The organism is Rhodococcus sp. GXMU-t2271 (assembly GCF_041414735.1).
Classification (GTDB): Bacteria; Actinomycetota; Actinomycetes; order Mycobacteriales; family Mycobacteriaceae; genus Rhodococcus; species Rhodococcus indonesiensis.
Genome location: NZ_JAUIZP010000024.1, coordinates 1 through 57,119 on the forward strand (window position 1 = coordinate 1; position 57,119 = coordinate 57,119).

Here is a 57,119-nt window from a genome sequence, read left to right on the forward strand (position 1 = left end):
TCCGGCGGGGCCCGTTCCCTTCGTGGGAACGGGCCCCGCCGTCGTTCGTCAGTTCTGCGGTTGTCCGCTCGCCCGTTCGGCTTCGGCGAGCGCGACGATCCAGTCGACGATCCGCTCACTGTCGGAGTACCAGGGATCGTGCGGGTTCGTGTTCCAGTAGCCGATGTGCTGGACGAAGCCCAGCAGGATGTACGGCTCGACGAACAGGTCGACGATGCCGCTGTTGTCGTCGTCGAAACCGGCCCCCTCGGCGCGCAACTTCTCCAGCACGATCGGCCGGCCCGGCCCGACGGCCCAGTCGCGGATCTCCCGCAGCCGTTCGGGGCTCACGTCGGCGCTCGGATCCACCGGGTAGGTCTTGTCGACGACCTTGCGCAGCACGTCGAGGAGGGATTCGTCGGACTGCCACCAGTCGTCCCGGGTGACGATGTGCGCGGCGGCGCGGGCCGCCGTCACCGCCACCGTGCGTCCCAGGTCGTCGACGGTCTGCATCGGGTTCGTCAGGGTGAACCGCATCTGCCCGAGCATGCCGAGGGCCAGTTCGAGGACCGCGATGTCCTCGGGAGCGTCGCACGCCACGTCGTAGCGCCGGCACGAGTACACCACCCGGTCGGCCAGCGCCCCGTAGTCGGCGGGCTCGGAGGACATGAATCCGCCGCCGCGCGGACCGGCCCCGCCGAGCGAGTCGGCACCCGCGGGACGGTAGGGGTCACCGACGAGGACCACCCCGGCGATGTCGTCCGGTGCGACATGGGCGTCGTCGGGCCGGTGCCCGAGTTCGCGGGTCACCCGTTCGATCACCTCGGCGCCGACGCTGTATCCGACGAGCGCGAACCGGGTGCGCTCCCCGCACGCGCTCTTACGTTCGTCGAGGATGCGGTTGGTGGACGCGACACCCGCCGCCACCGAATCCTGATAGGTGGGCACGTCCTCGAACAGGCCGAGACCGTAGGTGGCCGGGTACGGGACGTACATCCAGCCGATCGTGCCCGGGCGGTCCGCGGTGGCCTCACCGGCGGGGACCGTCACGTTGCCGACCCAGTTCGACCACAGCTGACGCGACTCCTCGACCACAGGGTCGCGGTCGGCCTCGGAGTCGGTGGCGCCGGAGACCGCCACGATCAGCAGGTCGGGGCACTCGAGTGCGTAGTTGCCGGGATGGACGGCGGGCCCGGACGAACCGCTGTTCGACCCCGCCCCGGGGACGGCGGCCGCGTCGGGCGGGGTCAGGGACAGGGCCACGAGGACCGTGGCGACCGGCAGCAGCAGACGGATGGAGCGCACACGACCTCCGAATCGGGCTTTCCGGGCGAAAGGGCCCGCCCGGCCCCGTGCACGGTACTATCCCGCGCGCCGCGTCGCGCGCCCGGAGGGGACGTCGGTTTCCGCGCTTTCCGGACGCCGTCTAGGATATGGCCGTGGTCATCTTCTTCGAAGCTCTCCTTGTCCTGGCGGCCGTGCTCATCACGTGGTTCGCGGTGTACGTCCTCTACCGTCTGGTGACCGATCAGCCGTGAGTGCCGAGTCCGGTGAGGAACGGGAAGTCGTCCGCGGTAGCGGCGACAAGGCCGTCGCCGATGCCCTCGAACGGGCGAAGGCGACTGCCGACAAGAACGTCCCGATCCTGAGCGGCCTACCCGTCCCCGAGGACACCGCGAATCTGCGCCTCGGCCCGGACATGCATCCGGAGCTGCTGGCGCTGCTGCCCATGGTGGGTGTGTGGCGGGGTGAAGGCGAGGGTAACGACCCCCGCACCGGCGACTACCGCTTCGGCCAGCAGATCGTGGTCACCCACGACGGCGGCAACTACCTCGTGTGGGAGGCCCGTTCGTGGCGCCTCGACGAGGAGGGCGCCTACAGCGGTCCGGATCGCCGGGAGAGCGGCTTCTGGCGGGTCGCCGGCACCGGCGCGCCCGGCAGCGAGGATCCGGAAACCCTCGAGCTGCTCCTGAACCACAGCTCCGGCGTCGTCGAGCTGTACTACGGCACCGCTCTGACCCAGTCGTCCTGGGAACTGGCGACCGACGTGGTGATCCGCAGCCAGTCCGGCGAGGTGGTCGGCGGCGCCAAGCGCCTGTACGGCATCGTCGAGGGCGGCGACCTCGCCTACGTCGAGGAACGGGTCACCGCGGACGGGGACCTGCAGCCGCACATGTCCGCGCGGCTCGCTCGCTACATCGGTTGATCTTCCCGGATTGATCCCCGCGCCGGGGAATGCGCACCGTTGCCGGGCTCGTCGTCCGGATCCGGCACGGCCCGGGTGATCACGACGGGCTCCGGAGCGGGCCGCTGCTCGGCGGCCTCGAGTTCCTCGGCGGTGCGCACCCGGCTCCACTGCCGGGTCACCGGTTCGGCCCGCTCCCCGAGGTCGTCGCGGATCCCCCTGACGAGGCTGTACATCATCACGAAGCCGATCACGAAGAACGGCAATCCGATCACCGTGATGACCTGCTGCAGCGCGTCGAGACCGTCCTTCCCGGTGGCCACGAGCATGGTCGCGGCGACGAGCCCCATCAGGACCGCCCAGAACAGGCGCTGGTGCAGCGGCACCCGTCCCTCGTTGCCGGCGGCCATCATGTCCAGGACCATCGCGGCGGAGTCGACCGAGGTGATGAAGAAGATCACCACGATCACCACGGCGAAGAACGACATGACGCCGGCCCACGGGAAGTTGCCGAGGAACTCGAACAGGGCGCCGGGGATGTCGCCGTCGCCGACGACCCGGTCGGCGAGACCACCCGAGCCGTTCAGCTCGATGTCGAACGAGGCCATTCCGAACACGCTGAACCAGATCACCGAGAACAGCACCGGCAGTCCGAGCACACCGGCGACGAACTCACGGATGGTGCGGCCACGCGAGATGCGGGCGATGAAGATCCCGACGAACGGCGCCCACGTGATGGTCCACGCCCAGTAGAAGACGGTCCAGGTGTTCTGCCAGCCGGTGTCGCCGAACGTGTCGTTCCAGAACGCGAGCCGCGGCAGCATGCTCCCGTAGATGCCGACGGACTCGATCATGCCCTTGAGCAGGAACAGGCTGGGTCCGGTGACGAGGACGAAGGCCAGCAGGGCGACGGCCATGCCGATGTTGAGGTTCGACAGCCGCTTGATGCCGCGATCGAGACCGAGCGCCACCGACGTTCCCGCCGCCACGGTGACCACCGCGATCAGGACGATCTGGACGAGACCGTTCTCGGGGAGGCCGAACAGCTCGGCCAGACCCGCGTTGACCTGTAGAGTCCCCAGCCCCACCGACGTGGCCACGCCGAACACGGTGCCCACGATCGCGATCACGTCGATGGTCTTGCCGATCGGACCGTAGATCCGGCCACCGAGAATCGGGGCGAAGATGGAACTGACCCGGGGTGGCAGCTTCCGCTTGTAGATGAAGTACCCGAAGCACAGGCCGGGGAGCGCGAAGATCGTCCAGGTGTGCAACCCGAAGTGGTAGAGCGTGAAGCCGATGGCCTCGGTGGCGGCGGCCGCGGACCCCGGTTCGACGTCCTGCATCGGCGGGTTCGCGAAATGGGAGATCGGTTCGGCCACGCCCCAGAACATCAGGATCGTGCCGATGCCGGCGGCGAACAGCATTCCGAACCACGCCGGAGTGGAGTGTTCGGGCCGGTCGTCGTCGCCGCCGAGCCGCACCCGGCCGTAGTGCGTGAACGCGAGGCCGACCAGGAAGACCAGGAAGGTGGACACCCCCAGGATGTAGAACCAGCCCAGGTTCGTCATGATCCAGCCCGAGACGGAGCTGAACAGGTTGTCGACAGCCGTGGTGAACGCGATCGTCACGACGACGAACACGAGGGCGATCAGCGCCGAGGCGAAGAACACCCCGGGCGACGTACGAAGGCGCAACAGGCCGTGGGCTCGCTCGAGCATGAGGACACCCTTTCGTTCCGGTGGCGAGGTGTACGCGACGCCTACCGCGGACAGGGGTACCCCGAACCGCGCGTTCACACACCGTGCCGGACACGCAAACGGCCCCCGAGCCGTTCTCCGCGGACGCCTGGTCGGCGGATTCCGGTCGGACGGACCGGATGGCTCGGGGGCCGGGTGACTGCGTGGTATTCGCCGGCCGCTGCGCGGTCGACAATCCCGTCGTCGATGACAGCGGCTAGCGCGCAGCCACCTCACGTGTCCGATACTTCAATTCAGACCACCTCCTTTCTCGTGTACGCCCGAAAGTACGCGCCGCTCAGACCGCGGGCAACGAATTTTTCCTCAGGCGAACGACGAGGTCGGCCGCCGTGTCGCCGGGCAGCTGGTGGGTGACCACGACGACGGTGCGCTCGGATGCGACGAAGCCGGCGTCCCGGTCCAGCAGCAGTCGTTGCAGCTGTGCGCCGTCCGCGGCGTCGAGGTGCTCGGTGGGTTCGTCGAGCAGCAGCACCCGTGCGGGGGACACCAGGGCCCGAGCGAGCAGCAACCGGCGCCGCTGGCCGCCGGAGACGGCGCGCGCACCGCCGACGAGCGTGCTGTGCAGCCCTTCAGGCAGGCCGGCCACCCACTCCCCCAGCCCGACGTCGCCGAGCACGTCCAGCGCCTCGGCCTCGGTGAGGTCGCCGCGGGCCACCCGCAGGTTCTCGAGTACGGACGTCTCGAACAGGTGGGCGTCCTCGGCGAAGAATCCCACCGTCCGCCGCAGGGCTGCCGGCTCGAGTTCGGCGAGCGGCACACCGTCGAGGGTGACCGTCCCGGCGACGGGCTCGAGCAGCCCCGCGAGGGTCATCAGCGTGCTGGTCTTGCCGCTGCCGCTGCTCCCGACGACGGCGACGCGCGCGCCGGGTGGCAGATCGAGCGTGAGAGGCCCGGAGTCGGGGCCACCGGGCCAGCCGCTGCGCAGGTCGGCGGCACGCAGGTGGCACGGTTCTGCGACGGGCCGGGCGCCGTGCGGCACCGGCCGATCGGCACGGTCGAGCAGGTCGACGATGCGGTGGGCCGCGATCCGGGCGCGGGTGAGGGTGACGGCAGCGCCGGGCAGCGCCGCGGTGGCTTCGAACGCGGACAGGGGCAGCAGCACGAGGATCCCGAGGGACATCGGACTCGCACCCCCGTCGGCGAAGAGCGTGATGCCGACGAGCAACGCCCCGAGAACGCTCGCACCGACGGAGAGCGGGACGGCGGCTTCCGCGTACGCCGCGGGGACGGCCGCGCGGTCGGTGGCCCGCACCGCGTCCACACCGGCGCGGCGGGCCCGGCCGACGGCCTGCGGGAGCAGGCCCGCTACCCGCAGTTCTGCGGCGTGGTCGAGTGCGGTGACCGCGTCGCGGGAGAACCGGAGGCGGGCGGCGGCACTGTCGGCTTCGGCGCGGGCCGCGGCACGGGCGGACACCCAGGGCGCCGCGAGGCCGGTGACGAGCAACGCGACGGCGAGGATCGCCGCGGCGGGTGGGGAGATCAGCGCGAGCCAGCCGACGGCGGCGAGTCCGAGGACCACGGCGACGGCGATGGGCACCAGCGCCCGCACCACCACGTCCCCGAGGGCGTCGACGTCGGCCCCGGTGCGGGCGAGCAGGTCCCCGCGGCGCAGGCCGGCGGAGGCCACCGGGTCGCCGTCGGCGAGGCGCCGGTAGACCCGGGTGCGAGCGGCGGTGGTTCCCCGCAGGGCGGTGTCGTGGCTCGCGATTCGCTCGAGGTAGCGGAACAGCCCGCGGGAGATGCCCAGGGCCCGGACGGCGACGACGGCGACCGTCAGGTCGAGCACCGGGGGCATCTGCCACGCCCGGATGATCAGCCAGGCCGACAGGCCGGCGAGCGCGAGGGCGCTGCCCAGGGTGGCGACGCCGGCGGCGACGGCGGCGACGACCCGCCCGGGGCGCAGTTCGAGCAGCGCCATGGCGCGGCGCAGGTCGTTCATCACCGCTCCCCCGTGCCGAAGGCCGCGTCCCTGTCGGAGACGACTGGGATGACGGAGTCGGCGATCGCCAGGATGCTGGGGCGGTGCGCCACGATCACCACGGTGCGTCCGCGACGCGCCAGTTCCCGCACCGTCGCCAGAACCGTGGCCTCGGTTGCGTCGTCGAGGTGGGCGGTGGGCTCGTCCAGCAGCAGCACGGACCGATCCGCGGCAAGGGTGCGGACGAGGGCGAGCCGTTGCCGCTGCCCGAGCGACAGTCCGCTGCCCTCGGCGCCGACGACGGTGTCCCAGCCGCTGGGCAACGCATCGAGCACTTCGTCGAATCCTGTTGCCGCACAAATATCTTCGATCCCATCGGTGGTGGGGTCCACGCCGGTGAGGCGCAAGTTGTCCACCAGCGTGCCGGGCAGCAGCACGGGCCGCTGGGGCAGCCATGCCACCTGCTCCCACCACGCGTCGTCGGCTGTCACGGGACGGCCACCGGCCTCGACGCGCCCTTCCGCCGGCTCCGCGAGACCGAGGACGGCGAGCAGGGCCGTCGACTTGCCGGAACCGTTCGCCCCGGTCAGCACGGTCACGGCACCCGGCCGGCACACGGCATCGAGCCGGTACGGGGCGTATCCGTCGCGGCTCGCGACACTCAGACCCGACAACGTCAGTTCGGCCGAGGTCGCATCGAATCCGGCACCGGCGGTGTCCGACGGGGCGGCGGACGCACGGTCGAGGATCGCGAAGGCGCGTTCGGCGGCCGCCTTGCCGTCCTCGGCGGCGTGGAACTTCGCGCCCACCGTACGCAGCGGCAGGTACGCCTCGGGGGCGAGGATCAGCGCGACGATGCCCGCCTCGAGTGCCATGTCCCCGTAGACGAGGCGCAGACCGATCCCGACTGCGATCAGCGCGACGGACAGGGTGGCGAGCCATTCGAGCACCGTCCCGGACAGGAACGCCACGCGCAGCGCCGACATGGTGGTGCGGCGGTGGTCGTCGCCGAGCTCGCGCACCTTCTGCGCCGGGCCCTGTTCCCGGCCGAGCGCACGCAGCGTGGGCAGACCGGCGATCAGGTCGAGCAGTTGGGCCGAGAGCGTCGTCATGGTCCGCAGCGTGCGGTCGGCCCGGCCCTTGGTCAGCAGTCCGATGAGGATCATGAACGCCGGGATGAGCGGCAATGTCACGACGACGATGATCGCCGAGGTGAGGTCCTGGAACGCGATGACCACCACGGTGACCGGGGTGAGTGTGACGGCGAGCAGCAGTGCCGGCACGTATCCGGTGAGGTACTCCGACAGCCCGCCGAGCCCGCGGGTGAGCACCGTGGCGATCTCGTCGCGGCGTGGTTCGAGTTCCCGCGGCGGCAACCGGGTCGCCGCCGCGAGCACCTCGTGCTCGAGTTCGGCGACGACCCGGCTCGCCGAACGGTGCGCGAACCGGGACTGCACCCACGTGACCAGGGTGCGCACGGTGACGGCCCCGGCCAGGACCAGCAATTCGGTCCGCCATTCCCCGAGTTCCGTGGTGCCGGTGGTGAGCACCCCCGCGAGGACCGCGCCGATCGCGAGTGCGGACACGACGATCATCGCGACGTCGATCGCGGCCGTGACGAGGGTGAGCGCCAGATAGCCGCGTGCGGTGGCGGAGTAGCGCCACAGCCGCGGGTCGATCGGCCCGCGACGCCGGGGCGCATCCGCCGCTCCGGGAGTGGAGCCGAACGGACGCACCGCGGCGTCGGCGGGCGCGGTCATTTCGCCCCGAGCGACAGGCCGATGGACTTCGGGATGTGCTTGGTGGAGATGCGCTGACGGAACACCCAGTACGTCCAGCCCTGGTAGATCAGGACCACCGGCGTGACGATCACCGCCGCCCATGTCATGACCTTCAGTGTGTACGGACTCGACGACGCGTTCTCGATCGTCAGCGACAGGGTGTCGCCGAGTGTGGACGGCATGACGTTCGGGAACAGTGAACCGAACAGCAGGACGACGGTGCCGACGATGGCGACGGTGGTGAACACGAAGGCCCACCCTTCGCGTTCCGCGCGCGTGAGAGCGACGACGGCGAGCAGCGCGGCCGCCGCGGCGCCGACGAGGAGCCACGTCCAGGTCTTGCCGTAGGCGAGTTGCGTCCACAGCACGAAGGCGCCGGCCACGACGACCGCCGGAACGGCGAGACGGGCGGCGAGGGTCACGGCGTCCTCGCGCACCTCGTCGGCGGACTTCAGGGCGATGAAGACCGCGCCGTGCAGCGCGAACACCAGTGCGGTGGTGGCACCACCGAGCAGCGCGTACGGGTTCAGCAGGTCGAAGAAGCCGCCGATGTACTGCTTGTTCTCGTCGATGGCGACGCCGCGGACGATGTTCGCGAACGCCACGCCCCACAACACGGCCGGCACCCAGGAGCCGAAGACGATGCCCCAGTCGCAGCGCCGCCGCCAGGTGGGGTCGTCGATCTTGCCGCGGTACTCGATCGCCACGACCCGAACGATGAGCCCGAGCAGGATCAGCAGCAGCGGCAGGTAGAACCCGGAGAACAGGGTGGCGTACCACTCGGGGAACGCGGCGAACATCGCGCCGCCCGCGGTCAGCAACCACACCTCGTTGCCGTCCCACACCGGCCCGATGGTGTTGAGCAGCACCCGGCGGCGGGTGTCGGCCGTCTCGGTGCGGCCACGTCCGAGCACCGGCATCAGCATGCCGACACCGAAGTCGAAGCCCTCGAGCACGAAGTACCCGGTGAACAGCACCGCGATCAGGACGAACCAGACCTCTTGAAGTCCCATGACCGATCTCCTAGTACGCGAAGGACAGCTGCTTGGGCCGGCCGGTGTCGTCGGGTTCGTCGTCGTGCTCACCCGGCGGGTGGGCGTCGTGCGGCAGCGGGCCCTCGATGGTGTACCGCCGGATCAGCCAGAACCACACGACGCCGAGCGCGCCGTAGACGACGGTGAAGGCCACCAGCGAGGCGATCACCATGCCGGCCGAGTTGTTCGACACGCCCTGGTCGACGGTGAGCCGGATCATGTCCACGCCGGTCGGATTGGGGTGCACGACCCACGGCTGGCGGCCCATCTCGGTGAAGATCCAGCCGGCGCTGTTGGCCAGGAACGGCGTGGGGATGGCGAGGATGCTCAGCCGCCCGAACCACTTCTGATCGGGGACGCGGCCGCGGCGGGTCACCCACAGCCCGGCGACGGCCAGCGCGGCCGACCCGGCGGCCAAGCCGATCATGGCGCGGAACGACCAGTAGGTGACGAACAGGTTGGGGCGGTAGTTGCCGGGGCCGAACTGCTGCTCGTACTGGTCCTGCAGGTCTTCGACGCCCTGCAGGGTGACGTCGGTGAACTCGCCCTGCGCGAGGTACGGCAGCACGTACGGCACCTCGAGGACATGGATGACACCGTCGCAGTTGTTGTGGGTACCGATCGTCAGGACCGAGAACTTGGGGTCGGTCTCGGTGTGGCACAACGACTCCGCGGACGCCATCTTCATCGGCTGCTGTTCGAACATGAGCTTCGCCTGGATGTCGCCGCTGACGAAGAGCGCGACACCGGAGACGATCATCACGAGCATGCCGAGCCGGGCGGCGGGCCGGAACATGCCGCGGGCCTCGCCTTCGAGCCGGTCGGCTTCGACCGGCTCGGCCTGCGCGGCGCGGCGCATGTTGCGCACCATCCACCAGCCGGCGATGCCCGCGACGAACGTGCCGGCGGTGAGGAACGCCCCGGCGACGGTGTGCGGGAATGCTGCGAGCGCGGTGTTGTTGGTCAGCAGTTCCCAGATGCTCGTCAGCTCGGCACGCCCGGTCTCGGGGTTGTACGTCGCACCGACGGGGTGCTGCATGAACGAGTTGGCCGAGATGATGAAGTACGCGGAGGCGTTCACGCCGATCGCGACCAGCCAGATCGTCGCCAGGTGGACCAGTTTCGGCAGCCGCCCCCAGCCGAAGATCCACAGGCCGAGGAAGGTCGATTCGAGGAAGAACGCCACCAGGCCCTCGAGCGCCAGCGGGGCGCCGAAGACGTCCCCGACGAAGCGGGAGTATTCGCTCCAGTTCATGCCGAACTGGAATTCCTGGACGATGCCGGTGGCCACGCCGAGGGCGAAGTTGATGAGGAAGAGCTTGCCGAAGAACTTCGTCAGGCGGTACCAGTGGTCCTTCTTCGTGACCACCCACATGGTCTGCATGATCGCGATGAGCGGGGCGAGACCGATGGTCAGCGGGACGAGGATGAAGTGATAGACGGTGGTGATGCCGAACTGCCACCGGGACAGGTCCAACACATCCATGGCTACTCCGAGGTGACGCCCAGGGACAGGCTCCGAGTCCGGGGCGCGGGCTCGGGGCCTCGGACTCTGTGCACAAGGGACCATCCGCCGCACGCGTCGGCGACCTTGTTACTACCCACAGTAGTAGAGGTGGACAGGACCGTCGACGGTGTCGACCGACACATCCCCGCGATCGCGTGCTCCGCGACGGGGGATCCGGCCCTCACTCGACCGCGGCGTCCACCAGGGCCTCGACCTCGCCGACCAGGGACCGCCGGGACAGATCGTGCCCGTCCAGGGTGTGCACCCGCGCCGCCAGCGCGACGCTCGAGACCAGCCAGACACCATCTGCCACAACGAGATCCGCAGGACGGACCGGCTCGTACCGCACCACGAAGTTGTGGTCGCCCGCGACGTCGAACAGCGCCTGCTGGGTGGTGCCGGGCAGGATTCCCTGCTCCGGCGGCGGGGTGATCAGCGTGCGCCCGCGCGCGACGAGCACCGACGAACGTGGCCCTTCCAACACGAAACCCTCGCTGCTGATGTAGATCACATCGTCGGCGCCCAGAGACTCGGCATGCCGCAGCGCCGCCATGTTCGTCGCGTAGGACAGGGTCTTGGCCCCGAGCAGCTGCCACGGCGCCTTCGACGCGAGATCCACCGAGTAACCGCGTTCGAGCGTCACCACGGACACGCCGTCCGCGCGGGCCTTGTACACCCGTTCGGCCACCGGGGTCAGCAACAGGAACGCGGTCGGCTCGCTGCCGCCCTCCCGGCCGCGGGTGTACACCAGGCGCAACGCCCCCTCCCGCTCCGCGCCCCACTGGTCGACCGCGACGTCGATCGCCAGCCGCCAGTCCTCGCGCTGGGGCGCCGGCAGCCCCGCCGCCGCGGCGGAGGACACGAGCCGGCTCAGGTGCTGCTCGACGGTCCGCGCCCGCCCGCCGCGCACGAGGAGCGTCTCGAACACCCCGTCGCCCCGCAGCACCCCGATGTCGTCCGCGTGCAGCAGCGGCACATCCGCGTCCCGAACCTCGCCGTCCAGCGTCACCAGCACCCGCTCAGCCATGCGCACACCCTATCCATTCCGCCGGGCACAGACCCGCGCTCCTAGACTGGGTGTCGTGGCCGACACTCCCTTCGTGACCGACAGCCCACTTCTCGCTCGTCCCGGTGCCGTTCCCGCACCGGCCGGCACCCCGGACACGGGACTGCCCTGGCACTACGGCGATCCGTTCGGCGAACAACGCGCCGCCCTCACCGGCGTGGCCGTCGTCGACCGCTCGACCCGATTCGTCGTCGCGATTTCCGGCGAGGAACGCCTGAGCTGGCTCCACACCATCTCCAGCCAGCACGTCGCGCAGCTGCCCGACGGCGCCTCGGCGGAGAACCTCAGCCTCGATGCGCAGGGCCGCGTCGAGCACCACTTCGTACAGACCGACCTGAACGGCGTCACCTGGATCGACACCGAACCGCAGCGCGGGCCGGACCTGCTGACGTTCCTCACCAGAATGGTGTTCTGGTCCAAGGCCGAGCCGCGGGACGGCAACGAGATGGCCGTGCTGAGCCTGCTCGGTCCGCACGCCGGCGATGCCCCCGTCCTGGCCGCGCTGGGCATCGACGCCCTGCCCGCCGACGGCTACGCCGCGGTCGCCCTGCCCGGCGGCGGGCTCGTCCGGCGCATGCCCTGGCCCACCGACGACGCCTGGGACCTGCTCGTCCCCCGCGAGCAGCTCACCGACGTGTTCACGGCCCTGGTCGACGCCGGGGCCCGCCCGGCAGGAACCTGGGCGTTCGAGGCGCTGCGCGTCGTCGCGCTGCGCCCGCGGATCGGTCTCGACACCGACGAGCGCACCATCCCGCACGAGGCCCGCTGGATCGGCGGCCCGGCCGAGCACGGCGCCGTCCATCTCGACAAGGGCTGCTACCGGGGGCAGGAGACCGTCGCGCGGGTGCACAATCTCGGCAAGCCGCCCCGGCATCTCGTCCTGCTGCACCTCGACGGCTCCGCCGAGGGCCGGCCCGAACCCGGCGACCCGGTGACCGCCGACGGCCGCGCCGTCGGGCGTCTGGGCACCGTGGTCGACCACTTCGAGCTCGGCCCCGTCGCGCTGGCTCTGATCAAGCGGAACGTGCCCGTCGGCACGGCCCTCGTCGCCGGGCCCTGCGCCGCGGCGATCGATCCGGACTCGGTCCCCGACGACGCCACCGTGCAGGCCGGCCGGCTCGCCGTGGAACGGCTCCGGGGGCGGTGAGCCACCCGAACCCGCCGACCGGTCGGGTCGAGGCGGTCTGCGTGGTGCACACCGTCCGCGACAGCGGCACCCGCCGTGTCCCGCACACGGCCATCGACAAGCGTCCCGTGGCCGGACCCGTGCAGGTCCGGCCCCTCGGACTGGCCGGCGACCGGCAGTGCGACACCGCCCATCACGGCGGTCGCCACAAGGCGGTCTACGCGTACGCCGAGGACGAGGCACGTCGCTGGGCCGACGAGCTCGGCCGTGAACTGCCCGCGGGGTGGTTCGGCGAGAACCTGCGTGTGAACAAGATCGCCACGTCGGATGCGGTGATCGGCGAGCGCTGGCGGATCGGCGCGGGCGGTCTGCTCCTCGAGGTCACCGGGCCGCGCACGCCGTGCGGCACGTTCGGGGTGTGGGCGCAGGAACCGGGCTGGGTGCGGCGGTTCGCCGCGCGCGGCGACACCGGGGCCTATCTGAAGGTGCTCGCCGAGGGCCCGGTGGAGGCGGGCGACGGGATCTTCGTCGTGCACGTACCCGAGCACGGAGTGACCGTGCGGGATCTGTTCACCGGCCGGGACCCGGCGCGAATCGCGGAGATGCTCGCGCAGCAGGACGACCTGTCCCCTAGTGTCGCCGACAAGGCTCGCAGACGAGTCGCCGGACGAGAGGTGCAGGTGGAGTATTGAGCGTCGAACTCGTGGAAGTGGTGCGATCGGGGTTCCGCGAATGCGTGCACCGCGGCTCGCTGGTCGTGCTCGACCCGGACGGTGAGGTGCGGCTCGCACTGGGCGAGATCCACACGCCGATCTATCCGCGGTCGTCGAACAAGCCGCTGCAGGCGGTGGCGCTGCTGCGGCAGGGTTTCGTGCCGCGCTCGACGGAGGAGCTGGCGATCGCGACGGCCTCGCACGAGGGCGAGGCTGGGCACGTCCGGCTGGTGGAGGCACTGCTCGCCGCGCACGGATTCACCGAGGACGACCTGCAGTGCCCGCCTGACCTGCCCGGCAGCGAACCGGCCCGGGCGACGATCGTCGCCGCCGGTCACCCTCGGCGGACGGTGTACATGAACTGCTCCGGCAAGCACGCCGCGATGCTCGCGGCGTGCGCCGCGAACGGCTGGCCCGTCCGCGCCGGTTCGGACGAGCCGGGCTACCTCGACTCCGCCCATCCGCTGCAGCAGGCCGTGACCGAGACGATCCTCGAACTCGCGGGCGACGTCGAGGACACCGATCTCGGCATCGACGGGTGCGGCCTGCCGATCGTGCCGCTGCCCCTGTTCAATCTCGCCCGGGCCTATTCGCGGCTCGCGACTGCCGGGGCCGGGACGCCGGAACGGGCCGTGGCCGATGCGATCCGGAGTCATCCGCACCTCGTCTCGGGCACCGGCAAGGACGACGCCCGGCTGATGCCCGCGGTGCCGGGACTGCTGTGCAAGGCCGGGGCGGACGGCGTGCACGCGGGTGCCCTGCCGGACGGCACCGCGTTCGCACTGAAGATCGACGACGGCCACGAGCGGGCCCGTCTTCCCCTCACCGCCGCCCTGCTCCACCACCTCGGGGTGACGTGGTCCGAGGAGCACGCGGAGCTCGCGTCGCAGCCGGTGCTCGGCGGTGGCATCCGGGTCGGCACGGTCCGGGCTATCCCCGGAGTGCTCTGAACGCTCCCTCGTGACCGCATTTGCCCAGGTCGCCTGCGGGTGAGACCAATCGGACACCGCCGCCACCCGGTGTGTGGAGGCGGAACCGACTTTTCCACGCTAGAGTGGTGGCCAGGAAAATACTCAATTAACCGGGGCCGCCAAATTCCCCAGGCCGCCCCGTCAAGGCGCGAGGGGGTTAGCCATGGGCCGCGGCCGGGCTAAGGCAAAGCAGACCAAGGTTGCACGGGAGCTCAAGTACAGCTCACCGGCCACCGACTTCGAGAGCCTCCAGCGGGAATTGTCTGGCGGTACACCCAACTCGCACCGGGACGAGGTCTTCGCAGACCAGCGTTCCGGACCGGACGGTCGTTCCCCTTGGGACGACGACTACGACGACGACTGGCGTCGCTGACCCGAGCCTCACGCACAGGAGGGGGGAGTCGGACCACCGACTCCCCCCTTCGCTGGCACCCTCCTCGCCGTCCGGATCTCGCACACCGCTGCGAAACCCGGCCGGCAGGTGAGGCGATCCGGAAAACTTCGTCACCACGACGCGCAGCGCCCGGGCCGTCCTGCACGGCCCGGGCGCTGCGCGTATCGGTGCGATGCGTGTCCGGTGTCGGATCCGTTTCCGGTATCGGCTGACCGCCGCCGGCTCAGAACCGCGGGTGGTCGCCCACCAGCACGGCCCGCACGTCGTCCTGGTCCTGAGACTTGCGCACGGTACCGAGCGTCCAGCAGTCGATGTGGCGCGCGGTGAGCACCGCGAGGGCCCGGTCGACGTCCTCGGGCGCGACGATCGCGACCATGCCGACGCCCATGTTGAAGGTCTTCTCCATCTCGGTCCGCTCGACGCGGCCGCGCTGGGCGATGAGCCCGAACACCGGGGCCGGGCTCCACGTGGTCCGGTCGAGTTCGGCGACGAGTCCCTTCGGCATCACCCGGGCCAGGTTGCCTGCGAGCCCTCCGCCGGTGACGTGGCAGAACGTGCGGACCTCGGTTTCGGCGGCGAGCGCGAGGCAGTCCTTCGCGTAGATCCGGGTCGGCTCGAGCAGTTCCTCGCCGAGGCTGCGGCTGAACTCGTCGACGTGCGCCGTCAGGCTCATCTTGCCGATGTCGAGAAGGACCTTGCGCGCCAGCGAGTATCCGTTCGAGTGCAGCCCCGACGAACCCATGGCGATCACCACGTCGCCCGGGCGCACCCGGTCGGGCCCGAGCAGCCGGTCGGCCTCGACGACGCCGACGCCCGTGGCGGACAGGTCGTAGTCCCCGTCGGCCATCACGCCGGGATGCTCGGCGGTCTCGCCGCCGAGCAGGGCGCAGCCGGCCTGGACGCAGCCCGCCGCGATGCCGCCGACGATCTCGGCCACCCGCTCGGGCACCACGCGACCGACCGCGATGTAGTCCTGCAGGAAGAGCGGCTCGGCGCCGCAGACCACCAGGTCGTCGACGACCATCGCCACGAGGTCGAGGCCGACGGTGTCGTGCTTGTCGAGAGCCTGCGCCACCGCCAGTTTGGTGCCGACCCCGTCGGTGGACGCCGCGAGCAGCGGTTCCTTGTAGTCGCCCTTGAGCGCGAACAGCCCCGCGAATCCGCCGAGGCCGCCGAGCACCTCCGGGCGGGTCGCCTTCTTCGCGTGCGGCGCGAACAGTTCGACGGCTCGATCGCCGGCCTCGATGTCCACGCCCGCCGCTGCGTAGGAAGCTCCGGGGGTTGTGTCCTCGGTCATGGGTTGTCGGCTCCAGCCTCGAGTTGTGGTGAACAGGTGTATCGGCATCGCTGCCGGGCGCGCGGACGCACGCCGAAGCCCGCCGATCGCGCACCTCAAGGTACCCGACCGGGCCGGACCGCCGACGCGCGACGACGCGAAACCGGGGCCGCCGTCCTTGCGACGGCGGACGGGTCTAGGGACGGCTCAGGGCGTCCGCGTTGTCGTTGTCGAGCACCGGCGTGGCCCCCGCAGCCCCGCCGAGCATCCCTTCGAGCACGTTCTTCCCGACGGCGTGCTCCTTCGGGAGCGCGATCGGGTAGTGCCCGTCGAAGCATGCGGCGCACAGGCGCGAGGCGGGCTGCTCGGTGGCGCCGATCATCCCGTCGATCGAGATGTAGCCGAGGGAGTCCGCGCCGACCGAGCGGCGCACCATCTCCACCATCTCGTCGAAGTCGTGCCCGGTCCGCTCGGAGACGTCGCGGGTGCCGCCGCCGTTGGCGATCAGCTCGGCCGGGGATGCGAAGTCGATGCCGTAGAAGCACGGCCACTTCACCGGCGGCGACGCGATCCGCACGTGGATCTCGAGCGCACCGGCCTCGCGGAGCATCCGGATCAGGGCCCGCTGGGTGTTGCCACGCACGATCGAGTCGTCGACCACGACGAGTCGCTTGCCGCGGATGACCTCGCGCAGCGGATTGAGCTTGAGCCGGATACCGAGCTGGCGGATGGTCTGGCTCGGCTGGATGAAGGTGCGGCCCACATAGGCGTTCTTCATCAGGCCCTGGCCGTAGGGAATCCCCGAGCCCTGGGCGTAGCCGACGGCGGCGGGAGTGCCCGACTCCGGCACCGGAATGACCAGGTCCGCGTCGACCGGGTGTTCCTTGGCCAGTCGCCGGCCGATCTCGACGCGAGTGGCATGCACCGAGCGGCCCGCGATCGTCGAGTCCGGACGAGCGAGGTAGACGTACTCGAACACGCAGCCCTTGGGCTCCGGGTTCGCGAAGCGGCTCGAGCGGACGCCGTCGGCGTCGATGGCGAGCAGCTCGCCGGGCTCGATGTCGCGCACGAAGGACGCGCCGACGATGTCGAGCGCGGCGGTCTCGCTGGCCACGACCCAGCCGCGGTCCAGGCGGCCCAGGCACAGCGGCCGGATTCCCCACGGGTCGCGCGCCGCGTAGAGCGTGTGCTCGTCCATGAAGGTCAGGCAGAAGGCACCGCGCAGGGTCGGCAGCAACTCGAGGGCCGCCTGCTCGACCGTGCTGTCGGCAGCGGCGTGCGCGAGCAGCGCGCCGACGATGTCGGAGTCGGTGGTGGCCGTGACCGCCCGCCGATCGTCGCCGAGGCCCAGCTCCCGGGCGCGCTGGGCGAGTTCGGCGGTGTTCACCAGATTGCCGTTGTGACCGAGGGCGACGCCGGTGCCGGCCGCGGTCGTGCGGAAGATCGGCTGGGCGTTCTCCCAGGTGGTCGACCCGGTGGTGGAGTAGCGACAGTGCCCGATCGCGATGTGGCCGGACATGGCGGCGAGGGTCTGCTCGTCGAAGACCTGGCTCACCAGCCCGAGATCCTTGAACACCAGCACCTGGGAGCCGTCGGCGACGGCGATACCGGCCGCCTCCTGCCCCCGGTGCTGCAACGCATAGAGGCCGTAGTACGTGAGCTTGGACACATCCTCGCCCGGAGCCCAGACTCCGAAGACTCCGCACTCCTCACGAGGTTCGTTCTCGGGTTCCTCGGCTGAGAGGAGATTACGTGTGTGAACCGACAGATCGGCACTGGTCACCGGGGTGCTCCCTGGGGGCTGGACAAAAGAGAGGCAAGGCCATTCTACGGGTCGGCCGACGGTGCCCCGCTCCGACCGTCACCGGGGCCTCCTCCGTCGTGCGCAGCCGTTCCGTCTCACAACCGCAGCAGCGGCATCCAGTGCGCGATCTCCCCCGCACGGCTACCGGACGCGTCCAGCGATCCCGCGGCGGCGGCGTCGGCGAAATCGACGAGACCCGTGACCAGCCGCAGCCACGTCCGCGGGCCGGTTTCGACGACGTTGGGCGGGGTCCCCCGGGTGTGGCGGGGCCCCTCGATGCACTGCACCGCCACGAACGGCGGCACCCGCACCTCGACGCTGGATCCGGGCGCCGCCTGCTCCAGAGCGCGAGCGGTCAGGCGCACCGCCGTCGCGAGGTCGGCGCGGGCCGGTGCATCGACCGTCTCGTCCCGCAGCCACGGACCGACTCGCAGGACGGCGGCGCGGAGCTCGGCGGGGTCGACGGGTTTGCGCGGTGCCACGGCGAGCCAGCCTAGCTACGCCGGGCGGCGTCGCCCTCCTCGGACGGCAGCCCCGCCAGCCGCACCGCCACGGCCCCGCCGACGTTGAGCGCCAGGTGCAGCAGGGCGGGTGCGAGGACGCTGCCGCTGCGACGGCGCAGCCGGTCGAAGACCACCGCCGAGAGTCCGGTGACGAGCACGGTGCCGAGCACGTGGTGACCGGCGTCCCGCGCGGGCTGCACATGCCACAGCCCGAACGCCGCCGCGTGCAGACCCGACGCCGCCGTGCCCGGACCGAGCAGGGCCGCGAGAACGCTGCGGAACAGCAGCTCCTCGGCGGCGACGGTGCCGAACGGAATGTGCAGCCCCACCCATTCGTAGAAGTCCTCGCGTTCGGCGCGGGCTTCGTCGACGAGCCGGACCCGCAGCGACGGGACGGCGAGCATGACTCCGTAGGCGGCCAGCGGGACGGCGGCGGCGGCCAGACCCCACCGCGCGCCGGACACGAGATGCCGCGGATCCAGTCCCAGCATTCCCCGCTCGACGCCCGCGGCCCGGGCCGCGAACACCGCGGCCGTGCCGACGGTCGCCGACAGCACGGCGCGCCCGCGCGGCCCGAGCCGGGTGGCCGGAAGCACCGCGCCCCAGCCCACGACCGCCGCGGCGACCGCCGGACCGAGCCACGGCCGGCGGTAAATCCGTCCCGGCCGGCTCACTTCTCCGGTCCCTGCAGATCGTCGATGACGGTCAGCGCGAACCGCACCCGCTCGGTGTCGGCCTCGGTCCAGCCGGCGGGCGCAGTGACCGCGATCCAGCCGTCGAGCACCGTGGTGCCGTAGTTGTGACCGTGCCCGTCGGGCACCCCGGCGGCGTTGGTCAGGTCCGCCGAGACCTGCCAGAAGGTCACGAACGGGAACCAGCGCATCTGCGGAAGCCGGTCTGGGCCGGGCGGTTCGGACAGCCAGTCCGGCCGGCTGAAGATCAGGTCCGGGGACCACCACACCACCGGATCGGACGCGTGCTGCAGGTACAGGATCCGGGGGAACAGCCATGGGGTGTCGGGCTCCCCGATCGACTCGCGGTCGTCGGCGAAGCGCACCACCAGGCCGTCCGCGTACACCGGTTCGACCTCGGTCGTACCCGGGTCGCGGCGGTCGACGAGCTGGCGCCACAGGCGGTTCGAGTTGGGCGGGCCGACCCACAGGACGCCGTCGACGGTGTCACGGATCGCGGCGACCGTGCCGAAAGCGCCCTCCCCCGACTGAGTTCCGAGGCTCTCCCCGTACACGTACAGTTTCGGCCGATGCTCGGCGGACTGGGCGAGCCACCGGTTGTAGACCCGGTCGATCAGCATGTCGCCCGCGGCGGCGGCCTTCTCACGATCGGCAAGGAAGGAGATCCAGCTCGGCATGTACGAGTACTGCCACGCGACGAGGGCGACGTCGCCGTTGTGGACGAGTTCCATCATCATCGCCGCAGTCGGATTGACCCACCCCGTTCCGGTGGTCGGGATGATCACGAGCACCTCGCGGTCGAACGCGTCGGTGCGTTCGAGCTCGTCGATCACGACGTCGGCACGCGCCTCGGGGGTGTCGGCGGTCTCGAATCCGGAGTAGACCCGGATCGGTTCCCGGGCCGGGGCACCGTTGATCGCGGTCAGCTCGGCGGCGTCGAGACCTCGGCCGACGAAGTCGCGCCCCTGGTAGCCGAGCGTGTCCCACGCCGCGAACGACTCGGGGCTCCCGGACTTCTCGGGCACGAGCGGCTGCGTGACTCCCGGCCGGGTCTCGTCGTTCTGGATGCCGAACACCCAGTTGAGCCCCGCGTAGGCGCCTCGGGCCAGCACGCCGTCGATGAGCATGAACACCACCAGCACCACCAGCAGCGCCCCGAGCGAGCGCGCCGCCCCGGGCGGCATGCGCAGGCGCCGCACCAACTGCCACGCGACGATCCCCGCGAGTTCACGCAGTCCGCGCCAGGTGGCGATCAGGGTGAGTGCGACGGCGGCGGCGAGCGCCAGGGTCCGCAGATACCCGCTGGTCGTGGTGCCCTCGGCGTTCATCAGCGCGGCCAGCTGACGTTGCTGTCGCGACGCGAACACGAGCGCTACCAGCGACGCGAGCACGACGGCGACCGGGACCGCCACCTTGATCGCCCGCAACACGGGCAACGGCGGCGGCCACCACGGCCGCTTCGTCAGCAACCGATTGCCGACCCAGCCGACGGCACATCCCACCCCGTAGCCGATGGCGACGTTGATGCCGCCGACGAGGCCCTGGAACAACCAGTCGCGAGGCAGCAGCGACGGAGTCAGCGACCAGCAGAAGAACAGGCCCGCGAAGGCGATGCCGGTGAAATCCAGGCTCAGCGCCCCCCACACCTGGGCGGTGTGGGGGTGACGGTCACCGAATTCGGTGACCGCGTCGATGATCCGGCCCTGCCGGGCCTCTATCGACGCCAGCCGATCGACCTGGGAACCGACCATCGCTCACCCGAACAGTGCCGGAAGTGTGCCCTCGTAGACCTCGCGCAGTTCGGCCGTCGTGACCGAGAACAGACCCTGCACCTCGACGGAGTCGGAGCCCTCGTCGACGACCCCGATCCGTACCCACGGCATGTTGCGCGCCGTGCACATGCCGGTGAAGCGGGTCTCCTCGGTGCGCGGCACCGCCACCAGCACCCGGCCGGCGGACTCGGAGAACAGGGTCACGAACGGATCCGCGTCCTCCGGCAACAGGATCCGGCAGCCGGTCTCGCCGGCCAGCGCGGCCTCGACGACCGCCTGCGCGAGACCCCCCTCGGACAGGTCGTGGGCGGCGGAGACCAGGCCGTCGCGCGAGGCGGCGGTGAGGATCTCGGCGAGCAGCCGCTCCCGCTCGAGGTCGACCTTCGGCGGCACGCCACCGAGGTGATCGTGCACGACCTGCGCCCAGATCGAACCGTCGAACTCGTCGCGGGTCTCCCCCAGCAGGATGAGCGTCTCACCCGGCTCGAGGCCGAGACCGGTGGGGATGCGGCGGTGCACGTCGTCGATCACGCCGAGCACGGCGACGACCGGGGTCGGCAGGATCGGGGTGGCCCCGGTCTGGTTGTAGAAGCTGACGTTGCCGCCGGTGACGGGAATGCCGAGCTGGGCGCACCCGTCCGCGAGACCGCGCACGGCCTGCTGGAACTGCCACATCACACCCGGATCCTCGGGCGAACCGAAGTTCAGGCAGTTGGACACGGCCTTCGGGGTGGCACCGGTGACGGCGACGTTGCGGTAGGCCTCGGCGAGGGCGAGCTGCGCCCCGGCGTACGGGTCGAGCTGGGTGTATCGGCCCGAGGCGTCGGTGGCCAGCGCGATCCCGCGGCCGGTCTGCTCGTCGACGCGGATCACGCCCGCGTCCGCGTGCTCGGCGAGCACCGTGTTGCCCCGCACGTAGCGGTCGTACTGCTCGGTGATCCACTTGCGGCTGCACAGCTGCGGCGAGCCGATCATCTTCAGCAGGGTCGCCTTCAGCTCGTCGGGCGTCTGCGGCCGCTTCAGCCCCGCGGTGGTGTCCGCGACGAGCGCGTCCTGCGAGTCCGGGCGCTGCACCGGGCGGTGGTACACCGGGCCCTCGTGCGCGACGGTGCGCGGCGGCACGTCGACGACGGTCTCACCGTGCCAGGTGATCTCGAGCCGGTCCCCGTCGGTGACCTCGCCGATGACGGTGGCCAGCACGTCCCACTTCTTGCACACGGCCATGAACTCGTCGACGTTCTCGGGCGCGACGACGGCGCACATGCGCTCCTGGGACTCGCTCGAGAGCACCTCGGCGGGGGTCATGCCGGTCGCGCGCATCGGGACCCGCTCGAGCGCGACGTGCATGCCGCCGTCGCCGGCGGCGGCCAGCTCGGAGGTCGCGCAGGCGAGGCCGGCGCCGCCGAGGTCCTGGATGCCGACGACGAGCTTCTCGCGGTAGAGGTCGAGGCAGCACTCGATGAGCACCTTCTCGGTGAACGGATCGCCCACCTGCACCGCCGGCAGCTTCTTGCGGGACTTCGAGGGGCCGGCGTCGCCTTCGGCTTCGTGTCCGGAACCGGATTCGTCACCCTCGAAGGTCTCCGACGCCAGGACGGACACGCCGCCGATGCCGTCGAGGCCCGTGCGCGCGCCGAACAGGATGATCTTGTTGCCTGTGCCGGACGCGAACGCCAGGTGCAGGTCCTCCTTGCGCATCGCTCCGGCACACAGCGCATTGACGAGCGGGTTGCCGGCATAGGAGGCGTCGAAGACGGTTTCGCCGCCGACGTTGGGCAGGCCGAGGGAGTTGCCGTAACCACCGATACCGCGGACCACGCCGTCGACGACGCGCCGGGTGTCGGGCGCGTCCGCGGCGCCGAAGCGCAGCTGGTCCATGACCGCGATCGGACGCGCGCCCATCGCCATGATGTCGCGGACGATGCCGCCGACACCCGTCGCGGCGCCCTGGTACGGCTCGACGTAGGACGGATGATTGTGGGACTCGACCTTGAAGGTGACCGCCCAGCCGTCGCCGATGTCGACGACGCCGGCGTTCTCACCGATGCCCGCGAGCATCGAGGCCCGCATCTCGTCGGTGGTGGTCTCCCCGAAGTACCGCAGGTGCACCTTGGAGGACTTGTAGGAGCAGTGCTCGGACCACATCACCGAGTACATGGCCAGCTCGGCATCCGTGGGACGACGGCCCAGGATCTCCCGGATGCGGGCGTATTCGTCGTCCTTCAGTCCCAGCTCGCGGAAGGGCTGGGCGACTTCGGGGGTTTCGGCGGCGTGGGTGACGGTATCCACCTGCGGTGACACTGGGCGTCGGGTCCCTTCACTCTGGGATCGAAACGGCAGGCCGGGCGCGCGCTGCCGCGGCCAGTCTATCCGGGCGCACGCCCGGCGCCGTCCACCGGTGCGGACCGCTGCGGCGGCCGCACCGCCGTCAAGGCGTCGAGGTCCACGCTCACCCGGTGCCCCGCGGCCTGGAGCGTCACCTTCCCCGTGTACTCCCCGTCGTAGCGGTACCACCCGTCGTCGAGCACGAACACCCCGAGTGTCGCGGGCTCGACGAGGTCGATCATCCAGTACACGGGGATACGGGCCTCGGCGTACTCGGAGAACTTGGTGACCCGATCGGTGCGGACGGTGCCCTCGGTCATGACCTCCACCACCAGCCGGACGTCGGCCGCTGTCGCACGGTCCGGATCGTCGTCCACCAGTGCCCGGTCGACGACGATGCCGTCCGGGCAGCGCACCGTCAGCGGGGTCTCGGTGAGCAGCACCTCCACGTCGCCGAGTACGGCAAGCTCCTTCGGCAGCTGATCGGCGAGCTGGGCGACCAGCCCGAACGCGACGTGCTGGTGCAGGTACCCGGGCCGCGGCGACGCCGACAGGACCCCGTCGCAGACCTCGACGTGGAACTGTTCGTACTCGGGCAGTTCCGCCCATTCGGCGAGGGTCAGCAGATGGTCGGGGAACGACGGGCCGGTCACAGGATCACCACCGTTCGCGCTCGGGCGTGTTGTCCCCTCAGTCTGGCACCGGATGCCGCACCGTGCCGGTCAGTTGGACGGAGTGAGGAACGCCTCGAGCGCGCGGGCGTATGCGGTGACGTCCTTCGTTCCCATCAGTTCGCGCGCCGAGTGCATTGCGAGCTGCGGGGCCCCGACGTCGACGGTCGTCAGTCCGGTCCGGGAGGCGGTGATGGGGCCGATCGTCGAACCGCACGGCAGGTCGGCGCGATGCACGTAGCGCTGCAACGGCACTCCGGCCTGCTCGCAGGCGAGCGCGAAGGCAGCGGCACCGGCGGCGTCGGTGGCGTAGCGCAGGTTCTGGTTGACCTTGAGCACGGGGCCGCCGTTCACCGCGATGCGGTGGGCAGGCTCGTGGCGGTCGGGGTAGTTCGGGTGGGTGGCATGAGCCATGTCGCCGGAGGCCACCACCGAGCCGGCCATCGTCCGGAGGAAGTCCTCGCGGCCGCCGCCCCGGGCCAGCACGACCCGTTCGAGCACGGTGTTCAGCAGGTCGGAGAAGGCCCCGCGGTCGGACATGCTGCCGACCTCCTCGTGGTCGAACAGCGCGAGCAACGGCACCGGACCACCGTTCTCGGCGACGTGGCCGACGGCCGCGAGCAGCGCCGCGGTCCCGGCGTAGCACGTGCCCTGGTTGTCCAGGCGCGGCGCGCTGAGCAGGTCCGCATCCGCCCCGATCAGGGTGGACGGGGCGAGATCGTGGGTCATCAGCTCCCAGCCCAGGATCGCGTCGGCCTCGACCTCGACGGCCTCCGCGAGGAAGGCGAGGAAGGACCGTGGCGCGGTGCCCACTCCCCACACGGCATTGACGTGGCGCTGCGGATCCAGTTGCACGCCCTTGCGGTCCTCCGACAGGTGGATGGCGAGTTGCGGGACCCGGAGGATCGGCCGGTCGACGCGCACGAGGACGTCCTCGGCCCCGCTGCCGGTCCGCACGGTGAGCCGGCCGGAGATGCCGAGATCGCGGTCCAGCCACGAGTTCAGCCAGGCTCCCCCGTACGGTTCGAGGCCGACCAGCTGCCAGCCCGCCGAGGCGAGGTCCGGGTGCTGCTTGACCCGCAGGTTGGGGCTGTCGGTGTGGCCGCCGACGATCCGGAACGGGCGGGCGGGGTCGCCGTCGGCGCCTTCGGTGCTCCACGCGATCAGCGAACCGCCCCGCAGCAGGTAGTAGCGGCCGGGCTCGTTCGGCCACACCTCGGTCTCGGTGAGCTGTGTGAAGCCGGCGTCGGTGAGAGCGGCGGCGACGGTGGCGCACACGTGGAACGGCGACGGCGACAGATCCACGAAGTTGCACAGGCCCTGGGCGTCGGCGGGGGTGGTCGTAGGCATGGGTGCATCCTCGCACCGCCCGCACCGCTAGACACCGCTAAAAGCACCAAAAGAACTAAAAGGAGCTAAAACTCCAGCTAGGCTGGCCCGGTGAGGAACCCCTTCAGACCGTCGTTCGGGGTGACGCCGCCCCTGCTCGTCGGGCGCGGCGACCTGGTGGAGGACTTCGGCGCCTCCCTCGACGACGGTCCGGGCGCGCCCGGACGCGCGACCCTCTACACCGGCGCACGCGGAGTCGGGAAGACGGTGATGCTCAACCAGGCCGAGGAGCAGGCCCGCCGTCGGGGCTGGCTGGTGATCTCCGAGACCGCCACCCCCGGACTCGTCGACCGGCTCACCCGCGAGCATCTGCCCCTGCTGCTGCACGAGCACCGCGACCCACCGGCCCGGCGCCGGCTGTCCGGCGGGTCCGTCGCCGGGGTCTCGGTGAGCTGGACCGACGTCGCGGACGATCGGCCCGAGGACGGCTTACGCCGGCAGCTCGAGGAGCTGACCGGCATCCTGGCCGACCACGGCACCGGGCTGCTGATCAGCGTCGACGAGATGCACCGCCGGCGCAGTGGCGACCTGCGCGAGCTCGGTGCCGTCGTCCAGCACGCGTTCCGGGAGGAGCGGGAGCTGGCGTTCGTCGGCGCCGGGCTCCCGGCCGCGGTGAGCGACCTGCTGAGCGACGACGTCGTCACGTTCCTGCGCCGCGCCGACCGGCACGTCCTCGGCCCCGTGTCCCTCGACGACGTCGCCGAGGCGATCCGCGTCCCTGTCGAGGAGTCGGGACGCTCGATCGGGGACGAGCAGTGCCGCACGGCCGCGGCCGCCACCGGCGGATACCCCTTCCTGATCCAGTTGGTGGGCCACAACGTGTGGCGCCGCCATCCGGACCGGGAACACATCACCGCCGAGGACGTCGCCGACGGCGTCGCGGCGGCCCGCCGGCGGATCGGCTCGCTCGTGCTCGAGCCGAGCCTGGCCGATCTGTCGCAGATCGACCGCAGCTTCCTCGTCGCCATGGCGGTCGACGACGGTCCCAGCCGGATCGGCGACGTCGCGCGACGCCTCGGCGTGAACGGCACCTACGCCAGCCAGTACCGGCTCCGGTTGATCAATGCCGAACTCGTCGAACCCGCCGGCTACGGCCGGCTCGACTTCACCATGCCCTACCTGCGCGAGTACCTGCGCGAGCACGCCGCCTCGATGGTCGTGCCGCCACGAGAAAGGTGACACGCCAACGCTCTACCGGAGAACCTCAGGAGTTGCTCGCGACGCAGAACTGGTTGCCGTCCGGGTCGGTGAGCGTGACCCACCGGAACCCGCCCATGTCCTGGCGGTGTACCTCGCTCGCGCCCGCCTCGACCAGCCGGCTCACCTCGGTGTCGAGGTCGGGCGCGACCAGGTCCAGGTGGATCCGGTTCTTGCCCGGTGTCGGATCCGGAACCTTCTGGAACCCGAGTTTCTGTGCAGTGCCGGGCATTCCGACGACGAAGAACCAGCCCCCGTTGTCCTGTTCGATCCGGCCGCCGGTCTGTTCGGCCCACCACGTGGCGAGCGGACCGGGGTCGGCGCTGTCGACGGTGATCATGCCGATGCTCAGTGTCATGGCCGGGACGGTAGCGGACGGGCCCGACAAGGTTGTGCCGCAACGGCACCGGGGTCGCCGTCAGCAGGCGGCGCGAACGAGTTGGGTGATGCGGTCCACCTGCTGATCGGTGGGGGTGACCTCGCCGTTGGCGGACAGTTCGGCGACGTTGTCGCGGATCTCCTCGTCGCTCGCACCGTCGTCGATCAAGGGACAGGTCTCGGTGACGATCGCCTCGATGGAGGCATCGTCCCTGCCGTCGGCCAGGTTCGGGTATCCCGTCCGGAACGTCGCGACGAACGTCCCCAGCTTCGCCGCGTCGACGGCACGTTCGACGACGCTGGAGGCGACGCTGCCGGCCGGGCGGGTGGTGCTCGCGGGCGCCGACGTCTCGTCGTCGGAGCCGCAGGAGGTGAGGAGGAAAAGGGCGGCGACCGCCGCCACCACAGCAGTCCGGGTCTTCATGGTTCGAGCGTGACACGCCGCGGCGCTCCCGTACCCGGGAAAGGCGGAATTCGCGGCGAACCGCTGGGCTGAGGGCAGGTTCCGCCCGGCCGAGCGGTGGCCGGGACGGCCCCGGCAAAGATGCGTAATGCTACTCGAGACAACGACCGCGACATGCGGCATAGTGGTGCCCGGCACGGCCGATCGGGGGATTCGGCAGTGCCCGCCGGAGCCGGTTGGGGGCCGCTCCGGATCGGAGAAGAAGGGACCCCGCCGCCGATCGGGACGGCGACGGGGTCCTTTTCTCGTCATGTTCTCTCGTCACGTCGGACGACGATCGGGTCGACTCCCGGCTGCGACCTTCGCCGGATCCAGGTCCAACCGGCGCAGCAACTGCGCGTTCAGCGCCACGACGATCGTGGACACCGACATGAGCACCGCGGCGACCGCCGGCGGCAGCACCACCCCGGCGAAGGCCAGCACACCGGCCGCGAGAGGCACCGCGACGATGTTGTACCCGGTGGCCCAGACCAGGTTCTGCCACATCTTGCGGAAGCTCGCCTGCGACAGGGCGATGACCGACAGCACGGCGCGCGGGTCGTCGGCGGCCAGGACCACCCCGGCCGACTCGACGGCGACGTCGGTGCCGGCGCCGATGGCGATGCCGACGTCGGCCCGTGCCAGCGCCGGCGCGTCGTTGACGCCGTCGCCGACCATCGCGACGCGGTGCCCGCGGGCCTGCAGCTCGGCGACCTTCGCGTCCTTGTGTTCGGGTAGCACGTTCGCGAACACCTCGTCGATACCGAGGTCGGCGGCGACGGCGTCGGCCACCTGGAGCGCATCCCCGGTGATCATGGCGACCTTCACTCCGCGGGCGTGCAGGGCGTCGATCGCCTGCCGCGACTCCTCGCGTACCGCGTCCTCGAGCGCGACGGCTCCGAGCACCGCGCCGTCGCGCACGACGTGCAGCACCGACGCCCCGCGTGCGACCCAGGGTCCGGTCGCGGCCTCGACGTCGGCAGGAACGTGCGCCCGCAGGTCCGCGAGGACGGCCGGACCGCCGACGAACACGGTCGCGCCGTCCACCACCGCTCGCACCCCGCGTCCGGGCAGGGAGCGGAAGTCCTTCGCCGGCAACGTGGCCCGACCGCCGGCGGCGGCAACGACGGCGCGGGCGACGGGGTGCTCGCTGTCGGATTCGACGGCGGCGGCCAACGCCAGCAGGTCGTCCTCGGTGGTGCCGGCGGTGGCGACGACGTCGGTGACGACGTGCCGGCCCTGGGTGAGGGTCCCGGTCTTGTCGAACAGGACGACGTCTACGCCGCGCATTCGCTCGAGCGACAGCCGGTCCTTGACGAGTACGCCGGCGCGGGCGGCGCGCTCGGTCGAGATGGCGATGACGAGCGGGATGGCCAGGCCCAGCGCGTGCGGGCACGCGATGACCAGGACCGTGACGGTACGGACGACGGCCTCGTCGACGTTGCCGAGCAGCGTCCACACGGCAAAGGTGAGGACGCCGGCGACGGTGGCGAAGTAGAAGAGGAAGGCGGCGGCCCGGTCCGCGAGCGCCTGGGCTCGCGAGGACGAGGCCTGTGCGTCGGCGACCATGCGCTGGATGCCGGCGAGCGCGGTGTCCTCCCCCACCGCGGTGACGCGTACGCGCAGCGCGCTGTCGGTGGCGATGGTGCCGGCGACGACGGTGTCGCCGACGGCGCGGGGCACGGCGCGGGACTCACCGGTAATCATCGACTCGTCCACCTCGGCGCGGCCGTCGACGACCGTGCCGTCGGCCGGGACGCGCGCACCGGCCCGCACCAGTGCGACGTCGCCGACGGCGAGGTCGCCGAGCGGGACCGGCACCACGCCGTCCGTGGTCACCTTCTCGGCGGTGTCGGGCAGCATCGCGGCCAGGGCGTCGAGTGCGCGCGACGCCGAGCCCAGCGCCCGCATCTCGAGCCAGTGCCCGAGCAGCATGATCACGATCAGCAGCGCCAGTTCCCACCAGAAGTCGAGGTCGAATCCGCCCAATCCGAGCGTGGTTACCCAGGACGCCGCGAACGCGACGCTGACGGCCATGGCGATGAGGAGCATCATCCCGGGCCGGCGGTCGCGCAGCTCGTGCCACCCTCCGACGAGGAAGGGGCTGCCGCCGTAGACGAAGACGACCGTGCCCAGGGCGGGCGAGACCCATCCGACCCATGCGGCGTCGGGCAGCGTGTAGCCGAGTAGATCGGCGAACATGGCGCTGAAGACCACGATCGGAACCGCGAGGACCAGGCTCACCCAGAACCTGCGCCGGAAGACCTCACCGTGGGGCCCGTGGCCGGCGTGCCGGTCCCGGGCGCGACCGGTGTCCTGCCCTCCGGGGGGCGGGGTGTGGACCGCGTGTCCGTGATGTTCGAGCTGTGTCATGGCTTTCGCCTCGATCCGTTTCCGATTCCGTGGGCCCTTCCATTGATACCCCCAGGGGGTATCAATGGAAGGGATCGGGTGGTCACGATTCGGTCACGACGGCGGGACTACCGCTCGAGCATGGCGCGCATCTCGTCGATCTCGGCCTGCTGTGTCGCGATGATCGACTCGGCGAGCGCCCGCGCCTCCGGGTTCACACCCTCGGCCAGTTCGGTCTGCGACATCTCGATCGCACCCTCGTGGTGGACGATCATCATGGTCAGCCACATGCGGTCGAAGTCCATGCCGCGGGCCCCCATCATGGAGTCCCACTCGTCGTCGGACATCATTCCCGGCATGCCGCCAGGCATCCCCATGCCGCCGTGCCCCATTCCGTCCTCGTCCGGCGCCTCCTGCCCCCATTCGGCGAGCAGCGACTCCATCTGCTCCATCTCGGGTGCCTGGGCGGCCTCGATGCGGGCGGCGAGGTCGATCAGTTGCGGATCCTCGCTGCGCTCGGGCACCGCCTGGGCCATCTGCACGGCTTGTGCGTGGTGGGGATACATCTCCTGCAGGAACTCGACGTCCGCATCGGTGAACTGCGCCTGCGCGGCCGGAGGCGAGGTCTGGGACGTGCCCGGAGCCGACGTCCCTGCCTGTTGCTGCGGCTCGTCGCTGCCACATGCCGCGATCACCAGGGCCAGCGGCACCGCCGCCGCTGCCGCTACTACTCTCTTGTTCCACAACATGATTCGAACCTACCCGCCGCACCGACCGGGTCCGGGCGCCGCAGCCCCGGCCCGGCCGGTCCTTCATCGAAACTTCATCGCCCGCAAGGCCCGCCTACATGCGGCGGCGCGCACACTCGTCACAGGAGGTGCGCGATGATGGGTTGGTACGGCGGCGCGGGCTGGACCGCGGCCCTCGCGATGGCGGGGTTCTGGCTGGCGCTCGCCGGGGTGGTGGTGTGGGCGGTGGTCCGGGCAGCGGCCCCACCGGATCCCGGCGACGATGCCCGCCGGATCCTCGACCGGCGGCTCGCCTCCGGCGAGATCGACCTCGAGACCTACCGAGCGCTGCGCGACGAACTGGACGCGCGGTCACCGCGACGGACGCGGCGATGACCGGCCTGCTCGGCAGTTCCCCGGTCGACGGGCACAGCCGTCCGGTCGCCCACCCGGCCCGCGACCTGGGACGGGCGGCGGTGAGCGCTGGGTACCCTGGCGGCGTGCACACCCCCGGTCCTCGCATCCTCGTGGTCGACGACGAAGCAGCCCTGGCGAAGGTGGTGGCGAGCTATCTCGAACGGGAGGGCTTCGAGGTGGCGCTCGCCCACGACGGGCCGACGGCCGTCGCGCTCGCCCGGCGGACGGATCCGGTGCTCGTGGTGCTCGACCTGATGCTCCCGGGTTTCGACGGGATCGAGGTGTGCCGGCAACTGCGGACGTTCTCCGACGCGTACGTGCTCATGCTCACCGCCCGGGGCGACGAGGTGGACAAGGTGATCGGCCTGTCGGTCGGCGCCGACGACTACGTCGTGAAGCCTTTCGGGCCGCGGGAACTCGTCGCCCGGGTACGGGCCATGCTGCGTCGGCCCCGGAGCGGCACCGTGGCGGAGGCACCGCGGCGCATCGGCGGGCTCGTCGTCGATCCGGTGTCGCGCACCGTCTCGGTCGACGACGCACCCGTGGCGCTGACGCGTACGGAATTCGATGTGTTGCTGGCACTTTCGGAACGACCGTCGGCGGCGCTGTCGCGGCGGCAGATCATCGACGAGGTCTGGGGCCCGAACTGGTTCGGCGACGAGCATATCGTCGACGTCCACATCCGGGCGCTGCGCCGCAAGCTCGGCGACGACGCCGCCGCCCCCCGATTCGTCCGTACGGTGCGCGGGGTCGGGTACGCGATGGAGGCCACGGGGTGAACCGGCTGGGACTGCGGGGGCGGCTGCTGATCGCGCAGTTGCTCGTGCTGTTCGTCGGGGCGGCGACGCTCACCGTGGTGGCGACGCTGGTGGCGGCCCCGCTGTTCCACTACCACCTCGCCCACGCGGGAGTGGAGGACGCGCAGGTGCGCCTGCACACCGAGGAGGCGTTCGCTCAGGCCGGGGCGGTCGCGCTCGCCGCCGGGGCGGCCGTCGCGCTCGGGGCCGCGGCGATCACGTCCGTCGTCCTGATGCGCCGCATCACCGCGCCGGTGAGCCGGCTGGTCGAAGCCACGGGCCACGTCGCGCGCGGCCGCTACGACGTGCCGATCACCCGGTCCGGCGATGCGGACTTCGCCCGGCTCGAGAATGCCTTCGCCGACATGGCGGGCCGCCTGTACACCACCGAGCTCTCCCGACGCCGGCTCCTCGACGACCTCGCTCACGAACTGCGCACCCCCGTCGCGACACTCGAGGCCTACCTCGAAGGCATCGAGGACGACGTACTGCCTGCCGACGCCACCTCGTGGCAGGTGATGCACCATCAGCTCGACCGGTTGCGGCGTCTCGTGTCGGACCTGTCCGATCTCTCCGCCGCGGACGAGCACGCGCTCGACCTGCACCCCGAGGAGGGGGATCTCGCCTCGACGGTGGCGGCGTCGGTATCGGCGGCGGCCCCGCGGTTCGCCGACAAGCAGGTCGGACTCGAGACGGAACTGCCCGAGGCGTTGCCACCGGTCCGGTTCGATCCGCAGCGGGTCGCGCAGATCCTGACGAACCTGCTCGAGAACGCCCTACGACACACGCCGGCGGGGGGCCGGGTGGTCGTCACGTGCGAGCGAGCGGACCGGGCGACCGTACGGGTGCGGGTGCGCGACACGGGCGACGGCATACCCGCGGATCAGCTCGACGCGGTGTTCGAACGGTTCCACCGGATCGATCCGGCCCGCAGCCCCGGCGGCAGCGGCCTGGGTCTGACCATCGCGCGCAGCCTCGCCCGCGCCCACGGCGGCGATCTCACGGCCGTGAGCGACGGGCCGGGGTGGGGCGCCCGCTTCGACCTGATCCTGCCCGCGAACGGAGGTCAGGCGGAGACGACCGCGTCGAGAACGCTGTAGAACATGCCGAGCCCGTCGTCGCTGGGGCCCGTGAGCGCTTCGGTGGCGTGCTCGGGGTGCGGCATCAGACCGACGACGCGGCCGTTCGCCGACGAGATGCCCGCGATGCCGCGCTGTGAGCCGTTCGGGTTGTCGCCGGCGTAGCGGAACACCACGCGGCCCTCACCCTCGAGTTCGTCCAGCACCTTCTCCGAGGCCTGGAACCGGCCCTCACCCGACTTGAGCGGCACCAGGATCTCGGCACCGGCCTCGTAACGGGTGGTCCATGCGGTGTTGTTCGACTCCACCTTCAGCCACTGGTCGCGGCAGATGAAGTGCAGGCCCTCGTTGCGGGTGAGGGCACCCGGCAGGAGACCGGCCTCGCACAGCACCTGGAAGCCGTTGCAGATGCCGAGCACCGGCATACCGCCCCGAGCGGCCTCGACGACCTTGCCCATCACCGGGGCGAATCGCGCGATGGCGCCGCAGCGCAGGTAGTCGCCGTAGGAGAAGCCACCCGGCACGATCACCGCGTCGACTCCCCTCAGGTCGGCGTCGCCGTGCCAGAGACTGACCGCCTCACCGCCGGCGAGTTCGACGGCGCGGGCCGCATCGATGTCGTCGAGCGTGCCCGGGAAGGTGATAACCCCGACGCGTGCACTCATGCGTCACCGTCGATCCGGCGCACGGTCCAGTCCTCGATGACCGTGTTGGCCAGCAGCGCCTCGGCGATCTTCTCGACCTCGGCGTCGCCGACACTGCCGTCGACCTCGAGCTCGAAGCGCTTTCCCTGACGGACGTCGGACACGCCCGCGAAGCCCAGTCGCGACAGCGCCCCGACAATGGCCTGGCCCTGAGGATCGAGAATCTCGGCCTTGGGCATGACTTCGACGACGACACGAGCCACGTGCTGCTCCTCGGTAGTAGTGCTGGCGCCCGGGGACGGACACCGGACGCCCCGCAGTTTACCGGCCGACCCCGGACGGCCCGGAATCGGCAGGGCCGCCCGCCGGCAGGTCCGTCACGGCCGCGGCGACTGCTGCTCGGCGAGCGACGCCGTGAAGTTCTCGACGATCTCGGCCGCGAGGGTACGGACCTTCACGTTCGTCGCCTGGGACATCGCCGACAGCTGTGCGAACGCGGTATCCGCGTCGACCCGGTGCGTTGCCATAAGCAGGCCGACTGCGCGGCTCGTGACACTCCGGCTATCCAGAGCGATCCGGAGCGAGGCGGCCTCGTGCGCGCTCGCGGCGAGCACCTCCTCCCGTAGCCGCGACATTTCCAGGTGCACCCGGACCCGCGCCGTGAGCTCGCTGGGGTGGAACGGCTTGACGACGTAGTCGTCGGCACCGGCTCGCAATCCCTCGACGGTGGACTCCGATCCGGCCCGGGCCGTGAGCAGGATCACCGGAAGCCGCGCCAGTCGTTCCTCGCCGCGCACGTCCTGCAGCAGCGACAACCCGCTCCGCCCCGGCAGCATGACGTCGGTGAGGAGCAGGTCGGGAAGCTCGGACCGGATCAGCTCGAGCGCCGACTCGGCGTCGGCCGTGGCGTCGACGTGCCAGCCCTGGGCGGTGAGCAGGCCGAGGAGATGGTCACGCATGTCCGCGTTGTCCTCGACGAGGAGGATGCACGGTTGTCCCTCGCGCGGTCCGGCCGCGGGCACCGCGACGGGCCGCCACGCCTCGATCTCCCCCAGGTACGCCGCGCCGGCCGAGGCGACGACGTCGTCCGCGGCACCGGGCGCCGGCTGGGCACTCGGCACCGCGGGCACCGTCACCGTGAACACCGACCCGTGCGGAGCGACGTCGTCGACGGAGACCGAACCGCCCAGTGCGGCGACGAACTGCGCGACGAGGGACAGCCCGATGCCCGACCCTTCGCGGCTGCGGCCGGACCGGTCGCCGACCTGGTAGAAGCGGTCGAAGATCTTGCCGCGCTCGGCCTCCGCGATGCCCGTGCCCGTGTCGGCGACACGCAGCACGAGGTTCGCCCCGTCACCCCGCAGGGTCACCGAGACCGATCCCGCCTGGGTGAACTTGATCGCGTTGGACAACAAATTCAGCACGATGTGCGTCCACATCGCGCGGTCGATGGCCACGTACCGGCTCGGCACATCGTCGACGTCGACCTCGAGCGCGAGCCCCGCACGGTCCGCCGTGTCCCGGAACAGCTCGACACCGTCGCGCGTGACCGCGACGATGTCGGTGGGCTCGCTGTGGGCGGCGAGCCGGCCGGCGTCCCCCCGGGCGACGTCGAGGAGCATGTCGACGAGCCGCTGCAGACGCAGGGCGGCGCGCCGCGCCGCGGCCACGGCGGCGACCTGGGCGGGAGGCAACGCGGCGGTGTGCTCGTCGAGCAGGGTCTGCAGCGGGCCGAGGAGCAGGGTCAGCGGGGTGCGGAACTCGTGGCTGACGTTCTCGAAGAACCGGCTCTTGGCGGCGTCGAGCTCGGCGAGTTCGGCCGCCCGCCGGCGTTCGGCCTCGTAGGCCTGCGCATCGGACAGGGCCGTGGACACGCGCACCGCGACCATGTCCAGGAACACCCGGTACTGCTCGTTCAGCTCGCGGAACCGGCTGATGCCGAGCACGAGGGAGCCGGCCGGGCCACCAGCGGAGACCGGGAGCGGCAGGACCACCGCGGTGTCGCCGTCGGGACCGAGATCCGCAACGGTCTCGGCCTTGCCGGACTCGGCGACCCGGGCGATCACCTCCGACAGGTCCGACGCGGCGCCGGGAACGGTGCCGAACTCGGCAACCGTCGTCATCGTCTCCCCGCAGCACAGGTGGGCACTGCCGAACGGCAGATCCTCCTCGTGGCCGGCGAGCAGGCCGAGGGCGGCCCGGCCGGCGTCGTGGGCGGTGTCCGTCTCCGTCATTGCGAGCTGGCCGAGTTCGCGCAGGACGGCGGCCCGGCGCTCGGCGAGCACCTGCTCGGTGACGTCGGTGGTGGCGACGAAGATCCCGGCGACGGCGCCGTCGGCGGCGCGGACCGGGCTGTAGGAATATGTCCAGTAGGTCTCCTCGATGTATCCGAAACGACGGATCGACAGTTCCATCCGCTCCGAGAGGGTCGATCGGCCGCGCTGAGCCTGTGCGAACAGGGGGTCGAGGGAGTCCCACACCTCGGCCCAGCACTCGGCGACCGGTTGGGCAACCGCCGTGGGGAACTTCTCGCCGAGGAGGGGCCGGAAGGCGTCGTTGAAGATTTGAACGAGGTCCGGCCCCCAGCACAGCAGCATGGGCACCCGGGACGGGACGACGGTCCGCACGGCCGCAGTCAGTTCGGGTGGCCAGGTGTCGATCGGCCCCAGCTGGGTCGCCGCCCAGTCGGCATCGCGGTGGGCGGTCGCGGTCGGATCCGGCCCCGGGAACAGGGTGCGGGCCGAAGTTGCGTCGTCCACCTCGTTGCCTCACATGTTGCCGTCGGTCCTGTCGGAGCTTCTCAGGATAAGCGGGCCGGCCCGCCGCTTCCGGGCCTTGTCCCACCCGGGCCGCACGCGACATTCCTGAAGATTCGATGAAGAGGACGTCCCGCCCTGGCGGTTCATACCCCTAGGGGGTATAAATGGGGTGCACCCACGCAGAGGAGAATCGCGATGACCCGGCTCCTGCCCCTGACCGACACGGCCAGCGGCTGCCGCTGCGGCAGCCACCCCACCGAACCGACCGGACCGAGCAGTGAGGACCCCCGAATGAACACCCAGGCTTTCCCCGTCGTCGGCATGACCTGCGGCCACTGCGCCGGAGCCGTCACCGAGGAACTGCGCGCCCTGCCCGGTGTCGAGGACGTCCACGTCGAGCTCGTCGCGGGCGGTGTCTCCACCGTCACCGTGACCAGCGTCGACGGCCTCGACGCCGGCGCCGTCGCCACCGCCCTGGACGAGGCCGGCGACTACCGCCTCGCCCCGCAGTGACCCGTCGACTCGAGAAGGGACCCGCTCATGACCACGGGTGAGATGGTGCACGAGGTAGAACTCTCGATCGGCGGCATGACCTGCGCTTCCTGCGCGGCGCGCATCGAGAAGAAGCTCAATCGCATGGATGGGGTGACCGCCAGCGTGAACTATGCGACCGAGAAGGCCAAGGTCGCCTACGCGGAGGGGGTCGCCCCCGACGACCTCGTCGCAACCGTCGAGGCGACCGGCTACACCGCCGCCCTCCCCGCCCCGGCGCGGGACGAGGAGACCACCGAGGCCGCCCCCGAACCGGACGAGGCGGCGGCCTGGCGGCAGCGCCTGACCGTCTCCGCGGTCCTCACCGTGCCGGTGGTGCTGCTGTCGATGATTCCGGCACTGCAGTTCGACAACTGGCAGTGGCTGACCCTGACTCTCGCCTCCCCCGTCGTCGTATGGGGGGCGCTGCCCTTCCACCGCGCAGCTTGGACCAATGCCCGGCACGGCGCCGCCACGATGGACACCCTCATCTCCGTCGGCGTCACGGCCGCGTACCTCTGGTCGCTGTGGGCACTGTTCTTCACCCACGCCGGCATGACCGGCATGCGCATGTCGTTCGATCTGCTGCCCACGGGCAGCTCCGAGCCGCACATCTACCTCGAGGTCGCCGCCGCGGTCACCACCTTCATCCTGGCGGGACGCTACTTCGAGGCCCGCGCCAAGCGGCAGTCGGGCGCGGCGCTGCGGGCACTGCTCGACATGGGCGCCAAGGACGTCGCCGTGCTCCGCGACGGTGACCTCGAAACCCGGATCCCGATCGGCCGACTCGCCGTCGGCGACCGGTTCGTCGTGCGGCCCGGCGAGAAGATCGCCACCGACGGCGTCGTCGTCTCCGGCACCTCCGCCGTCGACGCGTCGATGCTCACCGGCGAACCCGTGCCGGTCGAGGTCGGGCCCGGCGACCCCGTCGTCGGAGCCACCGTCAACGCCGGGGGCCGCCTCGTCGTCCGCGCGACCCGCGTCGGCGCCGACACCCAGCTCGCCCAGATGGCACGCCTGGTGACCGAGGCGCAGAACGGCAAGGCCGAGGTGCAACGGCTCGCCGACCGGGTGTCGGCGGTGTTCGTCCCGATCGTCATCGGACTGGCGCTGCTCACCCTCGCGGCATGGCTGCTCACCGGCAACTCGGTGACAGCGGCGTTCACCGCAGCCGTCGCGGTGCTGATCATCGCGTGCCCCTGCGCGCTGGGTCTCGCGACCCCGACCGCTCTGCTCGTCGGCACCGGTCGCGGCGCCCAGCTCGGCATCCTCATCAAGGGACCGCAGATCCTCGAATCGACCCGCCGCGTCGACACCGTCGTGCTCGACAAGACGGGCACCGTCACCACCGGCCGCATGGCCGTCGCGGCCGTGCACACCGCCGACGGTGAGGACGACAGCGAGGCGCTGCGCCTGGCCGGGGCGCTCGAGCACGCTTCCGAGCACCCCATCGCGCGCGCCGTCGCCGAGCGGGCCGCGGCCGCCGGCGCTCTCCTACCCGTGGAGAACTTCGAAAACCACGGTGGGCGGGGCGTTTCCGGGGTCGTCGACGGTCACGCCGTGCTCGCGGGCCGGCTGTCCTGGCTGCGCGACGAGTGGTCGCTGACCGCGCCCGAACCGCTGCGACGGAGCGCCTGGGCCGCCGAAGCCGAGGGCCGCACACCGGTGTGGATCGCCTGGGACGGGCGCATCCGGGCGATCGTCGTCGTCTCCGACACGATCAAGGACACCTCGGCCGCGGCGATCGCGGAACTGCGCGAACTCGGTCTGCGGCCGGTGCTGCTCACCGGCGACAACCGCAGCGCCGCCGAGACCGTCGCGAAGCAGGTCGGCATCGACGAGGTCATCGCCGAGGTCCTGCCCGCCGACAAGGTCGAGGTGGTCGCGAGGCTGCAGGAAGAGGGCCGGGTCGTCGCCATGATCGGCGACGGCGTCAACGACGCGGCCGCCCTCGCCCAGGCCGACCTCGGACTGGCGATGGGCACCGGCACCGACGTCGCGATCGAGGCCTCGGACCTGACCCTCGTGCGTGGGGACCTGCGGGCCGCTCCCGACGCGATCCGGCTCGCCCGCGCGACCTTGCGCACCATCAAGGGCAACCTGTTCTGGGCGTTCGCCTACAACGTCGCGGCCCTGCCACTCGCGGCGCTCGGGCTGCTCAACCCGCTGATCGCGGGGGCGGCGATGGCGTTCAGCTCGGTATTCGTGGTGAGCAACAGCCTGCGGTTGCGGCGGTTCAGCTCGCACTGAGCGGCGAGGCCGACGCGGCGCTGCCGGGAGTCGTCGATTCCCCGGCGGCGCCGCGTCGCGCTGTGTCACGCTCGACGCATGCAGGCCGAGCCGGACCCGCTGCTGCTCACGGTGCGCAACCTCGCCCGCTTCCACCGCGAGCACGAGAAGTTCTATTCCGAATCGCCCTACCACGACGTGATCCGGCTCCAGCGCAGCTCCCGTGCCCTGAAGGCCCTCGCCGAACGATGGTCGGTGGTCGCCCCGGCCGACGACACGTCGCCGAGCCCGTTCGCCGGGGCACCCGACCTCAACGACGACCGCGCCACCGAGACGCTCGGCATCCTGTTCATGGAGGGCGGCGGCGAACCCGCGGAGATCACCCGGTTGAAGGCCGACCTCCGCGCACTCGCCGAGGCGAGCCGGACGACCGGGCAGTGGCTCGCGTCCGCCATGGCGGCGGCCTGGGACATGCTCGCGGCACTGCTCGCATACCCGGCGCTGGCGGATCTGCTCGCCGAACGGCACCGGATCGTCTCCCACGACTGGCAGTGCGCGTCGACGACCGAACTCGTCGCCCGCCACCTCGACCGGTCGGTCGCGATCCTCGAGCGGGTGGACTTCGCCCCCGCCGCGCTGCGTGCGGACCTCGCAGCGGATCGTGTCGCTCCGCGCTATCTCTTCTCGGCCGCGGAAATGCTCGACCATGCCTCGGATCTCGCCGCACACAGCGCCGTCCTCACGCACGAGAACGAGCGTCGCTGGCGGATCTTCCACGAGCGTGTCGAGCAGCTCGTCGCCGGCACCGGCCGGTAGGGGCACTCGGCGGTCGGCACCCGGAGACGGGCGCGGGCGGCCGGCCGGACGCGGGACGCACCGTCATCCGGATCGGGGCGGGGACGTCAGCCGATCCAGCACGCCAGCTCGTCGGACCGTGGATCCGTCACCACCGGATCGCCCTCGCCCCCGAACACCCGGACCGGTCGCGAGGCACCGATCGGCGCCCACCCCGGATCTCCGGTGGTCGCGAATTGCACCCAGGCGCGGTGCATCTCGTCGGCGAGCGACTGCGGGGGCCGGTCTCCGGTGAGCCGGTGGGCGACGTCGAGACGGTCGAAGACGAACGCGATCTCGAGCGCATGGCACGCCCGCAGGTCCTGGACGGGGCTCGGCCACGCGAACTCGTACAGCCGGGCCGTTCCACCGCCGCGGACGATCGCGTCCGCGAGGGCGACGGTGCCCGACCGGAACGCGTAGTCGGTGAGGATCGCTGCGAGCACGTCCCCGGGAGTGGCTCCGGGACGGTGGCCGGCGTAGAGATCGGCGGTCGCGGGATCGATCCCGTACCGGTGCAGGACGAACGGCAGGGTGTCCGCGGTGATCGCCGCGGCGATGCCGGTCGGCACCAGGAAGAACCGGAACTCGTCGGTGGTCGTTCCGGCCAGCACCGGCACATCCGTGCCTGCTCCGGTGGCCAGCGCGTCGATCGGCAGCGACGTGAGCACCTCCCCGTCGATCGTGGGGAACAGGCTCATCACCCCCAGTCCGCGCTGTACCACCGACGCACCCCATCGGGCCGGGTCCGGATTCTGCGCCAGTTCGAGGCCGAGGTCGTCCTGCGCGGACTGCAGGCGGCCGGGGTCGAGGGCACCGAACGCCGCGGCGGTGGCCGGCACCCCCAGATTTCCGGCGAGGACGGCCGTCACCCGGCGCGCGTCCTCGACGTCCGCGGCTGCGGTGGCATTGCCGCTCTGCACGACGGCGCGGTGGAACAGGCCCGTCGCGGCGGACGAGGCGAGCAATGCGGCCACGCTCATGCCGCCGGCCGATTCGCCGAACACGGTCACGTTGTCGGGGTTGCCGCCGAACGCCCGGATGTTGTCCTGTACCCAGCGCAGCGCGGCGATCTGGTCGAGCAGGCCTCGGTTGTCCGGCGCGCCGTCGAGCGACAGGAATCCGGGGATCCCGAGCCGGTAGTTCACCGACACCAGCACCACCCCGTCGCGCGCGAAGGCACGCCCGTCGTAGCTCTCGATCCGGTTCGATCCACGGGTGAATGCGCCGCCGTGGATCCACACCATCACCGGCAGTGCCGAGGCACCCGGGTCCGGGGTCCACACCGACAGGTTCAGGCACTCGTCGCCGGGTTCGATGACGTTGCCGAGCAACGCGGCCGCCGGTGCGGCGTACGGCGACTGCGGACAGGTGGGACCGGGCGCGGTGGCGTCACGCACCCCCTCCCACCGGGGCGCCGGTGCCGGGGCGGCGAACCGCGCCGGCCCCACCGGGGCCGCCGCGTACGGGATGCCGAGAAACGCCCACACCCCGTCGGTGACCGTCCCCCGGACCGCGCCCGCTCCGGTCTGCACCGTATCCGTCATGTCCCGTTCCTCTCCTCGCGGCTCCGCACAACGCCACCCACCCGAGCGAATGTATCGCCGATCTCCGCAGGAAAGGCCCATTCGCTCGGTCCGACGGCTCCTATGCTGAGTTGGACGGTCATCGACTTTCCGCCCAGCCGAGGAGGCGCGGCATGCGAGCACTGGTGGTGTACGAATCGATGTTCGGGAACACCCGTCACGTGGCGGAAGCTGTCGCGCGCGGGCTGGGACCGGCGGACGCGGTACGCACGGTCCCCGTCACTCAGGCACACGAGGAGAGCCTGTCCGACTACGACCTGGTGGTCGTCGGCGGCCCCACACATGCGCACGGCATGAGCCGCGAGTCGACGCGCCACGGCGCGGCCGAACAGGCCGAGAAACCCGACAGCGGACTGACGCTCGAACCCGACGCCGAGAGCGAGGGCGTCCGCGAGTGGCTCGATTCGCTGCCGTCCGGCGGCGGCCGGGCCGCAGCGTTCGACACACGTATCGACCTGGCGGCCGTGCTCACCGGCCGCGCCGGCAAGGGCATCGCCAGGAAGCTGCGCAAGCACGGGTTCGAGCTCGTCGCCGACCCGGAGAGCTTCCTCGTCGACAAGCAGTCGGCACTCGAGCCCGGCGAGGAGGAACGCGCCGAGCAGTGGGGCCGGTCGCTCGCACAGCAGGCGGCGAGCGGATCCGAAGAAGTGCGCTGACCCGCCCGCGGGCCGAGGGAATGTCCCGTTCGTCTCCGTGGGCCGACAGGACGATACATCCGCTCGGCGCACAGCCGCGCCCGACGGTCCATACTCGGGTCTATGCGACTGACCCACTTCGGACATTCCTGCCTGCTCGTGGAACATCTCGGCGCGACGATCCTGTTCGACCCGGGCAACTTCTCGCACGGCTTCGAGGGCATCACGGGGCTCGACGCGATCCTGGTCACCCATCAGCACCCGGACCACGCCGACCCGGCGCGGCTGCCGGCGCTGGTGGAGGCCAACCCGGGGGCCGCCCTGTATGCGGACCCGCAGACCGCCGCGCAGCTGGGCGGCGGCTGGCAGGCCGTGCACCCGGGCGACGCATTCACCGTCGGCGACGTGCGGGTGCGCGGCACGGGCGGCAGGCACGCCGTCATCCATCCGGAACTTCCGGTCATCGACAACACCGCCTATCTGCTCGGTGACGACGAGAACCCGGCGCGGCTGCTGCATCCGGGCGATTCGCTGTACATCCCGCACGAGAAGGTCGACGTGCTCGCGCTGCCCGCCGCGGCGCCGTGGTTGAAGATCTGGGAGTCGGTGGACTACCTGCGCGCGGTCAACCCGCGGGTGGCCGTGCCGATCCACCAAGGCATCGTCGCGGACCAGGCCACCGGCATCTTCTACGGCCGCTACTCGGAGATGGCGCCGGAGGGCACCGAGTTCCGGGTGCTGCCCGCCGAGGATTCGGTGGAGGCGTAACCGCCGGTGTGTCTTTCGGGCTGCGGTAGCCGCCCGAAAGACACACCGGCCGCGTCAGCGGCTCGCGGCGCGACCGGCGGCGCGGCCGGAGAAGATGCAGCCGCCGAGGAAGGTGCCCTCGAGCGAGCGGTAGCCGTGCACTCCGCCGCCGCCGAACCCGGCGACCTCCCCCGCGGCGAACAAACCCTCGAACACCGAGCCGCCGGTCGTCAGCACCCGGCCCGACAGGTCGGTCTCAAGCCCGCCCAACGTCTTGCGGGTGAGCAGATGCAGCTTGACCGCGATCAGCGGACCGGCCTTCGGGTCGAGCAACCGGTGCGGGGCGGCGATGCGGGTGAGCCGGTCCGGCACGTAGGCGCGGGCCGCGCGCATCGCCGCGACCTGCAGATCCTTGGTGTACTTGTTCGCGATCTCGCGGTCCCGGGCCTCGACGACCTGCCTCACCGTCGCATAGTCCAGCGGTGCGTCCGGGGTGATCCCGTTCATCCCTGCCACCAGTTCGACGAGGGTGTCGCGGACGACGAAGTCGACGCCGCGCTGCTTGAACGCCTCCACCGGCGCCGGCGCGCCGGGCTTGACCCGCTGCAGCACCTTGCGGATGTCGCGGCCGGTCAGGTCCGGATTCTGTTCCTGACCGGAGAGCGCGAACTCCTTCTCGATGATCTTCTGGTCGAGCACGAACCAGGTGTGGTCGTGCCCGCTGCGCACGATGTGCTCGAGGGTGCCGAGGGTGTCGAAGCCCGGAAACAGCGGCACCGGAAGTCGCTTGCCGGTCGCGTCGAGCCACAGCGACGACGGGCCGGGCAGGATGCGGATGCCGTGGTTTGGCCAGACGGGGTCGTAGTTGGTGATGCCCTCGGTGTAGTGCCACATCCGGTCGCGGTTGACGATGCGCCCCCCGGCACGCTCGGTGATCTCGAGCATCCGCCCGTCGACGTGCGCCGGCACGCCGGTGAGCATGTGCTTCGGCGGGTCTCCCAGCCGCTTCGGCCAGTTCTTCTTCACCAGGTCGTAGTTGCCGCCGATGCCACCCGACGTGACGATCACCGCGCCGGCCGAGAATTCGAACTCGCCGGTCGCCACGCGCGACGACGCCACCCCCCGCGCGGCCGACGACGGTTCGAGCACGGTTCCGCGCACCCCGGTGACGGCACCGCCGGTGACGACGAGGTCGTCGACGCGGTGCCGGTTCCGCAGGACCACCCGGCCACGGTCGACGCCGTCGAGCACCTTCCGGGCGAAGATCTCGACGAGTCCCGGTCCGGTTCCCCACGTGATGTGGAAGCGGGGCACGGAGTTGCCGTGACCGCCGGCGTCGTAGCCGCCGCGCTCGGCCCAGCCGACCATGGGGAACAGCTTCAGCCCGCGTTCCTTCAGCCACGCGTGCTTCTCTCCGGCCGCGAACTCGACGTAGGCCTGCGCCCAGCGGCGCGGCCAGTAGTCCTCGTCCTCCCGGTCGAACGCGGCACTGCCCATCCAGTCCTGCAGGGCCAGGTCGTACGAGTCGCGGATGCCGAGCCGGCGCTGTTCGGGGGAATCGACGAAGAACAGCCCGCCGAACGACCAGAAGGCCTGTCCCCCGAGGTTGTGTGAGTTCTCCTGATCGACCAGCACGACAGTGCGCCCGGCGTCGAGGAGTTCGGCTGTGGCGACGAGCCCGGCCAGGCCGGCGCCCACCACGATCGCGTCTGCGTCCATGCCCGCCAACCTACTGCAGGGTAGGTTCGCGTGGGCGGATCTGCGGGTTCAGGCCGCGCCGAGTGTGCGTGCGCGCGGCGGCCAGCGGTAGACGGAGGGCTGCGCCTCGAGATGCAGGGCGAGGTCGACCGCGTCGAGCATCGCCTGCCGCGGTCCGGGACGGTCGAGTTGCTTGCCGGAGATCGACAGCCGCAGCAGCCCGCCGCGCCGCGCGACCCGGCCGGCGCCGATCACCATCGCCCGGCACCACCACGGTTCGGCCTTGGCACCCTCCCCGATGCCGAACACCCGCGCGTGGGTGACGGTGTCGCGGTGGAGGTCGTGGATCCCGGCGACGCCGGCCATCAGCCGGAACCCGGTGGCGGGCAGCGCCGCGACGGCGCCCGGCGAGGCGAGCCAGCGCGGCGGCGCGAACAGCCGGGTCCGCAGTCCCGTCTCCTCGAGCACCCGGTCGGCGGCGAGCAGCCGCAGCCGCGCCTCGTGTTCGGGCAGGACCGCGAACTCGGCGCGCCGCCGCTTGGTCGCGGCCTGGTCGTAGCCGTGCAGCACGATGGCGTCGCCGCCCTCGCGACGCTCGAGCAGCCACTCCTGGGTGTGCGGATCACGTGCCAGCCGGTAGTGGTCCTTGAGGCGCGGGGCGACGAGCAACGACAGCGGCACGCCGCGGGCGTCCATCTCCCGGGCGAAGGCGTCCACCGCCGGGCGGGTCTCGTCCCTGATGCCCGACACCGACACGATCAGCTCGCCGCTCATGGCTCCACGGTGACAGGGCCGGGTGAACGTCAGGCGTCGCGCACCTGAAGGGTTTCGGCATGCACGGCGTCGGCGAGGGGCCGCCCGGTCCGCCATCCGAACCGCTCGAGGTCGGGCACCTCCTGCAACCGGGTCACGGGACCGACGCACAGCCACGCGATCGGCCGCACCGGGGGCCGGGCTCCGACGAAGTCGGCAAGGAACGCCTCGTCGTAGAACGACACCCAGCCGACGCCGAGTCCTTCGACGGTGGCCGCGAGCCACAGGTTCTGGATCGACAACACCGCCGAGAACACGCCCACGTCGTCGATCGTGTGTCGGCCGAGGATGTTCCGCCCGCCGCGCGACGGGTCGTAGGTGACCACGATCCCGGTGCCGGACTCGACGATGCCTTCGACCTTGATGGGATCGAACGTGCGCCGCCGTTCCTCCGGCAGCGAGTCCGCGAACGCGCGACGGCACCCGGCGACGTGGTCGGCGAATTCGGCGAGCCGCTGCGGGTCGCGGACCACGACGAAGTCCCACGGCTGGGTGTTGCCGACGCTGGGTGCGGCATGCGCCGCCCCCAGAACCCGCCACAGGACCTGCTCGTCGACGCGTTCGCCGGTGAACTCCGCGCGGACGTCACGGCGGGCACGGATCACCTCGTACAGCGCCGCCCGCGCATCGATGGTGTCGGTCATCGCAGTCAGCGGGGCAGCGCGGCTTCGATGGCGGCGATCACTTCGGGGGCGTCGGGCTCGGTGCGGGGCCGGAACCGGGCGACGACGTTTCCGTCGGGTGCGACGAGGAACTTCTCGAAGTTCCACTGCACGTCGCCGGCCTCGCCGTTCGCGTCGGGGTGCCGGGTGAGTTCGGTGTAGAGGGGGTGCCGGCTCTCGCCGTTGACGTCGATCTTCTCCATCAGCGGGAACGTGACGCCGTAGTTGGTGGAGCAGAAGGTCTGGATCTCCTCGGCGGTGCCCGGTTCCTGGCCCATGAACTGGTTGCAGGGCACGCCGACGACGGTCAGGCCCCGGTCCGCGTACTCGACGGCGAGCTTCTCGAGCGCGGTGTACTGCGGGGTGAGGCCGCACTTGGAGGCGACGTTGACCACGAGGACCGCGCGACCGTCGAACTCGGCGAGGGAGGTCGGCACCCCGCCGAGGGTGTTGATGCCGATGTTCTGCAGAGAAGTCGTCATGCCGCCCGACGTTAGTCGCGACGGCCCCGGGGGCGGTAGTGCACCCCGGGGTCGCCGCGAGCAGGCACGTCACAGTGCGGCGACGACCGCGAATGCGCCGAGGGCCACGAGCGCGGCGCCGGTCAGCGTCTGCACCCGGCGGTCGACCACGCACATCGCCGACAGGAAGCCCGGCATCGACCCGCCCCCGCGGGTGTGCACGATTGCCAGGAGGCTCGGCATGCACCGGCCGAGCGAGACGAGCGTGAACAGCGCGGCGCCGAGGACGGGTGAGCCGACCGCGGCGACGCCGAGCACCAGCAGGTAGTACGCGCTCGACCGGATGAAGATCACGAAACCCGGCCCGATGAGGGCGCCGAAGAGCAGCGAGACCTTCCACGGTGCCATCGACCGGCGCAGGTGCCGCGGCAGCTGTCTGCGGCGCATCGGCGTCGGCAGCGTCACCAGGCCCAGCTCGTGCAGGCCGTACGCCAGTGCGACGGCGCCCCACGCGAGGAGCGCCCACGTCACCGGGACCGCCCCGGCGACGAGGGCACCGAGCGCCCCTACGAGCGCGCCGGTGGGGGCACCGGTCGCGATCGAACCGAGTGCGTGCCAGCCGAGCCTGCGCACCGGGGTCGACGAACCCGGACGGCCGGGCTGCTTCGGGGCGGCGACGACGCCGGCGACCGACATGCCGCACGTCGACCAGTTCGCGGCCAGGGCGGTGACGGCTCCGGCACCCACGACCGCGGCGGTCGTCGCGGCGGGCCCGGCCGGGGTGAGCAGCGCCGCGGCCCCGGCACCGGCGACGCCGGCGGCGGCGATCAGCACCGCGCGAGTGCGCGACGGCACGGCCTTCTGCAGGGTGGGACGGATGTCCGGCACGTCCGTCGTCAGCGGCTCGTGCGCGAGTACTGCGGTCATGACTTCCTCCAAGGGATCGGTGTTCTCCGGATATGGACGGCTGGTTCAGGATTCGGTGACGGTGACGGTTCCGGTCATGTACCGGTGGACCGAGCAGGTGTACGGGTAGGTGCCCGGTTCGTCGAATGTGCGGGAGTACGTACCCTCCGCGGTGATCCCGCTGTCGAACCACCCCTCCGATACGACCTGGTGCAGCACCCCGCCGTCCTCGAACCGCCATTCGACGGTGCCACCGGCCGGCACGGTCACGTCGGGCGGAGCGAAGTGGACATTGCTGACGACCACCACCGCGTCCGGGGGTCGATCGGACGGGCCGCAGGCCGCGACGAGCGGAAGCAGCAGGGCCGCAGCCCACCCCGGCTGCCGGCTCATTCCCGGACGATCACGGTGCCGACCATCATCGGGTGCGGCGTGCAGTGATACGTGAAGGTGCCGGCGTCGTCGAAGCTGTAGGAATACGTTCCCTCGGTGAGGAGCTCGCTCTTCAGCCGACCCTCGAGGGGGCCCTCCCCCACCACGTCGTGCGGCAGTCCGCCGTCGTCGAAGCGCCACTCCACGGTCTGGCCCTTCTCGATCGTCACCGACTCCGGGTTGTAGGCCATGTTCTTCACCTCCACGACGACGGCGGGCTCGGCCGAACCTCCAGCGGTGCCGCAGGCGGACAGGTTCACCGCGGTCAGCAGGCCGGCGAGCAGAACGGCGGACTTTCGCATCAGGATTCCTCTCATCGGATATACCGCAAGTTCGCGGTCATACCGGCTTCGAAGTGGTAGGCGTTGTGGCAGTGGAACATCCATTCACCCGGATTGTCGGCGTCGAATTCGATCGCGAGTTCGGTGCCGGGCAGCACGTTGACGGTGTCGCGGCGCAGCCCGCCGTAGGCGCCGATCGCGAAGGTGTGCCCGTGCGTGTGCATCGGGTGCCACATCGTCGACGAGTTCTTCATCGTGATCCGGACGCGTTCACCCTGTTTCATGATCAGGCGGCCGGCATCGACCCCGGCCATGCCCCACACGTAGCGGTCCCCGGCCTGGATCAGCTCGATCCGGTAGTCCCGATCGGGTTCGCGTGGATCGAGCCGCACGGCCTCGACGGGCCGCAACGCGCTCTCCGCGACGAGCCGGCCGCCGAGTTCGGGGATCGCGCCGCCCACGTCGGCGTCGGCCATCGGCACCGCGTCCGGGGTGCGCAGCACCGTCGAGGCATATCCTTGCCGCCCTTCGACCTTCGCGACGATCGGCCATACGCCCGACCGGACGGTGACGAGAACGTCGTAGCGTTGCGCCATGCCGACGACGATCGTGTCGGCGACGGTGGGCTGCACGTCGAAGCCGTCCGCCGCGACGATCGTGAGTTCGTGCCCGGCCACCGCGAACCGGTACGGGGTCTCGGCCGCCGCGTTGACGATCCGCAGCCGCACGCGCTGCCCGGCCGCGGCGACGACCGGGGCGGGATCGTTCGGGGGACGACCGTTGATCAGGTGCAGCGGATACGCGATGTGCTGGGTCATCCCGCCGAGGGCGGCGGAGTCGCCGTGCCCGGCGCTCACCAGTTGCCGCGCGACGTCCATGTCGCCGACGGGGTGCGCCCCGGATGCCGCACCTCCGCCGTGGCCGCCGTGCCCGCCGGATATGGCCGGGTTGAGCGCCGTGAGCACCGCGTCGGGTGTGGTGCCGAGACCGTCGACCCAGTCGTCGAGGACCAGCACGGCGTCGGCGTCGGCGCCAGTGCGGTCGTCGGGATCCTCCACGACGAGGGCCCCGAACAGCCCGCGATCGGCCTGCAGCCCGCTGTGCGAGTGGTACCAGTGGGTGCCGGGGTCCGGGACGACGAAGCTGTAGTCGAACGTCGTGCCGGGCGCGATCGCCGACTGGGTGACGGGCGCAGCACCGTCCATGTCGTTGCGGATCCGGATGCCGTGCCAGTGGACGGTGGTGCCGGCATGCAGGTCGTTGCGCACCGTGGCGTCGAGCCGGTCGCCCCTGCGGACCCGCAGTTCCGGGGCGACGGCCCGGCCCCCGTACGTCCAGGTGTCGACGAGACGCCCACCCAGATCGACGGTGGCGACGCCGGCGGACAGTGCGAACGACGCCACGGCGCCGTTCCAGCCGCGGGCGGCCTCGGCGGCAGCGACCTCCGGGTCGGCCGGCAAAATGTAGTCGAGATCGGCCGCCGCCCCGTTCTTCGCGCCGGCGCCGGCCGGTTGCGTACCGGACGATGCGGTGGCGCAGCCGGCGGCCCCGAACCCGAGCGCGCTCAGCCCCAGCGCCCCGGCCCCGAGGGAGCCGAGGGCCAGGAATCTGCGCCGGCCCAGCACGGTGCCGGGTGGTCTCATCCGATCACCTCGGGGGTGAGCAGGTCGGTGAAATCCTCGACGTTGCCGCTGATCTCCGCCGAGGAGACCTGCTGCCCGGTCGCGGCGTCGAACCCGACGATGCGCTGCGCCGCCTCCCACTGCCCCTCCGGGTTGCCGCCGAGGACGTAGAACGTCGCGCCGTCCACGGAGAACGCCATACTCGCGATGTCGGTCAGTCCCAGGTCCGGCAGGCTCAGTGTCCGGATCGGTGCGAGATTCGCGGCGTCGGACAGTTCGATGCGGGCCAGGTCGCCGCCGCGGGCCGAACTGGGATGGATCGGCGAGTCGGTGTAGGCGATCGCGATCCGGGTGCCGGTGTTGTCGATGACGTCGCTCGCGAACCGGCCCTCGGGCCGGCCGGCGTTGCCGATCGGCGTCACCGCGTCCTGCGGCAGTCCGTTCGAGAAGTCGAAGACGTACACGTCGCCGTTCTCCCCGACCAGCAGGGCCTTGCGCGCCTCGGCGGCCCACCCGACCTTCCGGGCGCTGACGAAATCGTCCGGCAACACTTTCGCCCGGGCGGTCTCGGCGGGCACGCCGTCGTCGCCGACGGAGATCCGGACGAGCTCACCGGTCTCCTCGCACACGCTGTAGATCTCGTGGTCCACGGTCCAGGTGAACGGTCCGCAGCCGACGATCTGCACGGCTCCGCTCTGCTGCTTCGTCTCGAGGTCGACGACGCGGACGCCGTAGAGCCCGTCGTCCCAGGTGACGAAGTACCGCCCGTCGGAGGTGACCGCGTTGGAACCCGGCCGCGAGTGCACGCGCGCGACATCGGGCAGCAGCGCCTCGTCGGGCTCGAGCAGGTTTCCGGAGTAGGTGCTGACGGTGAAGTCCGCGGCGCCCCGCGAGCCGCGGGGACGCCACACTTCGGCGGCGAGAACGGCCGGGTCGGAAGGGGTCTCGCCGACGAAGCCGTGGATCACCGGGTCCCAGATGCCGGGCCCGACGACGATGCGGCTGCCGGCGACACCTGTCTTCGGATCGAGGACGTTGACGCCGAGCTCCAGCTTTCCGAATCCGCCTGCCACGGCGACGAGTTCGTCGCGCCCGATGGGCTCGATCTCGGAGACGTGCAGAGGTTCGGGGATGGTGTCGCCGATCTCCTGGTCGTCGTGGCCGAGGGCGATGCCCTCCCCCGGGGTGGTGAATTCGACGGTGGGATAGGTGACGTCGCCGGCGGTGTTCGGATCGTCGCCGGACGAGCCGCAGCCGGCGAGAGTGACGAGCAGAGCGAGGGGCACGGCGGCCGCGGCGGGACGCACGAGGTGGCGGGAACGCGATGTCATGATCCGGCACCGACCTTCGGGCGCTCGGCGGGACGGGCCTGGCAGTCCTCGCCGATGATGGGGGCCATGGTGCAGGTGTACGACTGGGATTCGTCGGAGACGCACCAGATGATCTCCTGGTCGTAACTGCCCGAAACCGGGTTGTACATGACGGCCTGCATGTCCGGCTCGCCGCAGAACGCGTTGGAGCACGACGGGGCGCCACAGCAGTCGTAATAGGCGATCAGGTAGGTCTTTCCGGTGTCGGGGTTGGTGCAGCACCCGACCCAGAATTCGGCACCCGGTTTGCTGCCCGGCGCGCACGTGGTCACTCCGCCGCCGTTGCAGGCCGCGCAGGAGGTGCCGTCCATGTTGCACCAGCGCCAGTACTCGCACTCGGCCGGATCCTTGCCGTCGTAGACGGGCACGAGCGGTTCCGGACCGGGATCGGGTGCGGGCTCCTGCGCGAATGCGGTGCGGGTCACCGGCAGGGAACCGATGAGCGCCACCCCCGACACACCCATCGTCCAGCGGCCGAGGCGGCTGATCATCGAGCGGCGCGACACCTGCTCCGACATCCGGCGTCCGGTCCGGCTCATGAACGAACCGCCCTTGCCGGCCATCCAGGCGGCCTGCTCCTCGACGGTCTCCTTGTCGACCGGGTACCGGTTCTCGTACATCTCGTCCAATGCATCTCTCCGTTCGTCCGGGGGGATTCAGGCGCTCGCGGCGGCGCGGGCCTTGGCCTGTTCGTGCAGGTGCTGCAACGACGGGGTGCCGGTCTCGAGGGCGTTGAGCAGGCTCTCGACCTGGGCCATGTGGTTGCACAGGCCCTTGGCGCGGATCTTGCCGTGCTCGTCGAGGATCACCCCGTAGGGCGTGGTGCCGACCTGGTAGGCGATGCCGACATCGCGGCCGTCGACGTAGCTCAGTTCGGTACCGATGTTGCTGCCGGCGAGGAACTGCCGGTGCTCCTCGGGTGTGCCGTCGGAGACGATCACGATGTCGAGGTCGCTCTCCGCCTTGGCCATTGCACGGATGCCGGGCAGCAGGCTCTTGCAGGTGGAGCAGGTGGGCGCCGTGAACAGCAGCAACTGCGGCCGGTCCCGGTGCCCGCCGACGCCGACGGTGCGTCCGACGTGGTCGGTCAGGCCACGGAAGGATGGGCCCGCCTGCTCGATCTTCGGACCGGTGTCCATCATGCGGGCCCCGAGGGGGCCGAGCCGGACCTGCACCCGGCCGATCTCGCGGGCCAGCGCGAGCACCATCAGGAACAACACGGCGACCGCCACCGTCAGCACGGTGACCGCAACGAGAAGAATGGTGTCCATCTATCGGTCCTGTCTCGGGAAGTGTTTCGGGAGGACGGTTCTCAAGCGCCGTAGCGCGACACGGTGGCGACCGCACGCAGTTCGACGGACGCGTTGGTCAGATGTTCGTCGACGGGCCGGCGCCCGACGTGGACCACGGCGCGCAATTGGGCCACCGCGAGCCCGGCGACGAGGACGAGCGCCGCGAGCGCGAGTGCTGCCGCCTGCTCGAGCACGCCGATCCCCGGGGGTCCGGTGAGGGCCAGCGCGATCGACAAGGCGGCGAACCCGCCGGCCCGCACGGAGTGGAACCAGCCGATACGCGGCGCCGCATCGCGGTCACCGAACGCGAAACAGCCGCAGTCGAGCTCGCGCCGGCCCCGGGCGAGGTTCACGGTGAGGCCGACGAAGAAGCCGAGGAACAGCACCGCCGCGGCGGCCGCGGCGACGCGGCCGGCGACGCCGAGCACCAGCAGGGCACCTACGGCGATCTCCGTGGCAGGCAGCATCCGCGCGACCACCCGCTCGACCACGGCCGGCAACAGCCGGTAACCGCGGACGACGCGCAGCAGCCCCTCGTGATCGCCGGCCTTCGGCACCCCCGCGAGCAACAACGTCCCACCGACGAGCGCCGCTACCACCGCCCAGATCATGGTCGTCCCCTTCGCAGTCGAATGATCGTGCCGCTCAATCGTGCGCACCGGATGCGTCGCGAACGGGTCGTCGGGGAAACGTCCGGGGGCACCGCGAGTGGAGCCGGACGGCGCGCCGCGCCTCATGCGAACGCTGCAGGTGGGGCACGGTTTCGCGACCTTCCGGCGGCCCCGTTCGCCGGGCACCCGGGCCGTGGGGTGGCGCGGGCCACAGCGCCGCTGCGGCCGGATTCCCACTTGCCGTCCGCATGTCGTTCGCGGAGGAAACCGTCGCGTAACACCGCGGCGCTACGTTGTCCCTCGCCCGGAGGCGGTTCACCGCCCGGGTGCCGGCACCGCCGGCTGCACGGACGCACAGACGGGATACGACGATCGTGACAACCGCACTCCGGGCCGCGATTGCCCGCTCACGGGACGCCGGAACCCATCGGGATCCGGTGCATTCGCCGCTGCGTGCCCTCGGCCGCCGTCAGCTCACCCCGATCGATCTGCTCGGCCAGTCCCTGTCGACGATCGCGCCGGCCACCGGGATGGTGTTCATCGCGCTGTGGATGGTGACCCACCGCCCGGGCGTCGGCGGTCTGCTGGCGATCGCGGGGACCACCGCCGTGGTGGCGTCGGTGGCGCTGTGCATCACGCAGTTCACGAGACGGCTCGCCGCGGCCGGCTCGCTCTACAGCTTCGTGTTCCAGGGCCTGAGCGCCCGCGCGACCCTCACCACGGGCGCGGCGCTGCTGCTGGGCTATCTCGGCATCTCGATCTCGGTGATGTCGCAGGCCGCACAGAGCCTGCTCCGCATCGCGGACCTGCTCGGTGTGCACGTGTCCGGCGCCGCGCCGTGGTCGGTCACGATCGGTGTCGTGGCGCTCGCCGTCGCGGTGATCACCGTGCGCGGGGTGCGGTTCGCGACGCGCGCGATCCTCCTCGTCGAGACGTGTTCGCTCGTGCTCATCGTGGCGCTCATGGTGGGCACCCCGGCCGGCGCGGGCCCGGCCACCACCGAAGTGCCGGACGCACCCCTGAGCATCATGCCGTTCCTCGCGATGCTCACCGTACTGTCGATGGCCGGCTTCGAGAGCGCCGCCTTCTTCGGCCCGGAAGCCAAGCGGCCGTTGTTGACCGTCACCCGCACCGTGCTGATCTCTCCCGTCGTCGTCGGTGCGCTGTTCGTGTTCGCAGCCTGGGCCGCGTTGTCCGGTCACGGCGCCGTCGTCGTCGGCGCGTACTTCGACGGCACGGCGTCCGGCGCGAGCGTCGGCGTGGTGCTCGCGGTGCAGGCGGGCATGACGTGCTCGTGGCTGGCGTCGACCCTGGGCTGCGCGCAGGCCGGTTCGCGGCTGCTGTATTCGATGGGCGTCGAGCGGGTGCTGCCGAGCGCCCTCGCCGGCGTCCACGGCCGGTTCCGCACCCCGCATGTGGGCGTGCTCGTCTTCACCGCCGCGGGTCTCGTCGGCGCCTGCCTGTATGCGTCCCTCGCGGAGGCGGATTCGGGGGCGTTCGACGGCGTCGTGGAGATCGGCCTCGTCGTGGCCTACACGCTGGTGGCGGTCGCGTCGCTGCGGTTCCTGCACCGCATCGGCGAGCACACCGTGGTGACGCGGGCGGCGGCGGTGTTCGTCTCGGTCCTGGGGGTCGGCCTGCTCGGGTACATCGCCGTCGACGGCACCGCGCACGGCGTGTGGATCGTGCCCGCGGCACTCTCGGCGGTCGCGGTGTCCGGCACGGTGTGGCAGTACGTCCTGCGGCGGGTCCGCCCGGGCAGCCTGGCGACGATCGGGGCGTTCGACTCGGTCGAGACCGGGGACATCCTCCCGGGGGCGGGGACCCTCGTGATCGGCGCGGACGGGCGGACGCGCATCCTCCCGGACGTCCCGCATTCCCGCGACGGGGACCCGGCTTGACGGCGCACGTGTCCGTGCATGCGGACGACTCGCACTTCAGCGGACAGCAGCCGGGCGCGGTGCAGAAGGCATTGGGGATGCTCGAGGCGGTCGCTCAGCTCGGCCCCGGCACGTCCGCGAAGGAGATCGCCAGGTTCACCGGGGTGCCGCCGACCACCGCGTACCGCATGCTCAACCTGCTCGTGGCCGACGGATTCCTCGTCCGTGTGCCGGACCTGTCCGGTTTCGCGCTGGGCCGTCGCACCGCGGAGCTGGCGCGGGCGGCCGCGGAGACGAGCCCGTCGCCGACGCTGCACGACGTCGTCGAGGAGCTGCGCACCCACACCCGCTTCGGGGTGCATGTCGCCTCGTTCGCGGCCGGGCGGCTCCGGTTCGTGGACAAGGATCCCGACCACGAGATCGTCGCCGTCGGTGTGCTGGCGAAGAACCTGCATGCCAACGCCCTCGGCAAGCTGATGCTGGCGCACCATCCGCACGTGCGTCCCGATCCGCGGCTGCGGCGCCTGACCGACCGCACGATCTGCGACCCCGGCGTCCTCGCCGAGGAGCTGCGCGCCGTCGCCGTCGCGGGCTACGCGTACGAGGGCGAGGAGTGCCGGATCGGGCGGGCCGCGCTGGCGGCGCCGATCCGGGACCGGTCGGCGTTCGTCGTCGGCGGCCTCTACCTGCAGGGGTCGGCGTCGCGGGTCACCCCGGACGACGCGGCGCTCGTGCGGTTCCTCGTCGACGGCTCGGCCCGGCTGTCGGGGCTGCTGTGACCGGGTGGACGGGGGGTGTCACCGGGTGAGCGTGGGCGGGCATGTCACCGGATGGGCCGCGGCGGGGGCGCATCGCCCGGGGCGAGCTGCGCACCGATCCGCCGGAAGATCGTGTCGGCCTCGTTCGAGTACGCACCGGTGTCGTCGAAGGCCGCCGGCTCGTAGGTGACGGCGACGGCGACGGCGATCTTCTGCGACGGCAGGTATGCCTCGACCGCGGCGTACCCACCGAACAGCGGGTTCTGCATCAGCCAGTTGCCGGTGATCACCACCCCGAGTCCGTAGGTGTAACCCTCGGACTGCGGGAAGCACGTTGGGCAACCGGGAAGCGCGGTGGTCCGGCCGCGCACGTCGGTCGACACCATCGCCCGGTACGACTCCGGTGAAAGCAGCGTGCCGGTGCCGACGGCAACCGCGGTGTCGTGCAGGTCGTGGATGTCGGTGGTCTGGACGGCCCCGTCAGTGATGGTCCAGGAGGGATCCCAGAACGTGGATTCCTCGTAGAAGGGGGTCGTGGCAGGGATCCCGAGCGCCTGCCGGCGTTCCGAGCTGAACGCATGCAGCACCGGTTCCGGGATCGTCGGCGTCTGAGACGGCGTCGTGCCGTCCAGTCCGAGCGGGTCGAGCACCTTTTCCTGCAGCAGTTCCGCCACCGGCCGGCCGGTGATCTTCTCGAGGACCAGGCCGAGGATCACGTAGTTGGTGTGTGCGTAGTTCCAGTTGGTGCCGGGCTCGTAGAAGAGGGGCTGGGACGTGCCGAGGTCGACCAGTTCCTCGGGTGTCCAGCTCCGGAACGGGTTCCGGTAGATCGCGTCCGACAGTTCGGGATTCTGCACGTAGTCGGCGTAGCCGGAGGTCATCTGGGCGAGCTGACCGAGGGTGACCCGGTCCGAATGCGGGATGTCGGGCAGCCACGTCGAGACTGTGTCGTCGAGACGGACCTTCCCCTCGTCGACGAGTTGCAGCAGCAGCGTGGCGACGTAGGAGATGGCCACCGCGCCGTTGCGGAAGTGCATGTCGGTCGTCGCCGGCACGCCCGTGGTGGATTCGCCGTAGGCGCGGGTGAGGATCTCCCTGCCGTCGACGGTGACGCGCACGATCGCCGCCTTCAGGTGCGACTCCGCCATGGTGTCGCGCACGATCCGGTCCACGGCCTCGGCCTGCGCGGGATCGGCCGGCGAGGCGGTCCCCGACGCGGCCACGTTGTCCGCCGATCCGGACGGGCCGGGTGCCGCGTCGTCGGTGGCCGTGCAGGCTGTCAGGAGGCCGAGTGCGCACAGCACGGGCAGGATCCGCCGGGTCAGGGGCATACCTGATCTTGGCAGATGCGCTCGACCGGTGTGCTCACTCCGGCCCGGCAAGCGCGGCTCGGCGCAGGTCCCGTTCGGACCGCAGGAGGGCGCTGAGTTCGGCCCGACTGCGCACGCCGGTCTTCGTGTAGATCGCCTTGAGGTGATCGTGGACGGTGTTCGGGGTGATGCCGCGACGGCCCGCGATCTCGGCGGTCGAGTACCCGGCCATCACCTCGAGGCACACGTCCCGTTCCCGGGCGGTGAGGGCATAGGCGGCGAGCAGCAATTCGGCGAGTTCGCCGCCGGTTGCAGGCTCGATCGTGACCACGGTCTGCGGTTCGTCACCGCCGAGCAGCGCGGTGGCACGCAGCAGGATCCACCCGCCGGTGGTGTCGCGGATCCGCGTTCGGAACACACCCGACCTACTCGAACGCGCGCCGAACGCGGCGGCGCGCACCATGACGGCCAGCCGTCCCGGTGCGATCTCGTCGAATCGCTCCTCCCAGTCGCGGGCGGCCGCCGTGAGCGCGAGCGGCTCACCTCCGGCCCCGGTCAGGACCACCGCCGGACCCGGTTCGCCCCGGTTCGAGGGGGCGGTGGCGCACACGGCGGCGCGGGTCGCAACCGCCACCGCCGGCGCCACCTGCGTGAGGAACTCGACCTCCGCATCGGTGAAGTCCACGGCGGACCGAACGAACCCGGCTGCGCCCCAGCACAATTCCCCAATCCGGAAGATCACGCGCAGTTCGTGGTTCACTCCGAGCGGACGCCACACCTCGGCGTGGCGAAGACAGTGGGC

General features: G+C 71.2%; 53 protein-coding genes (1 of these 53 running past the window's edge). 16 read left to right on the forward strand and 37 right to left on the reverse strand.

What is annotated here, in order from left to right:
* Positions 1–48 precede the first annotated feature (48 nt).
* A complete protein-coding gene (locus tag QYS60_RS08815; protein ID WP_371382932.1) occupies positions 49–1,284 on the reverse strand; it encodes a cutinase family protein in 1,236 nt (411 codons plus the stop codon).
* Positions 1,285–1,513: 229 nt separating this feature from the next.
* On the opposite strand from QYS60_RS08815, the gene QYS60_RS08820 reads away from it, so the two are divergent.
* On the forward strand, positions 1,514–2,185 hold the full coding sequence (locus QYS60_RS08820; RefSeq protein WP_003936518.1) for an FABP family protein: 672 nt from the start codon (positions 1,514–1,516) through the stop codon (positions 2,183–2,185).
* On the opposite strand, the gene QYS60_RS08825 is transcribed toward QYS60_RS08820, so the two are convergent.
* The 6 genes from QYS60_RS08825 to QYS60_RS08850 form a co-directional block, all read right to left on the reverse strand.
* The gene (locus tag QYS60_RS08825; protein WP_289378167.1) at positions 2,173–3,885 is read right to left on the reverse strand and encodes a BCCT family transporter; all 1,713 of its coding nucleotides are present in this window, start codon (positions 3,883–3,885) and stop codon (positions 2,173–2,175) included. The genes QYS60_RS08820 and QYS60_RS08825 overlap by 13 nt on opposite strands.
* Positions 3,886–4,201: 316 nt before the next feature.
* Positions 4,202–5,863 (reverse strand): thiol reductant ABC exporter subunit CydC, encoded by a 1,662-nt coding sequence (gene cydC, locus QYS60_RS08830; RefSeq protein WP_371382933.1) that lies wholly within the window; start codon positions 5,861–5,863, stop codon positions 4,202–4,204.
* On the reverse strand, positions 5,863–7,602 hold the full coding sequence (cydD, locus tag QYS60_RS08835) for a thiol reductant ABC exporter subunit CydD (RefSeq protein ID WP_371382934.1): 1,740 nt from the start codon (positions 7,600–7,602) through the stop codon (positions 5,863–5,865). The genes cydC and cydD overlap by 1 nt, the downstream gene beginning before the upstream one ends.
* Positions 7,599–8,636, reverse strand: coding sequence for a cytochrome d ubiquinol oxidase subunit II (gene cydB / locus QYS60_RS08840; protein WP_289378170.1), 1,038 nt, complete (start codon positions 8,634–8,636; stop codon positions 7,599–7,601). Before cydB ends, cydD begins: the two co-directional genes overlap by 4 nt.
* Before the next feature lie 10 nt (positions 8,637–8,646).
* The gene (locus QYS60_RS08845; RefSeq protein WP_003936523.1) at positions 8,647–10,143 is read right to left on the reverse strand and encodes a cytochrome ubiquinol oxidase subunit I; all 1,497 of its coding nucleotides are present in this window, start codon (positions 10,141–10,143) and stop codon (positions 8,647–8,649) included.
* Positions 10,144–10,345: 202 nt separating this feature from the next.
* A complete protein-coding gene (locus tag QYS60_RS08850; protein ID WP_371382935.1) occupies positions 10,346–11,191 on the reverse strand; it encodes an aminodeoxychorismate lyase in 846 nt (281 codons plus the stop codon).
* A gap of 55 nt (positions 11,192–11,246) precedes the next feature.
* Between QYS60_RS08850 and QYS60_RS08855 the strand changes: the two genes are divergently transcribed.
* The 4 genes from QYS60_RS08855 to QYS60_RS08870 all read left to right on the forward strand — a co-directional run bounded on the left by QYS60_RS08855 (position 11,247) and on the right by QYS60_RS08870 (position 14,413).
* The gene (locus QYS60_RS08855) at positions 11,247–12,377 is read left to right on the forward strand and encodes a folate-binding protein YgfZ (RefSeq protein WP_003936525.1); all 1,131 of its coding nucleotides are present in this window, start codon (positions 11,247–11,249) and stop codon (positions 12,375–12,377) included.
* The gene (locus QYS60_RS08860; protein WP_054371112.1) at positions 12,374–13,048 is read left to right on the forward strand and encodes an MOSC domain-containing protein; all 675 of its coding nucleotides are present in this window, start codon (positions 12,374–12,376) and stop codon (positions 13,046–13,048) included. Before QYS60_RS08855 ends, QYS60_RS08860 begins: the two co-directional genes overlap by 4 nt.
* Complete coding sequence (locus tag QYS60_RS08865; protein ID WP_289378172.1) at positions 13,045–14,019, forward strand: asparaginase; 975 nt, start codon at positions 13,045–13,047, stop codon at positions 14,017–14,019. The genes QYS60_RS08860 and QYS60_RS08865 overlap by 4 nt, the downstream gene beginning before the upstream one ends.
* Positions 14,020–14,203: 184 nt before the next feature.
* Entirely contained in the window at positions 14,204–14,413 is a 210-nt protein-coding gene (locus QYS60_RS08870; protein ID WP_003936528.1) for a DUF3073 domain-containing protein, read from the forward strand.
* Positions 14,414–14,657: 244 nt separating this feature from the next.
* On the opposite strand, the gene purM is transcribed toward QYS60_RS08870, so the two are convergent.
* The 8 genes from purM to QYS60_RS08910 all read right to left on the reverse strand — a co-directional run bounded on the left by purM (position 14,658) and on the right by QYS60_RS08910 (position 24,827).
* Positions 14,658–15,731, reverse strand: a complete 1,074-nt coding sequence (gene purM / locus QYS60_RS08875; RefSeq protein WP_026137732.1) for a phosphoribosylformylglycinamidine cyclo-ligase — start codon at positions 15,729–15,731, stop codon at positions 14,658–14,660.
* A 175-nt stretch (positions 15,732–15,906) separates the two neighbouring features.
* On the reverse strand, positions 15,907–17,493 hold the full coding sequence (gene purF / locus QYS60_RS08880; protein WP_371382936.1) for an amidophosphoribosyltransferase: 1,587 nt from the start codon (positions 17,491–17,493) through the stop codon (positions 15,907–15,909).
* A 116-nt stretch (positions 17,494–17,609) separates the two neighbouring features.
* A complete protein-coding gene (locus QYS60_RS08885; protein WP_371382937.1) occupies positions 17,610–17,996 on the reverse strand; it encodes a sterol carrier family protein in 387 nt (128 codons plus the stop codon).
* A gap of 11 nt (positions 17,997–18,007) precedes the next feature.
* Entirely contained in the window at positions 18,008–18,691 is a 684-nt protein-coding gene (locus QYS60_RS08890) for a CPBP family intramembrane glutamic endopeptidase (protein ID WP_371382938.1), read from the reverse strand.
* Complete coding sequence (locus QYS60_RS08895; RefSeq protein ID WP_003936533.1) at positions 18,688–20,460, reverse strand: alpha/beta-hydrolase family protein; 1,773 nt, start codon at positions 20,458–20,460, stop codon at positions 18,688–18,690. The genes QYS60_RS08890 and QYS60_RS08895 overlap by 4 nt, the downstream gene beginning before the upstream one ends.
* 3 nt (positions 20,461–20,463) lie before the next feature.
* Positions 20,464–22,782, reverse strand: a complete 2,319-nt coding sequence (gene purL / locus QYS60_RS08900; protein WP_371382939.1) for a phosphoribosylformylglycinamidine synthase subunit PurL — start codon at positions 22,780–22,782, stop codon at positions 20,464–20,466.
* 65 nt (positions 22,783–22,847) lie between these two features.
* The gene (locus QYS60_RS08905) at positions 22,848–23,459 is read right to left on the reverse strand and encodes a Uma2 family endonuclease (RefSeq protein ID WP_289378177.1); all 612 of its coding nucleotides are present in this window, start codon (positions 23,457–23,459) and stop codon (positions 22,848–22,850) included.
* 69 nt (positions 23,460–23,528) lie between these two features.
* Positions 23,529–24,827, reverse strand: coding sequence for a M18 family aminopeptidase (locus QYS60_RS08910; RefSeq protein ID WP_289378178.1), 1,299 nt, complete (start codon positions 24,825–24,827; stop codon positions 23,529–23,531).
* A gap of 90 nt (positions 24,828–24,917) precedes the next feature.
* On the opposite strand from QYS60_RS08910, the gene QYS60_RS08915 reads away from it, so the two are divergent.
* Entirely contained in the window at positions 24,918–26,045 is a 1,128-nt protein-coding gene (locus tag QYS60_RS08915; RefSeq protein WP_371382940.1) for an ATP-binding protein, read from the forward strand.
* Positions 26,046–26,070: 25 nt separating this feature from the next.
* Here the strand turns inward: QYS60_RS08915 and QYS60_RS08920 are convergent, their stop codons facing one another.
* The 4 genes from QYS60_RS08920 to QYS60_RS08935 form a co-directional block, all read right to left on the reverse strand.
* Positions 26,071–26,421, reverse strand: coding sequence for a VOC family protein (locus QYS60_RS08920; RefSeq protein WP_289378180.1), 351 nt, complete (start codon positions 26,419–26,421; stop codon positions 26,071–26,073).
* Positions 26,422–26,481: 60 nt separating this feature from the next.
* Complete coding sequence (locus QYS60_RS08925; RefSeq protein WP_289378198.1) at positions 26,482–26,847, reverse strand: hypothetical protein; 366 nt, start codon at positions 26,845–26,847, stop codon at positions 26,482–26,484.
* 318 nt (positions 26,848–27,165) lie between these two features.
* On the reverse strand, positions 27,166–29,256 hold the full coding sequence (locus QYS60_RS08930; RefSeq protein ID WP_371382941.1) for a copper-translocating P-type ATPase: 2,091 nt from the start codon (positions 29,254–29,256) through the stop codon (positions 27,166–27,168).
* 107 nt (positions 29,257–29,363) lie between these two features.
* Positions 29,364–29,945: a DUF305 domain-containing protein gene (locus QYS60_RS08935; protein WP_054371093.1), complete on the reverse strand. Its 582-nt coding sequence runs from the start codon at positions 29,943–29,945 to the stop codon at positions 29,364–29,366.
* A 174-nt stretch (positions 29,946–30,119) separates the two neighbouring features.
* Here QYS60_RS08935 and QYS60_RS08940 point away from each other — a divergent pair, with 174 nt between their 5' ends.
* The 3 genes from QYS60_RS08940 to QYS60_RS08950 are packed head-to-tail and all read left to right on the forward strand — an operon-like array spanning position 30,120 to position 32,277.
* Positions 30,120–30,359 carry an SHOCT domain-containing protein gene (locus QYS60_RS08940; RefSeq protein WP_003936542.1) on the forward strand — a complete coding sequence of 80 codons (240 nt, stop codon included), beginning with the start codon at positions 30,120–30,122 and terminating at the stop codon, positions 30,357–30,359.
* Positions 30,356–31,159 carry a response regulator transcription factor gene (locus QYS60_RS08945; RefSeq protein WP_238586187.1) on the forward strand — a complete coding sequence of 268 codons (804 nt, stop codon included), beginning with the start codon at positions 30,356–30,358 and terminating at the stop codon, positions 31,157–31,159. Before QYS60_RS08940 ends, QYS60_RS08945 begins: the two co-directional genes overlap by 4 nt.
* A complete protein-coding gene (locus QYS60_RS08950; protein ID WP_371382942.1) occupies positions 31,156–32,277 on the forward strand; it encodes a sensor histidine kinase in 1,122 nt (373 codons plus the stop codon). The genes QYS60_RS08945 and QYS60_RS08950 overlap by 4 nt, the downstream gene beginning before the upstream one ends.
* Here the strand turns inward: QYS60_RS08950 and purQ are convergent.
* The 3 genes from purQ to QYS60_RS08965 form a co-directional block, all read right to left on the reverse strand.
* Entirely contained in the window at positions 32,244–32,921 is a 678-nt protein-coding gene (purQ, locus tag QYS60_RS08955) for a phosphoribosylformylglycinamidine synthase subunit PurQ (RefSeq protein ID WP_203011437.1), read from the reverse strand. The two genes, QYS60_RS08950 and purQ, sit on opposite strands and share 34 nt — an antisense overlap.
* The gene (gene purS / locus QYS60_RS08960) at positions 32,918–33,163 is read right to left on the reverse strand and encodes a phosphoribosylformylglycinamidine synthase subunit PurS (protein ID WP_003936546.1); all 246 of its coding nucleotides are present in this window, start codon (positions 33,161–33,163) and stop codon (positions 32,918–32,920) included. Before purS ends, purQ begins: the two co-directional genes overlap by 4 nt.
* A gap of 114 nt (positions 33,164–33,277) precedes the next feature.
* A complete protein-coding gene (locus QYS60_RS08965; RefSeq protein ID WP_371382943.1) occupies positions 33,278–35,659 on the reverse strand; it encodes a response regulator in 2,382 nt (793 codons plus the stop codon).
* Positions 35,660–35,854: 195 nt separating this feature from the next.
* On the opposite strand from QYS60_RS08965, the gene QYS60_RS08970 reads away from it, so the two are divergent.
* The 3 genes from QYS60_RS08970 to QYS60_RS08980 all read left to right on the forward strand — a co-directional run bounded on the left by QYS60_RS08970 (position 35,855) and on the right by QYS60_RS08980 (position 39,235).
* Positions 35,855–36,172, forward strand: a complete 318-nt coding sequence (locus QYS60_RS08970; protein WP_193788695.1) for a heavy-metal-associated domain-containing protein — start codon at positions 35,855–35,857, stop codon at positions 36,170–36,172.
* A 27-nt stretch (positions 36,173–36,199) separates the two neighbouring features.
* The gene (locus tag QYS60_RS08975) at positions 36,200–38,440 is read left to right on the forward strand and encodes a cation-translocating P-type ATPase (protein ID WP_289378187.1); all 2,241 of its coding nucleotides are present in this window, start codon (positions 36,200–36,202) and stop codon (positions 38,438–38,440) included.
* 78 nt (positions 38,441–38,518) lie between these two features.
* The gene (locus QYS60_RS08980; protein ID WP_371382944.1) at positions 38,519–39,235 is read left to right on the forward strand and encodes a hypothetical protein; all 717 of its coding nucleotides are present in this window, start codon (positions 38,519–38,521) and stop codon (positions 39,233–39,235) included.
* A gap of 86 nt (positions 39,236–39,321) precedes the next feature.
* Here the strand turns inward: QYS60_RS08980 and QYS60_RS08985 are convergent, their stop codons facing one another.
* Positions 39,322–40,800 carry a carboxylesterase/lipase family protein gene (locus tag QYS60_RS08985; RefSeq protein ID WP_371382945.1) on the reverse strand — a complete coding sequence of 493 codons (1,479 nt, stop codon included), beginning with the start codon at positions 40,798–40,800 and terminating at the stop codon, positions 39,322–39,324.
* Between the two features lie 152 nt (positions 40,801–40,952).
* On the opposite strand from QYS60_RS08985, the gene QYS60_RS08990 reads away from it, so the two are divergent.
* Positions 40,953–41,495, forward strand: coding sequence for a flavodoxin family protein (locus QYS60_RS08990; protein ID WP_371382947.1), 543 nt, complete (start codon positions 40,953–40,955; stop codon positions 41,493–41,495).
* Positions 41,496–41,597: 102 nt separating this feature from the next.
* Complete coding sequence (locus QYS60_RS08995) at positions 41,598–42,242, forward strand: MBL fold metallo-hydrolase (protein WP_371382948.1); 645 nt, start codon at positions 41,598–41,600, stop codon at positions 42,240–42,242.
* A 54-nt stretch (positions 42,243–42,296) separates the two neighbouring features.
* Here the strand turns inward: QYS60_RS08995 and QYS60_RS09000 are convergent, their stop codons facing one another.
* From QYS60_RS09000 to QYS60_RS09055, 12 genes are all read right to left on the reverse strand, one after another.
* The gene (locus QYS60_RS09000; RefSeq protein ID WP_371382949.1) at positions 42,297–43,940 is read right to left on the reverse strand and encodes an FAD-binding dehydrogenase; all 1,644 of its coding nucleotides are present in this window, start codon (positions 43,938–43,940) and stop codon (positions 42,297–42,299) included.
* A gap of 48 nt (positions 43,941–43,988) precedes the next feature.
* Positions 43,989–44,693 carry a DUF2334 domain-containing protein gene (locus tag QYS60_RS09005; protein WP_371382950.1) on the reverse strand — a complete coding sequence of 235 codons (705 nt, stop codon included), beginning with the start codon at positions 44,691–44,693 and terminating at the stop codon, positions 43,989–43,991.
* Between the two features lie 29 nt (positions 44,694–44,722).
* Positions 44,723–45,376: a 5,6-dimethylbenzimidazole synthase gene (bluB, locus tag QYS60_RS09010; protein WP_003936556.1), complete on the reverse strand. Its 654-nt coding sequence runs from the start codon at positions 45,374–45,376 to the stop codon at positions 44,723–44,725.
* Positions 45,377–45,381: 5 nt separating this feature from the next.
* Complete coding sequence (locus QYS60_RS09015) at positions 45,382–45,876, reverse strand: glutathione peroxidase (RefSeq protein WP_003936557.1); 495 nt, start codon at positions 45,874–45,876, stop codon at positions 45,382–45,384.
* Between the two features lie 69 nt (positions 45,877–45,945).
* On the reverse strand, positions 45,946–46,782 hold the full coding sequence (locus tag QYS60_RS09020) for a methylamine utilization protein (protein ID WP_371382951.1): 837 nt from the start codon (positions 46,780–46,782) through the stop codon (positions 45,946–45,948).
* 45 nt (positions 46,783–46,827) lie between these two features.
* Positions 46,828–47,154 (reverse strand): cupredoxin domain-containing protein, encoded by a 327-nt coding sequence (locus tag QYS60_RS09025; RefSeq protein WP_371382952.1) that lies wholly within the window; start codon positions 47,152–47,154, stop codon positions 46,828–46,830.
* Complete coding sequence (locus tag QYS60_RS09030; protein ID WP_371382953.1) at positions 47,151–47,495, reverse strand: plastocyanin/azurin family copper-binding protein; 345 nt, start codon at positions 47,493–47,495, stop codon at positions 47,151–47,153. Before QYS60_RS09030 ends, QYS60_RS09025 begins: the two co-directional genes overlap by 4 nt.
* An 11-nt stretch (positions 47,496–47,506) precedes the next feature.
* Positions 47,507–49,117 (reverse strand): multicopper oxidase family protein, encoded by a 1,611-nt coding sequence (locus QYS60_RS09035; protein ID WP_371382954.1) that lies wholly within the window; start codon positions 49,115–49,117, stop codon positions 47,507–47,509.
* Complete coding sequence (locus tag QYS60_RS09040) at positions 49,114–50,427, reverse strand: hypothetical protein (RefSeq protein ID WP_371382955.1); 1,314 nt, start codon at positions 50,425–50,427, stop codon at positions 49,114–49,116. The genes QYS60_RS09035 and QYS60_RS09040 overlap by 4 nt, the downstream gene beginning before the upstream one ends.
* Positions 50,424–51,086, reverse strand: a complete 663-nt coding sequence (locus QYS60_RS09045; RefSeq protein ID WP_371382978.1) for a methylamine dehydrogenase light chain — start codon at positions 51,084–51,086, stop codon at positions 50,424–50,426. The genes QYS60_RS09040 and QYS60_RS09045 overlap by 4 nt, the downstream gene beginning before the upstream one ends.
* A 36-nt stretch (positions 51,087–51,122) precedes the next feature.
* The gene (locus tag QYS60_RS09050; RefSeq protein ID WP_371382956.1) at positions 51,123–51,737 is read right to left on the reverse strand and encodes a redoxin domain-containing protein; all 615 of its coding nucleotides are present in this window, start codon (positions 51,735–51,737) and stop codon (positions 51,123–51,125) included.
* A gap of 41 nt (positions 51,738–51,778) precedes the next feature.
* Positions 51,779–52,369 (reverse strand): MauE/DoxX family redox-associated membrane protein, encoded by a 591-nt coding sequence (locus QYS60_RS09055; protein ID WP_371382957.1) that lies wholly within the window; start codon positions 52,367–52,369, stop codon positions 51,779–51,781.
* Positions 52,370–52,806: 437 nt separating this feature from the next.
* Between QYS60_RS09055 and QYS60_RS09060 the strand changes: the two genes are divergently transcribed.
* Together QYS60_RS09060 and QYS60_RS09065 are read left to right on the forward strand one after the other, a co-directional pair.
* Positions 52,807–54,270 (forward strand): APC family permease, encoded by a 1,464-nt coding sequence (locus tag QYS60_RS09060; RefSeq protein ID WP_371382979.1) that lies wholly within the window; start codon positions 52,807–52,809, stop codon positions 54,268–54,270.
* A complete protein-coding gene (locus QYS60_RS09065) occupies positions 54,267–55,028 on the forward strand; it encodes an IclR family transcriptional regulator (protein WP_371382958.1) in 762 nt (253 codons plus the stop codon). Before QYS60_RS09060 ends, QYS60_RS09065 begins: the two co-directional genes overlap by 4 nt.
* A 44-nt stretch (positions 55,029–55,072) precedes the next feature.
* Here QYS60_RS09065 and QYS60_RS09070 read toward each other — a convergent pair whose 3' ends face one another.
* Both QYS60_RS09070 and QYS60_RS09075 read right to left on the reverse strand, forming a co-directional pair.
* Entirely contained in the window at positions 55,073–56,338 is a 1,266-nt protein-coding gene (locus QYS60_RS09070) for a serine hydrolase domain-containing protein (protein ID WP_371382959.1), read from the reverse strand.
* Positions 56,339–56,372: 34 nt separating this feature from the next.
* On the reverse strand, positions 56,373–57,119 hold the 3' portion of the coding sequence (locus QYS60_RS09075; RefSeq protein WP_371382960.1) for a LuxR C-terminal-related transcriptional regulator. 321 nt of this gene lie beyond the right edge of the window; only the last 747 of its 1,068 coding nucleotides appear in the window; its start codon lies beyond the right edge, outside the window; its stop codon occupies positions 56,373–56,375.

Bases quoted from the DNA above. Each gene is read 5' to 3' on its own strand.
- QYS60_RS08825 (WP_289378167.1), bottom strand. From the start codon at position 3,885: ATGCTCGAGCGAGCCCACGGCCTGTTGCGCCTTCGTACGTCGCCCGGG.
- cydC (WP_371382933.1), bottom strand. From the start codon at position 5,863: ATGAACGACCTGCGCCGCGCCATGGCGCTGCTCGAACTGCGCCCCGGG.
- cydD (WP_371382934.1), bottom strand. From the start codon at position 7,602: ATGACCGCGCCCGCCGACGCCGCGGTGCGTCCGTTCGGCTCCACTCCC.
- cydB (WP_289378170.1), bottom strand. From the start codon at position 8,636: ATGGGACTTCAAGAGGTCTGGTTCGTCCTGATCGCGGTGCTGTTCACC.
- QYS60_RS08845 (WP_003936523.1), bottom strand. From the start codon at position 10,143: ATGGATGTGTTGGACCTGTCCCGGTGGCAGTTCGGCATCACCACCGTC.
- QYS60_RS08850 (WP_371382935.1), bottom strand. From the start codon at position 11,191: ATGGCTGAGCGGGTGCTGGTGACGCTGGACGGCGAGGTTCGGGACGCG.
- QYS60_RS08870 (WP_003936528.1), top strand. From the start codon at position 14,204: ATGGGCCGCGGCCGGGCTAAGGCAAAGCAGACCAAGGTTGCACGGGAG.
- purM (WP_026137732.1), bottom strand. From the start codon at position 15,731: ATGACCGAGGACACAACCCCCGGAGCTTCCTACGCAGCGGCGGGCGTG.
- QYS60_RS08895 (WP_003936533.1), bottom strand. From the start codon at position 20,460: ATGGTCGGTTCCCAGGTCGATCGGCTGGCGTCGATAGAGGCCCGGCAG.
- QYS60_RS08910 (WP_289378178.1), bottom strand. From the start codon at position 24,827: ATGCCTACGACCACCCCCGCCGACGCCCAGGGCCTGTGCAACTTCGTG.
- QYS60_RS08920 (WP_289378180.1), bottom strand. From the start codon at position 26,421: ATGACACTGAGCATCGGCATGATCACCGTCGACAGCGCCGACCCCGGT.
- QYS60_RS08930 (WP_371382941.1), bottom strand. From the start codon at position 29,256: ATGACACAGCTCGAACATCACGGACACGCGGTCCACACCCCGCCCCCC.
- QYS60_RS08940 (WP_003936542.1), top strand. From the start codon at position 30,120: ATGATGGGTTGGTACGGCGGCGCGGGCTGGACCGCGGCCCTCGCGATG.
- QYS60_RS08945 (WP_238586187.1), top strand. From the start codon at position 30,356: ATGACCGGCCTGCTCGGCAGTTCCCCGGTCGACGGGCACAGCCGTCCG.
- purQ (WP_203011437.1), bottom strand. From the start codon at position 32,921: ATGAGTGCACGCGTCGGGGTTATCACCTTCCCGGGCACGCTCGACGAC.
- QYS60_RS08970 (WP_193788695.1), top strand. From the start codon at position 35,855: ATGACCCGGCTCCTGCCCCTGACCGACACGGCCAGCGGCTGCCGCTGC.
- QYS60_RS08975 (WP_289378187.1), top strand. From the start codon at position 36,200: ATGACCACGGGTGAGATGGTGCACGAGGTAGAACTCTCGATCGGCGGC.
- QYS60_RS08980 (WP_371382944.1), top strand. From the start codon at position 38,519: ATGCAGGCCGAGCCGGACCCGCTGCTGCTCACGGTGCGCAACCTCGCC.
- QYS60_RS08985 (WP_371382945.1), bottom strand. From the start codon at position 40,800: ATGACGGATACGGTGCAGACCGGAGCGGGCGCGGTCCGGGGGACGGTC.
- QYS60_RS08990 (WP_371382947.1), top strand. From the start codon at position 40,953: ATGCGAGCACTGGTGGTGTACGAATCGATGTTCGGGAACACCCGTCAC.
- QYS60_RS08995 (WP_371382948.1), top strand. From the start codon at position 41,598: ATGCGACTGACCCACTTCGGACATTCCTGCCTGCTCGTGGAACATCTC.
- QYS60_RS09000 (WP_371382949.1), bottom strand. From the start codon at position 43,940: ATGGACGCAGACGCGATCGTGGTGGGCGCCGGCCTGGCCGGGCTCGTC.
- QYS60_RS09005 (WP_371382950.1), bottom strand. From the start codon at position 44,693: ATGAGCGGCGAGCTGATCGTGTCGGTGTCGGGCATCAGGGACGAGACC.
- bluB (WP_003936556.1), bottom strand. From the start codon at position 45,376: ATGACCGACACCATCGATGCGCGGGCGGCGCTGTACGAGGTGATCCGT.
- QYS60_RS09015 (WP_003936557.1), bottom strand. From the start codon at position 45,876: ATGACGACTTCTCTGCAGAACATCGGCATCAACACCCTCGGCGGGGTG.
- QYS60_RS09020 (WP_371382951.1), bottom strand. From the start codon at position 46,782: ATGACCGCAGTACTCGCGCACGAGCCGCTGACGACGGACGTGCCGGAC.
- QYS60_RS09025 (WP_371382952.1), bottom strand. From the start codon at position 47,154: ATGAGCCGGCAGCCGGGGTGGGCTGCGGCCCTGCTGCTTCCGCTCGTC.
- QYS60_RS09030 (WP_371382953.1), bottom strand. From the start codon at position 47,495: ATGCGAAAGTCCGCCGTTCTGCTCGCCGGCCTGCTGACCGCGGTGAAC.
- QYS60_RS09035 (WP_371382954.1), bottom strand. From the start codon at position 49,117: ATGAGACCACCCGGCACCGTGCTGGGCCGGCGCAGATTCCTGGCCCTC.
- QYS60_RS09040 (WP_371382955.1), bottom strand. From the start codon at position 50,427: ATGACATCGCGTTCCCGCCACCTCGTGCGTCCCGCCGCGGCCGCCGTG.
- QYS60_RS09045 (WP_371382978.1), bottom strand. From the start codon at position 51,086: ATGTACGAGAACCGGTACCCGGTCGACAAGGAGACCGTCGAGGAGCAG.
- QYS60_RS09050 (WP_371382956.1), bottom strand. From the start codon at position 51,737: ATGGACACCATTCTTCTCGTTGCGGTCACCGTGCTGACGGTGGCGGTC.
- QYS60_RS09055 (WP_371382957.1), bottom strand. From the start codon at position 52,369: ATGATCTGGGCGGTGGTAGCGGCGCTCGTCGGTGGGACGTTGTTGCTC.
- QYS60_RS09070 (WP_371382959.1), bottom strand. From the start codon at position 56,338: ATGCCCCTGACCCGGCGGATCCTGCCCGTGCTGTGCGCACTCGGCCTC.